Origin of the sequence: Lederbergia citri (assembly GCF_018343625.1) — a bacterium.
Lineage (GTDB): Bacteria > Bacillota > Bacilli > Bacillales > Bacillaceae_C > Lederbergia > Lederbergia citri.
Genome location: NZ_JAGYPG010000003.1, coordinates 612017 through 669687 on the forward strand (window position 1 = coordinate 612017; position 57671 = coordinate 669687).

Below are 57671 nucleotides of genomic sequence, written 5' to 3' on the forward strand. Positions count from 1 at the left end.
TTAGCCGGGTCTAAAGCGTATCGAATTCCTTCAATGATTACGACAACGAAAGGAACAGTCATTGCTGGGATTGATGCTAGAATTGTAGATCAAACAGATAATCCAAATAAAATTGACGTGACAATTCGCCGTAGTGAAGACAATGGAAAGACTTGGGGACCAGTCCAAAAGCTCGTTGCGTATGCTGGAGAAGGTCTAGATGGGGCCGCAGCCATTGATACATCGCTTTTACAAGATAAAGAAACAGGAACTATTTTTATGCTGTTTATGCATACGCCAGGTGGAATTGGTCTATGGGCAAGCGAACCGGGAATAGGCTTTGATTCAGAAGGTCGTAGAAAACTATATGATAAAGAAGGCAATGTTTACTTCCTTGCTGAAAGCGGAAGAGTTTTAGATTCCAAAAATAACGAAACAGATTATAGTGTTGACGAAGAAGGATATGTTTTTCAAAATGGCGAAACTAAAGGTAACATCTTTTTTAAAAAAGGTGTCGATCCAAATGAAAGCTTGCTAGAAGCGAGAACTTCCTTTTTACAAGTTATCCAAAGTGAAGACGATGGTCTTACTTGGTCCAAGCCAAGAGAATTAAATCCGATGGTAAAACAAGAATGGATGCGTTTTATCGGTTCTGGACCTGGATGTGGAATTCAACTTACAACTGGAGAAAAAGCAGGCAGACTCGTATTTCCAATCTATTTTTCAAATGAAGCTGGAAAATTATCTTGTGCTTGTATGTATAGTGACGATCATGGTGTTACTTGGAAGCTCGGCGAATCTCCGAACGACGGAAGAGAATTGGATGGAGAAATTTTATCTGCTAAAACAATCTCTGAAGAGAAGCAGTATTTAACTGAATCCCAAGTAATTGAATTACCTACGGGTGAATTGAGATATTATCTTCGCAATCATTATGGCCTGCAAAGAACTGCAGTTACGACAAGTACTGATGGTGGAGAAACATGGGGAGAAGTAACTTTTGACGATGCACTTATCGATCCAATCTGTCAATCAAGCGTCGTTCTTTATCCTGACTTAGGTGATGGAAAGGTGCGCGTCCTTTTCTCAAATCCTGCAGATGAAAAAACAAGGATTAAAGGTACGGTCCGCTTAAGTGAGGACGGAGGAAAAACATGGCCTTATAGCAAAGTAGTAGAAGATGGTTATTTTGGCTATTCTTGTTTAACCGTTCTTAAAAATGGTGAAGTTGGTATTCTGTATGAGCGTGTCGAGGATTATTCCGATTGGAACAAAATGGATATTCAATTTGGCACATTTACACTTGATTGGCTAAAATCAGAATAATGAACTAAGGGACAGGTAAAGGTGGATGATTTGCCTGTTCCTTTTGACAATTGTGGGAGGATACACATGGACAAACAATCTTTTTTTAAAACTATACATAAAAAATTAATCGTCTCCTGCCAAGCGCTTGAAAACGAACCACTTCATGGTTCCGACATTATGGCGAAAATGGCTCAGGCGGCTAAAGAGGGTGGAGCAGTAGCGATCAGAAGCAACTCAGCGCAGGATGTGGCTGCAATAAAGAAGCAAACGGGTCTCCCAGTCATTGGCTTGGTCAAACGTGACTATCCAGATAGTGAAGTTTTTATTACAGCCACCTTAAAAGAAGTAAAGGAATTACTTGAGGTGGAACCCGCTGTCATTGCACTCGATGCTACCATTCGCAATAGACCGAATGGGGAAACATTAGACGATTTGGTTCGCTATATTCACGAAAATAGTAATACTCTCGTAATGGCAGATATTGCTACAAAAAAAGATGCTGAATATGCAACAAGCTGTGGCGTGGATATGATTTCTACAACTCTATCAGGCTACACGGCAGATAGTCCTAAGCTCGAAGGACCTGATTTTCAATTAGTAGAAGAACTTTGCAAGACCTCAAGAATTCCTGTGATTGCAGAAGGACGCATTAATACGCCACAGGACGCGAAAAAAATGCTTGAACTAGGTGCATGGTCAATTGTAGTAGGCAGTGCGATTACAAGACCACAATTGATAACAAAATCCTTTGCAGAAGGAATTGAAAAATGAATCAGTATTTAGCTTTTGATATTGGCGGTACACAAATTAAATATGGAATTGTCGATGAATCAGGAAATATTATTTCTCATGGACTAATGGACACTGAAGCACATCTAGGCGGACCTTCTATTATTGATAAGGTAATTGCCAAAGGAAAAAGATTAATCGAAGATCACTCCGTTATAGGAATTGCGATTAGTACAGCTGGTCAAGTGGATTTCCATACAGGGACCATTGTCGGGGCTGGTGATACGATTCCGAATTATACAGGTGTGGAAATAAAACTCCGTATAGAAGAGGCACTTGGTTTACCCGTCGAAGTAAGGAATGACGTGGATTGTGCAGCTTTAGGAGAGCAGTGGCTTGGTGGCCATGATGTAAATAATTTTATCGCCCTAACCGTTGGAACCGGGATAGGAGGCGCCATTGTTATAGATGGGAAAATGTACTCTGGGCACACATTCAGCGCAGGTGAATGGGGCTATATGTTGGTCGAAGGAGAAGTATTTGAAAAAGTTGCCTCCGTCTCCGGCTTAATTCATCTTGCTCGGAAGTACAAGGAAGACCGTGATTGGACAGGGAAAGAAATTTTCGCATTGTATGATGAAGGTGATGTAGATATGAAACTAGCGGCCGATACATTTTTTAAGCATCTAGCAATCGGCATCACCAATCTTATTTATATTTTCAATCCCGAAAAAGTAATCGTTGGAGGCGGTATTACCGCACGTGGTGAGAGGTTTTTGCAAGAAATTCAACAGGAAGTCCAAAAATATATACAACCATCTATCTATAAAAATACCGAAATTGTTTTGGCCAAGTTATCCAACCACGCTGGCATGGTTGGAGCGGTCTATCATTTTATAAAAAGCAGACAAGCGTAAAGTTATTGTTCACATAATTATTGATTGGCTAGCAAATTGGTGCCAATGGCCAGTCAAGTCAGTCGATCGGCCAGTAAAACGAGGCATCCGGCAAGTAAAATTGGTCATTTGGCCACTAAAATCTAGTAACCGGCCAGTAAATTCGATTCGATGGCGAGTAAACTTTTGGCTATCAAATCAGAATTTATAATTATACAAAATAAATTTGAATTCATCATAAAGGGGTGCAGTCATGACGCAATTAAGAATGGGGATTATCGGCATTGGGCTAAGAAGTAATATTGTTAAGTATTGGCATCAACCTGAAGGGAATTCGGTTGTTGTAGGTGCGGCGGATATTTCGGTTGCTGCTCTTGACCGCTTTAAACAAGAAATTAATGAAGATGGTTTCGTTACAACAGATTACAAGGAATTGTTGGCTAGAGAAGATATCGATGCTGTAGCTATTCTATCACCAGATTATTTACACGAAGAACATGCAATTGCAGCGTTACGAGCAGGGAAGCATGTTTATTGTGAAAAACCACTTGCGATTACCCCTGAAGGCTGTGATCGTATTCTTGATGAATGGAAGCTTTCTGGAAAGCATTTAATGATTGGGTTCAATATGCGTTATATGAGTATGTACCAAACGATGAAGGAAATCATTGATTCTGGCGTCATTGGCGATATTAAAGCCGTTTGGGTTAGACATTTTGTAGGACTAGGCGGATATTATTATTACCATGATTGGCATGGGGCATCTAAAAATACGACATCTTTGCTTTTACAAAAAGCGTCTCATGATTTCGACGTTATTCATTGGTTAACGGGACAATATGCGAAAAAGGTATCTGCATTTGGAAGCCTAGATTATTATGGTGGGGACAAGCCAAATGATTTATATTGCCCTGATTGTGAATTGAAAGACACGTGCCCGGATGTAAGTTTAACAAAGTTAACACAATGTGCTTTCCGTGAAGAAATCGATGTAGAAGATAATAATATGGTCATAATGGAGCTTGAAAATGGTATTAAAGCATCTTATATGCAATGTCATTTTACTCCTGAATATTCTCGAAATTACACATTTATTGGTACGAAAGGCCGTATTGAGAACGATGATATTAACGATAAAGTATATGTAAAAACGAGGAAATCAGGCACTTGGCATGAAATGAGTGATATTGTATACGAGATGAAGCAAATGCCTGGAACTCACAGTGGAGCTGACCCACGCATTTGTGCAGATTTTGTAAATCTGGTTTTATACAATAAGCAACCATTAACAACTCCTTTTGCAGGCCGCATGAGTGTAGCAGTTGGTTGTGCAGCTACTGAATCGATCCGTTCTGGCGGAAAAGTAATTGAGATTGATCAAGGAAATCATCGTCCAATCGAGGAGGGGCAATATGCCAAAGTTAACGTATAACGAAAACTCCTTTTTGCTTGATGGCAAAGAAACGTTAATTTTAAGCGGTGCTATGCATTACTTTAGAACGGTTCCTGAATATTGGGAGGATCGACTTTTAAAATTAAAAGAATGTGGTCTTAACACAGTAGAAACATATGTTGCTTGGAATATTCATGAGCCTGAAGAAGGTCAATTTGTTTTTGATGGAATCGCTGATATTGAGCGCTTTATCAAGACGGCTGAAAAAGTAGGACTTCACGTCATCGTTAGACCTGGTCCTTATATTTGTGCAGAATGGGAATTTGGTGGATTCCCATATTGGTTAATGACTGTGCCAAATATTAAATTACGCTGTTTTAATAAGCCATACTTAGAAAAAGTAGATGCTTATTTTGACGAGTTATTTAATCGCTTGAATCCACTCTTAAGTTCGAATGGAGGTCCAATCATTGCCCTTCAGATTGAAAATGAATATGGTAGTTTCGGAAACGATCAAAAATACTTGCAATATATGCGTGACAACATTCAAAAAAGAGTTGGCGATGAACTTCTCTTTACTTCAGATGGTCCATTACCTAGCATGCTGCATGGAGGGATGATCGAAAACGTACTAGAAACGGTGAATTTTGGGTCAAGAACTGAAGAAGCATTTGCTGAATTAAAAAAAGTTCAACCGAATGCTCCATTAATGTGCATGGAGTTCTGGCATGGCTGGTTTGATCATTGGGGTGAAGAACATCATACAAGATCGGCTGCTAGTGTTGTAGAAACATTGGAAGAAATGTTAGAACGAAATGGCTCTGTCAATTTTTATATGGCGCACGGTGGAACAAATTTCGGTTTCTATAACGGAGCAAACCATAATGAGGAAATCTATCAACCTACAATTACGAGCTATGATTATGACGGATTGCTTACAGAATCCGGAGATGTAACAGATAAATTCTTTGAGGTTCGAAAAACTTTTGAAAAATACGTGGACCTCCCAGAAATTAATTTACATGCTCCTACGCCTAAAAAACAATATGGGGAAGTTCAACTAACAGAAAGTGTTGCGCTATTTGACTCATTAGAGCAGCTTTCCACACCTCAAAAAAGCGAAGCTCCATTAACGATGGAGGAATATGGTCAAGGATACGGCTTTATCGTATACGAAACGGTAATTAAAGGAGCTTACGGCAAGCAAAGATTGAGTGTTCAAGATGTACACGATCGTGGGCAAGTGTATTTAAATGGTGAGTATATTGGATTAGTTGATAGAATTAATGGAAAATCTAGTTTAGAAGTAGATATTACCGAAGATGAAACGAAACTCCAAATCATTGTTGAGAATATGGGACGTATCAATTACGGGCCATTCCTCGTTGATTTTAAAGGAATTACAGAAGGGGTTAGATTGAACAATCAATTTTTATTTGATTGGACGGTGTACCCATTACCATTAAATGATTTAAGCCATTTGGCGTTTGCTAAGCTAGAAGCGAAGGATGATCATCCACACTTTCATCGTGGAACGTTAACAATCGATGAAGTGGCTGATACGTTTATCGATATGTCAAATTGGTCGAAAGGCGTGGTCTTCGTGAACGGTCATAATCTTGGGCGTTATTGGGAGATTGGACCTCAACAGACACTTTATGTCCCAGCACCATTTTTACAAAAAGGTGACAATGAAATCGTCGTTTTCGAACTTCATAAGCATGAACAAGCTATAAGTTTTGTTGATAAGCCAGTACTAGGATGATGAAAAAAGCGTGGACCTAAATAGTCCACGCTTTTCCTTTTGTCTAGCTACAGCGCCTTGACCAGGCGACTTGCCGCTTTTCTACTCTTCTTCAACTGTATTTACTTCAACGCAGATTACAGTAGTAGTTACAAGGACGATTAACATAGCAGCTACGGCTAAAAACATATACATCAACTCCTACCAAGTAATATGGTGGCCAGATCCAGGAGGGGCATGTTGAATCATGTGGCTAAGCGGCAATGCGTACGCCATCAAAATTAGTGCTACTGCTACCCCAATCCAAATCCACCAGTTTTCCAAAAACTTCGGTGTATGTGATTTATCACTTTCTGCAATTGGGAATTCCTCAAATTCCCCGTTCAATTGTGCTTTAGGTGCAACGAATAATAGATTTGCAACGATGTAGAGTAATAGCATTGCTGATAAGAATAAAATCGTTCCACCGACTGCCATCGTAACATGGTTAGATAAAATTCCATCGAACCATTCCAACGCATTCACATTTCCGTTATAACCAGAGTAAGCTGTTCTTCTTGGAGCACCAAGCAATCCTAAAATATGTTGAGCTGTAGACATTAAAAGCATACCGATAGACCAAGAAATGATTTGGATAAAGGCTAGCTTTTGTAAACGTTTTGTGAACTTCCTTTCTGTGAGATAAGGGATAAGCCAGAATGTGATTCCCATAAATGTCATGGCAACTGGTGTTCCAACTGTAATATGGAAGTGGCCAACAATCCAAAGGGTATTATGCACAAGCTCATTTAATTGGAAGCTTGCATTAATGATTCCACCGGCACCACCAGGGATGAAAAACGCCATTGCGACAAAAATAGAAGTGAAGCGAACGTCTTTCCATGGTAGCTTTTTAAACCATCCGAACAATCCTGTTCCGCCTTTTTCTCTACCTGAAATTTCAAATGTCGCAAACATGGAAAAGGCAGTCATAAGAGATGGAATAATAACCATGAATGTTAGAACGACCTGTAAAAACTTCCAGAAGCTTGAGATCCCTGGCTCTGTTAACTGGTGATGGAATCCGACTGGAATAGAGAATAGCAAGAACAGAACAAATGATAAACGAGCTAAAGAATCGCTGAAAACTTTTACCCCAAGAATTTTTGGAACGACTGTATACCAAGCGATATAAGCAGGCAATAACCAGAAATAAACGAGCGGATGTCCGAAATACCAGAATAAAGAGCGACTTAGCTCTACGTTAATCGTATCAACCCAACCGAATGCCCAAGGAATGTATTGGAACACAACAGTTGCAACTACACCTAAACAGGCAATAATCCACAATACTAATGTAGCAATTGTCATATACGCAAATAGTGGACTCAACTGACCTTTATTACGTTTTTTCCACACGATATAATGACCGATAAGTGCAAAGCTGCTCAACCATGTACCGACTATGACTAATGCGAGTCCGACATAAAACCATCCACTTGCTTTTAGTGGTGCGTAAAATGTATAAAGAACGGACGCTTTACCTGAGATGATCATAACAGTTGCTAGTGCTGTTCCGATTGTCGTTACGATAAATCCTAGCCAAGCGAATAAATTAACTTTCGGTCCAAAACCGCCTAATGTTTTACTCATTCCAGCGATTAAGAATGCGAAAATGAAAAATGTTGTATAAATAAGTGCTAGTAAGACGCCGTGCGCTGTTAATATTTGATAATAATTAAGCCATGTAGGAAGATCGAGTGCATTGTTTCGCACAAACACTTGAAGCAATCCACAAAAAGTTCCGATAATGAATGCAATGTATGCAACTCCGATATTCCATAAAGCGAGCTTACGATCCTGAATTCCTATCATGGTTCATACACCTCAATCTCTGTTGACATAAAATGGTGACCTGTACCGCAATATTCATTACATAGGACTAAATATTTCCCAGGTTTATTGAATGTGTAGTTTTTATGCGTGATTCTTCCGGGCACCACCATCATGTTCACTTTTGTATCTTTTATCGTGAAACTGTGAACAACATCTGTACTTGTTAATGTAAAAATGATTTCTTTTCCAACAGGTACTTTGATATTGGAAGGGTTATAACCGAAAGCCATACCGACGATTGCCACTTCATAAGTGTTTTTATCAATCTGCCTTACACCTGGGTTATCGAATGGAGCTGTTTCATTCACCTTTTCTGGATCAATGGTGTCCATTCCGCCGGCAGGTGTATGCCCTTGCCCAAAAGCAGTAATTCCAACAATACTTAAAAATATTGCTAATGATAAAATACCGAATACTAACCAAATTTTTTCATACTTATGAAAATCCATGATTTCACCTACTTCTCCTTTTTATCTCGCAACATAAAGACCATAAACGGCAAACCACATAACTAAAATAATAATTCCGACTGTAAAAACACTAATTAATGTACCTTTAAGGTTAACGTCTGAATGATGTTTCTTTTTGGCCATTTGGCATCCTCCTATATTACTGCTCTATGACTAAATCGTACTTTTTTGTGATTCGCATCACAGTGATAAAAGTCACACCATATGTTAAAAAATGCACAATGTTAAAATTTAGACAAAAATACAGTAGCTAGCCTTTAGAAAAGTCAAAGAGTTTAACATTTGAAAGTCGAGGAACAGGAGTCTCAGATTTTCTTATTACTCCTTCGACAAAAGTCGAGTTGGACGAAATGAAGGTTATGTTACACTTAGAGCAGTTTAGGGATGGGGTGATGATGTGAAAAAGATTAATTTTCTTTATCTCTTTCTCTTTTTGTGTATTTGTATATCGGTAGGATTAGCGGCCTTCTTTTTATTTGAATCTTTTCAGTATGAAGCTTCCTTCAATGGAAGTGAACCAATCCCAAACTATGATTATCATTTTGTTCTTATTGGTCAGGAGAAAGATAACCCGTACCATCGGAAAATTTATGAAGGCGCTGAGGCTGCTGCAAAGGAGAAAAATATTTTCATAGAATATGTTGGTCCGAGGCAGACGAATGTAGAGGAACATATTAAATTAATTGAAATGGCTACCGCTGCTAGAGTCGATGGAATTTTAACTCAAGGACTGACTAATCGAGAATTTAAACCCGCAATTGATCATGCTATAAATCGTGGTGTACCCGTTATTACGTTCGACACGGATCTAGAGGATAGCAAGCGTTTATCCTACGTTGGGACGGATAATTATGAATCCGGTTACAAAATAGGAGATGCAATGATTGAGGATACAAATGGACAGGCTGTTGTAGGAATCATTACCGGATTACTTTATTCAAATAATTTGGTTTTACGAGTGCAAGGTTTTTTAGATGCAATTGAAAAAGCACCTAATATAAAAGTAGTAGCGATAGAAAGTTCGAACATTAGTAAAAGCCAAGCGGCTGAAAAAGCTCATCAAATGCTGCGAAAATATCCGGAAATAACCGTCTTTTTTGGTACAAGTGCTTTAGATGGTGCAGGGATTGCTCAAGCAATTGATAAAATCAATCCTGTAACGCCAATTCTTGTGTATGCATTTGATGATTTGAAGGAAACCATCGAGTTAATTAAAGAAGATAAAATTCACGCTACACTTAAACAAAATCAATTTGAAATGGGGTATAAAGGCGTTTCAATGTTATATGAGGCGGTTACGGGCGGCCCCATCCCCAAAACGTACCATACATCCACCAAAATCCTTCGAAAAAATGATATAGGGATGAGTAAACATGAGTAAAATGAAAAATAAGCTGATGGCATTTTTCCTTACATTATTTGTCCTGTTAAATGGAGTTTCTATATTTTTATTTCTTAATCATAAACAAACGGTTGCCCAGTATGATCATCTTCTAGACCGTTTTTTATTATTAAATGATATCTCACAAATTTCCCAGAATACTTATGACTCGATGAACTCTTTTCTTCTACATAAAACACAAGATGATTTAACAGACTTTTATACATATAGGCGTGAGCTTAAAGAAAAACAGCGTGATCTCAAAAAGACGATTATGAATAGCCATAACTATATTCCTGTAAAAAACTATGAAGTAATGATCGGAAGTTTAATAGAAGAAACAGACGTGACAATCGGACTTTTTATGAGTGAACAAATAGAAAGTTATCCTACTAGGCAAGCAGAATCATTAAAGTTCTTATCTTTTTTACAAGACCAAACGCTTCATTTATTAAATGAAGAATTGACTCAGTTTCAATCATATTATTTAGAAATGAGCGGAAGGAATCAAAATATGGAATATATGGGGTTTGCTTTATTTTCCAGCACGCTTTTCATGGTACTCCTGTTTTCGTTGCTGTTTAGCAATAATATAACGAAGCCGATTCACCAATTGACGAATGCCGCGCATGAAATTGCACTTGGAAAACTGGACGGCGAGGAGATTATTTATCATAAAAAAGATGAATTAGGATTTTTAACAGCGACGTTTAACAAAATGAGAAGAGACGTCATTGATTTATTCACGCAAATACAGGAAAAATCGGAGCAGGAACAGCTCATTAAAGAAATGGAATTGAAAAGCTTGCAAAGCCAAATCAATCCTCATTTCTTATTTAACACGTTGAATACCATTGGAAAGCTTGCCTATATAGAGGGATCAGACAAAGTGAATCATTTGATTATGTCGCTTTCCAAACTGTTGCGTTATAACTTGAGCAAGCTAGAGAAACCAGTAAAGTTGAGAGATGAATTACAAACGGTTCAAGATTATTTTTTTATACAAAAAACCAGGTTTGGGGAAAGAGTACATTTCGAAATAATGGTGGAGGAGGATTGTTTAGAATTAGAGATTCCTATTTTAACGCTTCAGCCGATTGTTGAAAATGCTTTTATTCATGGGATTGAATCGTTGGAAAGTGGTGGATCTATTAGAATCGTTGGACAAGTCGATCAGGGGGATATTGTCGTTAAGATTATCGATAATGGAATTGGTATGAGCGAGGAAATTCGGCAGTCCTTTTTGAGCAACACGGATAAATGGAAGCAGACGGGGACAGGGCACTCAACTGGATTAGGATTGGAAAATGTTATTCGGAGATTGCAACTTTTTTTTCATCGAAAGGATATTTTTTCAATCGAGTCTGAAATAGGAAAAGGGACAATCGTTGAACTGCGATTGCCGAAAGGATGATCTGAATGTATCGCATTTTACTAGTAGATGATGAGGCCATAGAAAGAATGGCATTAAAAAAGATTATTATAAGCTGGAAAGATGCAATCATTGAAGAAGCTGAAAATGGAAGAATGGCTATCGTAAAAGCAGCCGAATTTCGACCTGATATCATTTTTATGGATATTAAAATGCCCGGAATTGACGGTTTGGAAGCGACAGAAGAAATCAAAAAATTGGACAATGCAGTAAAAGTAATTATGGTGACTGCTTTTGAAGCCTTTGAATATGCACGACATGCCGTTCGCCTCGGCGTGAATGATTATTTATTAAAACCAAGCTCTGATCAAGAAATTATTGAAGTCCTGACGAAGGTTACAAATCAGATTGAAAGGGAAAGGCATCATCGAAATGACCAACTAAGTTTGAAGGATAATTATAATCGGGCATTATCCATTATCCAATCTCGCGAAATTACATCATTGATTGTAGGAAATGATGCTTCTGAATCTGTTGCGTTTGAAGAAAATTGGATAAAAGTTTATGAAAAACCGAGCTATGTAATGGTAGTAGAATTTGGTGATACAGTAAGCGGAGAAGAAAAACAAAATATAGCGGATTTTATTAAGGATCAACTAAGCATTTCCAGGAGTCAGAGTTTTGTCGGTGCCATTCATCTCAATCAGTTGCCTATCCTCATTCAACCAGACGATAGAGAAAATGAATCAATTATGAGCCAATCGTTGAAAATAGGGAAACGCCTTATTGAAAAAATTCAACTAAAGTTCGCACATGCGAGTGTAAAAATTGGTATAGGGACAAGTTATGAAGAAATAGAACTCTTTGTTCAGTCATATCATGAGGCGCTGTTTGCTTTAGCCAAGACAATGAGGCCTTTCGCATGTACATACTATAATCATTTACTATCTGAAAATAATGCGATTGATCCATTATTTGAGTTGGAAAAAACACTTCTCGAGCACATTATGTTTGGTAAGGTGGAAGAATCGAGGATTTCTTTTAAAAAATATTTTGATGCGCTTATCATTACAACTCGCGGAAATCTAGAACTCGTAAAAGAAAAAATGAATGAATTTTTTGTCCTGCTAAATAGACAAATGTACGAAAAGAAAATAGAGATAATGTTCCGCCCAAAATACAGTCAAACAAAATCTATTTATCATCTCCAAGAACTTGTGCTCGACAAAATCGTAAGGACGGCTAAAATGGTTCATAATCTTCATTTTTCTGAAAGTGAAGGTATGATTTCAAAAGCAAAAAGCTATATTGAACTTCATTATGAAAAATCGATTACGCTTGAGGATGTAGCTGAAGTTGTTCAGTTCAGTGCACACTATTTTAGTAAGCTTTTCAAGGAACTTTGTGGAATGTCATTTATAGATTATTTAACAGAGGTTAGGGTGAATCACGCAAAAGAATTAATGAAGCGGCAGGAAAAAAGTTTAAAAGAAATATGTTTTGAGGTTGGTTACAAGGATCCCAATTATTTTAGCCGTGTATTCAAACGTGTTACTGGTTTTTCTCCTTCGGATTATCGAAACAAGCAATTGATGATGAGGTAATTCAGTAAAAAAATGCTACTTAACTTAAAAAAGTGAAGGATATTTTATACATTAGAATTCACAACAGAAGATAGCACAAAGTTTTTAAGGAAAAAGTAAAATCGTATAGCTTTTACATCGCAAATTAATAGTTTCATAATTATACAATTTTGGTAGCGTTTCCAATTATGTGAGGGGGAATTGATTTTGAGAAAAAGATGGTATCTTTCCATATTGTTATGTGCGTTAATGGTCATGCTCGCAGCATGCGGTGGAAACCAAACTGCAGACGAGCCGGCTGAACCAGCAGAAAACAATGATCCTCCAGCAGAAAAACCGGCTGACAAAGAAGATGAAAAAGCATCATTAGAAATTTTTAGTTGGTGGACTGGGGCGGGTGAAGAAGAAGGTTTACTTGCATTAATCGATGTTTTTAATGAAAAGCATCCTGAAATCGAGGTTATTAATGCTGCCGTAGCGGGTGGTGCGGGAACTAATGCAAAAGCAGTGTTAGTTAGTAGAATGCAAGGCGGAGATCCACCATCAACCTTCCAAGTTCATGGTGGCGCGGAATTGAATGAGAGCTGGGTTGCAGCTGGGAAAATGACACCTTTAAATGATTTCTTTGATGCGGAAGGATTAAATGATAAGTTCCCACAAGAGCTTATTGACTTAGTAAGTAAAGACGGAAATATTTACTCTGTCCCGGTAAACATTCACCGTGGAAATGTTCTTTGGTACAACCAAAAAGTGTTTGATGATTTAAATCTTAAAGCTCCAACTACTTTTGATGAGTTTTTCAAAGTAGCTGATACGTTAAAGAAAAATGGAATCACTCCATTGGCATTTGGAGATAAAGAAGCTTGGACAGCTACTCATTTATATGAAACTGTCCTACTAGGTCATTTGGGTGCAGCAGAGTATGGAAAGCTATGGACAGGCGATTTGTCATTTGATGATGCAAAAGTAAAAGAGGCAACTGAAATTTTTGCGAAAATGCTCGATTATGTAAATGAGGATCATAGTGCACGAAATTGGCAGGATGCTTCTCAGCTTGTTGCTGATGGGGAAGCGGCCATGAACGTAATGGGTGACTGGGCGAAAGGATATTTTGACGGACGTGGTTTAAAAGTTGGAACAGACTATGGATGGGCGCCAACACCTAGTAGTGGTGGAATGTTTGTAGTGATAACAGATACGTTCGGATTGCCAAACGAAATAGATAATCCAGAGACAGTTAAAGAGTTTTTATCCGTTCTTGCATCGGTTGAAGGGCAGGATGCTTTTAATCCGAAGAAAGGATCCATCCCTGCACGTGTTGATGCAGATGCTTCTAAGTACGATGAGTACGGAAAAGCGGCGATGGAAGATTTTAAAACCAATGATTTAGGACCAAGTCTGGCACATGGCTCAGCAGCAAATGAAGGATTTGTAACGAAAGTAAATGATGCAATGGTCATGTTCGTAACGCAAAAGAATGTTGATCATTTTATTGAACAATTAGTCGCTGCAGCAAAAGAACTTTAAAGTGTAACAACGAGGAAGGGAAGAATTACTCTTCCCTTCCTTTCTATTACATAGAGGAGATGGTTGCGATGAATGTCAATAAAGAGATCAGTAGGAACATTTCCATCCCAATAAGAAGGACGCCAAAGAAAAAAATAACAACAGATCGTATTCTATCTTTTTTATTTATCTTGCCTTCCATTATTTTAATCGCTATTTTTGTTTACGGTTTTATTGGGTGGAGTGGATATGTTTCACTAAGCAATTGGAATTCAATTGTAAAAGATTTATCATTTGCAGGATTAAAAAACTATGTTTATTTATTTGATAATTTCAGGTTCCAGGCCGATTTACGTAATACGTTTTTCTTTACGATTCTCTTTATTGGGGCAGTTATTGTCCTCGGTCAATTTCTCGCTATTTTAATAGATCAAAATATTAAAGGTGAATCTTTATTTCGCAACATCTTTTTCTTTCCAATGTCCTTATCTTTTATCGTAACCGGAGTTGTGTGGCAATGGTTATTGAATCCGACGACGGGAGTTAATATATTTTTACAAAAGTTCGGTATAAAGCCGATGTGGTATGTGGATACAACAATCATCCCAGCATGGAAATGGGGGCAAATTGATTTTGGAATCCCGGTAGCGATTATTGCCCTTGTCATTGCTGCCACATGGCAATTGACGGGATTTGCTTTGGCGATGTATTTGGCTGGATTGAGGGCGATTCCTGAAGACATACGGGAAGCGGCTCGTGTCGATGGAGCGACGGAATTTCAGTTATATCGGAAGGTCATTTTTCCTTTATTAGCACCGATTACTGTCAGCGTCATCATTATTATGGCACATATCTCTTTGAAAATATTTGATTTAGTTTATGCGATGACAGGGTCTGGTGCGGGCTTCGTAACGGATGTTCCTGGAACATTTATGTTTGAAACGACCTTTAGGGGCAATTATTATGCGAATGGATCTGCGATTTCCATTATTATGCTGCTGTCGGTAGCAATCTTTATCATTCCTTATTTAATTAAGAACCGCAGAGGTGATATGTCATGATAGTGAAGCGCATTAGTCTTAGAATGATTCTCTATCTTTTATTGATTCTATTAAGCTTGTTTTATATAATGCCGCTTTATGTCATGATTATCACTAGCTTAAAGCCATTTGCAGAAGTGTCATTAGCTACAATGTGGAAGCTACCTTCTACAATGGATTTTTCGAGCTACAGCTTTGCCTTTAAAAAATTGGCCCCAAACTTATTAAATAGTTTTTACCTCGTCATTCCTGCTACGATTTTGGCTGCCTTAATTGGATCAATGAATGGCTATGTATTATCAAAATGGAGGTTTAAAGGGTCGGAATGGGTGTTTACCGCTTTATTGTTTGGAATGTTTATTCCTTACCAAAGTATCCTCATCCCACTAATTGAGTTTTTAAGAAGTATTGGACTGTATAATAGTATACCTGGTTTAGTATTTGTGCACGTTGTGTACGGGATTCCTGTTACGACACTCATGTTTCGAAATTTTTATGCCAATATTCCAACGGATCTTATCGAATCTGCCAAAATAGATGGAGGGGGATTTTTACGCATCTACTGGAACATCATGATTCCACTTTCCATTTCGGGATTCGTCGTCGTTGGGATTTGGCAGTTTACAAATATTTGGAATGAATTTTTATTTGCTGTCACAATCACGACAAATAAACAGCAACCTGTAATGGTCGCACTGCAAAATTTGTCTGGAAGTCAAATTGTAGAATGGAATGTACAGATGGCAGGTGCCCTGCTTGCAGCACTACCTACATTACTAGTTTATATTATTCTAGGGAAGTATTTTGTGAGAGGGTTGTTAGCCGGATCGGTGAAAGGGTAGTCTTAGAGGTAAAATAAAATTGCCTTTGAAACGTCATTTTTAGGTGTGTGCAGAAATTGAAATTGAACCGATTGTAAAAGTTAGAGAGTCAGTCTCGAAATAGGTCCAATTGAGACTGAAGAAGAGTCTCGATCGGGTTCCAATTGGGACTGAACTCATTGAAAAATAGAAATTGAGCCTCGATTCGGTTCGGATCGGGACTGAACTCATTGAAAAATAGAAATTGAGTCTCGATTCGGTTCCAATCGGGACTGAAATCATTGAAAAACGGAAATTGAGTCTCGATCCAGATTCAATCGAGACTGAAATCATTGAAAAGCAAAAATTGAGTCTCAATTCGGTTCCAATGGAGACTGAAATCATTGGAAAATAGAAATTGAGTCTCGATTCGGGTTCAATCGAGACTGAAATCATAGAAAAGCAGAAATTGAGTCTCGATCGGGTTCCAATCGGGACTGAAATCATTAAAAAATAGAAATTGAGTCTCGATCCGGGTTCAATTGGGACTGAAACTATTTAAAAATAGAAATTGCGTCTCGATCCGGGTTCAATCGAGACTGAAATCATTGGAAAATAGAAATTGCGTCTCGATCCGGTTTCAATCGAGACTGAAACTATTGAAAAATAGAAATTGCGTCTCGATCCGGGTTCAATCGAGACTAAAATCTTTAAAAAATTGAAATTGACTCTCGATTCGGTTCCACTCGAGACTAAACTCAATAAAAAACAGTAGGTCTCGATTTACACACTCGATCGAGACCTACTTCCATTATTAATCAATCTTACATATTTCAATTGGACATATTTCGCAGTGGTTTTCTTCCCTTAAATAATCCAAATCATGAATAAGAATTTTTCCATCCTGCATTGAAAGTTTTGCATCCTTTTTCAAGCTACTTAACATTCGATTGACAACCTCGCGAGTCATGCCACAAAAGTTGGCAAGCTCTTGATTAGTAAGTGATAAATCTACCAGAATGCCATCTTCTTTTTCAATCCCGTAACTGTTCGCTAAACGGATTAATGTTGAATATAAAGCACCTTTTTTCCCATGTAAAATAAGGTCACGAAATTTCGACTGCATTTTTTTATGATGGAGGCTCATCATTTTCATAAATTCAACATTTAGGCTTGGCTTTAGAAGAAGGTTTTCTTCCAGAATGTCCTTTTTGATTTTAGCGCAGACACTGTCCTCGATTGCCCGAGCATGGACGGCATATAAGGCAGTATCGGAGTATAGTGAAATTTCATATATAAAATCACCCTCGCTAAAAATCTGAAAGGCAATCTCACGTCCGTCAGGCGTTACCTTGCCGATTCGAATTTTTCCCGAGCGGATGTAATATATCCCATCAGCAAGATCGCCTTCTTGAAATAAATACGCATCTTTTTTTAATTCAATTTCTTTATGGACAAGTGTTAGAAGACCTTCCAAGTCGGAGGATTTCATACGATCACCCTTCATTAAAGTAGGAGATTTCTCCTTCTTCATTTATATGGATTTTGCGTTCATCTTTAAAAATAATCTCTAAAGGATGTGTTTCGCTAATCTTTTTAGAAAAATACCAGCGGCGTCCAGGTGGAACAAGGACGATAAATGTATCCCCCTTGCCTAGAAAATTTAATTCATCAGGCACGATATTCGAGCTTCCAAACAGCGGTATGCCAAAATCCTGTAATTCCTCTCCTACAAGTGCGACATTCGGTGTGGTAATACTGACTTCACTTATATTTAGGAAGGAAGCAACTGATAAATCTCCAAATAAATCTTTCTTTCTCCGTCCAATCAATTCAATCACATTTCCGGCGGGGTCTTCAAAATACATAGAATCCGCATCAAAACTTCGAAAATATACTTCATTTCTACCATTTTCTCTGTTTAAGATAATCCTATTCTGTATCCAGTCTTTCATCATTGAAAACTGATTTCCTGGTATATTAATGGCAAAATGATAAAATGCATTTCGATTCGATTGTTTAAAAACAATGCTTGACTCGCCAATCTGTACAGTGAACTTTTCATTTGTAGCTTCTACAATGTTAAGTTCTAGTACATTCCCATAAAATCGTTTTAGTGCCTTTAATTTATCTGTATAGAACGTGACGGATTTGAACATTTCATCACCCACGCAATTTTTCTTTATTTTGCTGCGGCATCTAAACATGCGGCCACCGCTTTTCTTCCATTATATCATTATTGATTCTGATTTATATGACAAATGTCATCTTATTTTCATGACATTACTTACTGATGTTCCTATTTGAAAATTTATAGAATTAGGTTAAAGAATGAAGAGGGAGAGGTTCGAATGGAACAAGTAGTTGAAATTAAAAGCTTAACAAAAACGTTTAAAGATAAAAATGCTGTAACGGATGTTTCTTTTTCAATCAAGCGCGGTGAAGTTGTTGCAATTCTTGGACCAAATGGTGCGGGGAAAACAACGACGATGTCAATGATGCTCGGTTTAATGAGCCCGACGAAGGGCAACGTAAAATTATTTGGCGAGGATGCCAATGCCAAACATGTTCGTGAAAAAACCGGAGTCATGCTACAGGAAGTAAGCATTATGGATGGACTTAAAGTGAAAGAAATCATTTCTCTTATTCGTCAATATTATCCTAATCCTTATTCCTTGGATTATCTCACTCAAATAACAGGACTTAATCAAGATGATTTGAAAAAGAGGACCGAGAAGCTTTCAGGTGGGCAAAAACGAAGAGTCGGTTTTGCACTCGCAGTTGCCGGAAATCCAGATTTATTATTTTTTGATGAACCGACAGTAGGAATGGATATATCGGCTCGAAAGCTGTTTTGGAAAACGGTAAAGGATCTGGCAAATCAAGGGAAAACGATCATTTTTTCAACCCATTATTTACAGGAGGCAGATGACGTCGCCACTCGCATCTTACTTTTTAAAGAAGGAACAATTATTGCTGATGGAACACCAGATGAAATTAAAAAAACTATATCGAAGCAATCTGTTTCTTTTATAACAAATGATGTTATTCCAAGAAAAATGTTCCTCGAACAATCTTTTGTAACAGACATGTATGGAAAAGACGGAAGAATCCATATTGTTACGGAAGACACAGATTTAGTCCTTGCTAAAATTTTCGAACTAAAAATAAAGGTGAACGACATCCGTGTAGAAAAAGGAAGACTCGATGAAGCATTTGAACAACTAACTGGTGAACATAAGGAGGTTATATAAATGAAAGTGATTATCCATCAATGTAAAGCTGAAATTTTACGCATGTTTCGAAATCCATATTATATTTTTTGGTCTCTATTTATGCCAATCGTATTTTATGTTGTTTTTACAAAAATAGTAAATATCCAGGTGCCGGATAAAAAAGTTTGGGATGCTCATTATTTAATGTCAATGACCACGTTTAGTGTTATGGGAAGTGCCATTATGACAATGGGAATCCGGATTGTGCAAGAGCGTAAGGAAGGGTGGACTACTTTTATTAAAACAACGCCACTTTCTGGTTCTGTGTATTTTTTGGCGAAAATGATGGGGCAAACAGTTGTACATCTTTTTTCTGTGATCATCATTTTCATTGCCGGAATATTGATTAATGGCGTATCATTGCCGGTTCATGTCTGGTTTTTGAGCGGAGCTTGGATTCTTCTTGGATCATTGCCATTTCTAGGGCTTGGCGCATTGGTCGGAACGATGAAAAGAGTTGACACAGCAACAGGTGTGAGTAATTTTGTTTATATGCTACTCGCTATCAGCGGCGGGATGTGGATGCCGATGGATATTTTGCCAAAGATGGTTCAAAGAGTGGGAAGTTGGCTTCCATCGTATAATTTTGGCAATGGTGCATGGGAAATTATTCGTGGACATTCCCCTGAATTGAAAAATTTTGTGATTCTAGCAGCCTACCTTTTTGTATTCATGGTATTATCGACTTATATAAGAAGGAAACAGGAAGCGGTGTAATCGTTGAAGAAGTTTCATTTTTTTCCTAAAAGGTACGGTGTTTTTCCATATATATTTTTGATTTATTTGGTTCTCCCAGTTTTTTACGTTAGAGAAGAACAAGGTCTTAAAGCAGTAATTGGCTATGCTCTAATACTGCTTTTCCTTGTTACGTATCGCCAGTTATATTTTTTAATTCCTTTTAAAAAGATCTCTATTTGGCTTGTATTACAAACTGTTATTCTTGTTATTCTTAGTATTTGGTACAGTCCTTACAATATGTTTATGGGTTTTTTTACTGCCAATTTTATTGGCTGGTTTCTGGATAAAAAACTATTTAAAACGGCACTCATTTCATTCGGAATAATACTTGCTTCACCCATATTATTTGTGATATTACAAGGACAATTATCTAACATTTATTTCTTTTTTCCTTTTTTGATAGTAATGCTTGCTACTCCTTTTGGCATTCGTTCGATGAATACAAGGATGGAATTGGAGAAAAAGCTCGATCAGGCAAATCAACAAATAAGGGATTTAATTAAACGAGAGGAAAGAGTTCGAATAGCAAGAGATTTGCACGATACACTTGGACATACGCTATCACTCATCACACTTCAAAGTCAGCTCGTACAGAGACTTACGGAGAAAGACCCTATACGGGCGAAACAAGAGGCAAAGGAAATCGAATCGAGCTCTCGTTCAGCACTCCGCCAGGTTAGAGAACTCGTATCCGAAATGCGTTCTATTACGATTGCTGAAGAAATAGCAGAGATGAAGCAAATTTTAACAGCTGCGGGAATTGAATTTCATGTTACTGGCCAAAAGGATTTTACTTATATTCCCTTGCTTCAGCAAAATATTATTGGGATGTGCCTTCGAGAGGCTGGAACAAATATTGTGAAGCACAGTCAAGCAAAAAATTGCACGGTATTATTCGAAGAGTCTGGAGGATTTCTTACGATTTCCGTGAAGGATGATGGAGTTGGGATATTGGAAGGACAAGAAAGTGGAAATGGATTAAAAGGAATGAATGAGCGCCTGGCGTTAATTGATGGAACTCTTAAGATTCATTCAAAAAAGGGGACGGCGCTCACGATAAATGTGCCGATTATTAAAAAGCAAGCTGAGGTGAATAATGCTCATGATACGCATCGTCATTGCTGAGGATCAACGAATATTAAGGGGAGCACTTGGAGCATTGCTAGATTTTGAAGATGATTTAGAAGTGGTGGGCCAAGCAGAAAATGGAGAGGAAGCATTAAAGCTTGTAAAAGAGCTTAATCCTGATATTTGCATTATGGATATCGAGATGCCTCTAAAAAGTGGGCTGGAAGTGGCAAGTGAATTAAAACAATTAAAATCTCCAGCCAAGGTTATTATATTGACCACCTTTGCACGACCTGGTTATTTCGAAAGAGCCATGAAAGCGGGTGTCCACGGATATTTATTAAAGGACGGATCCATTGATGAGCTAGCCGGTGCAATCCGTAAAGTCATGGAAGGTAAAAGAGAATATGCACTTGAATTAATGATGAATTCCTATAACGAAGATAACCCCTTAACTGAACGTGAACAAGAGATTTTAAAATTAGCGGCTGCAGGAAAAACGGGAAAAGAAATATCTGAGACACTATTCCTATCCCAAGGGACAGTCCGAAACTATATGTCCGAAATTCTTCAAAAGCTGGATTCTAAGAATAAGATAGAAGCAATATCCGTTGCCCAAGAGAAGGGCTGGATATAAGAAGGGATGTTCCAAGCGGGAACATCCCTTTTTCATATTGAGTGCCCCCAAACCTAAAAAAATTTCCAGTAAGGTCACGACAAACGACACAACAAGCCTTTGAACGTGTAAAGCTATCTTCATAGTCTTCAAGGATACTGGAACCTATTAAAGGGCATTGGAACCCCCTTTGCTAGGCTTTCGATGGCAGTCCCATTAAGAAAAAATTTAGAAAATCTAAATGGCTTTAGCCTTAATATAAAATCGATGCTGCTTCACATCAAAACAACCCTTTTCTTGGATTAATTGATGAATCTCATATAACTTCTGTTTATCTTTTTCCACATCAAAGTCAGGTGCTTGCCAAGGGATAGCTTTTAGATAATAGACTAATGCCCCAATATCATAGAATCTTTGAATTGGAAATTGTTCGCCGCTTTCTAAAATCTTAAAACCATTTTTCTCTAAGTCTGATGCTGCTTTTGCTAAATTCCAATCAATGAATTCCTCATTATAAGGTAAACCTAAAGCATCATTAATTTCATGACAGTCTACCCCACCAACTTGCTGGGTAAGAAAAGTCCCGCCTTCCGTTATAATTCTCCGAACTTCTTGATTTGAATACGCTTCATGTTTATTCATGATTAGATCAAAAAAGTTATTTTCGAATGGGAGATGATGATCATCTTCAATTTCAAACACTTTTACTCCAAGTGGTTCAAGGCGATTTTTGGCAATGGGGACATTTGGTGTATATGCCTCCGTTGCATAAATCGTTTGGGGGAAGGGACGAAGCATTGATAAAAACTCTCCACCGCCAGTTCCCATATCAAGCATCGATGAAGAATTTCTAATAAGTGCTAAAGCTTTACTTCCATATGACCAAGTAAGAGGTTCAGCGTCGATTCTCCCTGTGTCATTTACATACGAAAAGTCCCACCCAGAAAAAGAGTGTTTGCTAGTTTCTATTAGTTGTTCAAAATAATCTTCAAATGCCATAAATATACCTCCATATAATGTGGATTATTACTATGGACATAGTATAATAGTCCTTAATGTAGTTTAAATAAAGGGGAATTTTTTCTTGAAAAATTTCAGATTACAGCTCACGTTAATTATTATTGGATTTTCCATTTTTATATCTTTTGTAGTAGCATTTTTTGATCAAGTTAAGTTGAAAAATAGATTAATAGAAGAATATGCATCTAAACTAAGTGCAACTGAAGATAGTATTATGGAATCTTTACATGCAATTGATAAAGCTTATATGCTATTTGACTCTGATATTGCAGCAAAAATGAAAAGTAACTCTGATGAATTACTTTCTTTATATGAAAAAACTCCAAATTTTGATGAATGGGACTTTCAAGCACTTAAAACATACTACGGAATGGATATTTACATTATAAACGAAAAGAACGTTATCACCTATAGTAGTTACCCAGTGGATGTCGGTCTAGATTTTAGTTCATGCTGCAAAAAGTTATCAGGGCTGCTAGATATCAGAAGAAAAGTAGGATTATTCTATGATGACGGAATGGATATTCAACTGGCAGATGGGGGAATAAAAAAATATAGTTATGTCCCAACACCTGATAAAAAGTATATTATCGAATTAGGAGTAGAATTATCCGATGGAGAGATTTTTAAGCACTTTAATTTTCTGGATTTAGCAAATGAATTAGAAGAAAAATATAATTTTATTAACAATATTAATATTTACAGTCGTGGAGGGCATCTATTTATTGCCAGTGGAAATATGCAACAAGAAGACATAAAACTCGGATCAGAGAAATGGACCCATTTCAGGAAAGCGCTTGAAAGCGGTAAACCGGTAGAGGTTAAGGGGAAGTGGCAAGATTTAGATGTTACATATCGATATATCCCTTATGAAGCAACGGAAAAAAGGGGAGTATCTACTAATAGAGTGGTTGAAATTGTGTACAACGATTTACCATTAAATAAAGCTTTAATGGATAATAAAAAACAATTTGCCTTGCAGCTGTTCGTCATTTTTTTAGGAGCTATATTACTTTCCCTTTTTATAGTTCGACGGATTGAGAAACCGATGTTTTTAGCATTTCACGATAGTTTGACAGGGTTAAAAAATCGAGCGGCTTTTGAGGATTTAATTAGTGATCAATTGAAGAAGAAAAATGTAGACACAGCATTAATGATGATTGACCTCGATAATTTCAAACTTGTAAATGATCGGCTAGGCCATTCTGAAGGAGATCGCATCCTTAGAATAACGGCTGAAACGATTGCTACTTTTTTAAACAAAAAGGATAGCGCAGTTAGAATTGGCGGGGATGAGTTTAGTGTCATTTTTGATAATATACAAGGAGAAGATATTAAGATGATTGCTTCAGGGATGCTCCATTTGATGGAGCGGCGTTTTCATGATCTGCCTGAAGACATTGATGTATCGATGAGTATCGGAATTGCATTTGCGGACCCTCAGGATAATGTAGAAACATTATATGCCAAGGCGGACAGCGCATTATATCGTTCAAAAAATAACGGAAAGAACCAGTATCATATTTATGAAAACTAAGGTTTATCAATTTCGTATTATCATATAAAATGATAGTACGATTTTTTTAGGAGTTGGAAAAGAATGTGGGAAGAATTTAAGAAGTTTGCTATAAAAGGAAACGTTTTGGATTTGGCCGTTGCGGTTGTCATTGGAGGAGCGTTTGGAAAAATCGTTTCTTCACTTGTTGATAATATTATTATGCCGCTTGTCGGTGTGTTGTTGGGTGGAAAAAGCTTCGAAAAGCTTTCTTTTCCTATTGTGGATGCAGAGATAAAATATGGTATTTTCATTCAAAGCGTAGTAGATTTTTTCATCATCTCTTTTTCCATATTTATGTTTATTAGATTATTGAATAGCTTAAAAAGAAAGAAAGAGGAAGAAGTTCTAGAGAAAGAGCTAGAGGTTGCACCCGAACTAGAGCTTTTAGCTGAAATTCGTGATTTATTAAAGGAACAAAAACAAGATAAAGCTGAGAATTAAAAGAGCATGACAAATACCACACGAAAATTTGTGTGGTATTTGTCATTTTAACTATGGAAATGTATTAAGCTTCTCTACCAACTTGAATTTCCATCGTTACCTTAATGTCATCTCCAACAAGAACGCCGCCAGTTTCAAGTGCTGCATTCCAAGTTAAACCGTAATCGCTGCGCTTGATTTTACCTTCTACGCTGAAGCCTGCTTTTTCAGCTCCACTCATTGGGTCTTTAGCAAGACCTTCAAACGTAACAGTGAAGGTTTCAGGTTTTTTCACACCATGCAAGGAAACATCTCCTGTTACAGCGTATTGATCTTCACCTTTTTTCTCAATATTAGTTGATGTAAACGTAAGGTTTGGATATTTTTCAACTTCAAAAAAGTCAGCTGAACGAAGATGATTGTCTCGATCCTCGTTTCTTGTATCAATGCTTGCAACATCAATAGTAAAACTGATATTTCCAGTTGTTAAATCAGTTGGATCTACCACGATATCTGCAGAAAAATCGTTAAAAGAACCTTTTACTTTAGAAACCATCATATGTTTTACAGAAAAATCAACGTTACTATGGGCAGTATCAAGATTCCATTTAGAAATTGCCATTTTTATATTCCTCCTCAATATTGTTACAAAAAGTAAGTCGCTGATATAATTATAGTTGATAATATTTAGGATGTAAAGTGTTTGTTTTTTTGACATTATTTCTTGAAAAATGAATAATTGTACATACTAAGTGTAATCGTTTTGTTTTAGTTTATCCTTAAAATTTATACATAAACCTAATAAGAAAGGTGAGTTCTGCACAATGCGAATGGTCGATATAATTGCTAAAAAAAGAGATGGATCACATTTATCAAAGGAAGAAATCCATTTTGTCATTGATGGATATACAAACGGACAAATTCCTGATTATCAAATGTCTGCTTTTTTGATGACTGTATTTTTTCAAGGGATGTCTGCACAAGAAACGGCGAAATTGACGATGGAGATGGTGAAATCAGGGGATCAAATCGATTTATCAGGAATTGAAGGAGTTAAGGTAGATAAACATTCTACGGGCGGTGTTGGCGATACGACAACTTTAATCCTTGCACCGTTAGTTGCTGCACTTGGAATACCTGTGGCAAAAATGTCAGGTCGCGGACTAGGACATACTGGTGGAACGATTGATAAGCTTGAAGCAGTTCGAGGATTCCATGTGGAAATTCCCGAAGAGCAGTTCATTGAATTAGTTAATCGTAATAAAATTGCGGTTGTAGGGCAATCTGGAAATTTGACTCCAGCTGATAAGAAAATATATAGTCTTCGCGATGTGACTGCAACGGTAAATTCGATCCCACTCATAGCAAGCTCCATCATGAGTAAAAAAATCGCAGCAGGAGCCGATGCCATAGTTCTAGATGTAAAAGTTGGTGCAGGCGCTTTTATGAAAGAGCTCGATGATGCTAGGGAGCTTGCGAATGCAATGATGGAAATTGGAAATCAAGTTGGAAGGAAAACTTTAGCTGTCATTTCGAATATGGAACAACCACTTGGATATGCGGTAGGAAACGCATTGGAAATAAAAGAGGCAATCGAAACATTGCAAGGGAAAGGTCCAGCTGATTTGCACGAACTTTGCCTCGTTCTTGGAAGTAAAATGGTTGTTTTAGGAGGCAAAGCGGAAACAGAAGATGAAGCACGATCAATGCTGGAGGAAGTCATCAAAAATGGAAGGGCTCTTCAAGTATTTAAAGAATTTTTATCTGCTCAAGGAGGAGATGCCTCTGTTGTAGATGATGTAAATAAGCTCCCACAAGCTCAATTTCAAATCCCTGTAAAAGCAACAGAGAGCGGCTATGTAACAGGAATTATCGCTGACGAAATTGGCGTAGCGGCAATGCTTTTAGGAGCGGGTCGTGCAACGAAAGAATCAGAGATCGATTTAAGCGTTGGAATTGTATTACATAAAAAAATTGGCGACCAGGTTGAAGTTGGAGAGCCGATTGCAACACTATATAGTAATACAGAAGAAGTTGGTGAGGTCATAAATCGGATTTCTAAGGCATATGATTATTCCATAGATAAACCCTCTCCAATGCCTTTGATTTATACTATATAAGGTAATTTAGATGTGAGTCTTCGATACGAAGGCTCTTTTTTCATGCCTAGCGTAGCGGCCATCGACTAGCAAACTCCTTGTCCTTTCCATTTGTATACTTCAATGGCCAAAACTAAAAACCGCCACGTCCAGTGGCGAAGTCCACGGCCCCACATCCGGTGGGCCTGAACGCCGATGAGCAAAGCGCTTCCGCTTTTATTACTTGCATTAAAACTCATACATGATATGATAAGTGATAATGATTATCATTATTAGTTAAGGAGGCCATCCATGCTAGCAGTTAAGTCGATTGCAGATACTATCCGTGAAAGAACCTCGATAAAAAATGGATATATTGATAAGGAAATTAGTAAAGACCTTGTTTTGTCATTATTAGAAGATGCCGTTTGGGCGCCTACTCATGGCGTTCGTGAACCATGGCGTTTTATTTTTGTTTCGAAAGAGCGTAAAGAGGATTTTATTGAAGCGATTCTTCAATGTCATGAAAAAGGGAAGCATGAAATTATACGTAATAAATTTATAAATGTACCAGCATTTTTAGTTGTCATAATAAATGAGGATCCACGACAAAAGGTTTGGGAGGAAGACTTTGCGGCAACAAGCTGTATGCTGCAAAACTTGCAATTACTTGCTTGGGAACAAGAAATAGGAATGGTTTGGAAAACGCCTATTCATATCCATGACCCAAGATTCCGGACAGCAATTGGAGTCCAGCCAGGAGAAAAAATAGTGGGTGTATTAAATATTGGATATTTTGATAAAGAGACTGCAGCTAAAAAGGTGCGTAAAAGAACCAATCCTGCTGAAAAAATGATTGCCTTTTAACGTATTGTTTATTTTTTCCTTATTAAGGGTATTGCAGGAGCAAAACCCTTAATAAGGAGAGGTTAAGATGGACGAGCATAAGGAAATTGAAAGGACAGAGAGAAAGTCAAATTCCAGTCAAGTAGCTTCGACTTTTATTAAATACGCGGCATATTTAATCATCTTTTTCGGGATACTTTGGTTTATCATTAGTTATTTAATCCCAATGATAAGAGGGTAGAGATTAAGAACAACTTTATCATATTTGATAAGGTTGTTTTTTTTGTCTAGGAAATCATAGATTGGAACATTGTTAATAACTTTTAGAAGGAAGTTCCTGTCCAGCTCCAACGCCTAGCGACTAGCAAACTTTCGGTTTCTTCCTACGATAAGTCAACATCAGCTCGCCTTGTAGGTCCAGCTACAGACGCCAGCCCCTCGAGGTCCATAACCTGAGTCAATAAAGTCAAAGAGCGACTTTTTTGACTCAGAATATTTGCTTATCGGAGGCCCGCAGGATGCGGGACAGGAAAGCGTTGCGACGTACATGGATGTACTAGTGCAGGCGAAGCGACAGGACGTCGCTGCCTGAGCCTGCAACAGGATGTTGCGTCCTTAGCCTTCCTTCATTATACAGGCGCCTTCCGTTTTTTGTGGCTCACTGTGTTTCCTTTATCTCAGTCGATGGCCAAAATAGGAACGTCGACTAAAACTGCCACGTCCTGTGGCGACGTCGACGGACCCACATCATGTGGGCCTGTACATCGATGAGAAAGACGCTTGCGCTTTTCTAATGCTTTTTCACATTACCGCCATTGACCGTGCATATGTATTGATATATAGTTGAGTGGGTCAACTATTGATGAGGTGAACTAATGTGAATAAAGAAAAAATCCAACTTATTTTGGATCGATATATGGATATTTTTATGTACGGCTCGAAAAGTATTTCTTCGTTAATGTCGATGCATTTAATGGAAGAACTATCATTCGAGCAGTTTTCTCTTGTCCGGTTACTGTATTTAAAGGGACCAATCCGTGCTTCGGAAATAGCTGAAAAGCAACTAGTACATAAAAGTGCGATTACGGTAAGAGTAGAGAAACTTGTAAAAAAAGGATTGGTCGAGCGTCAAAGGGACGAAAAAGATCGTAGAAATGTTTACTTGCGGCTTACAAAGAAAGGGACGGAATATTACGAGCATCTTGATAATAAAATTAATGAATTCGTAGAATCTATCGTAAGAAAAATACCTGAAGATGAAATGGAAAGCTTTTTAAATGTGTATGTAAAAATAGCTGATCTTATAGAGAATTACAAGGGGGATGGAGAATGAGGTCAATATTACGTTTTAGATGGGCGATACTAGCTATTTGGATTATTTTTGCCGTTGTACTTTTAATGAATTCCCCTAATATGGCGAATCTCATTAGAGAAAAAGGACAACTAGAAGTTGCGGATGGCTATCCATCCAAAGTTGCTTCAGAAATTGCGGCTAAGCACTCTTCAAAGGAAAAAGGAACGAGCGCCTTTATCGTTGTTTTTCATGATGATAAAAAGTTTTCCGATTCTCAGCTTTCTAATATTGAAGCGACGATGAAAAATTTGGAAGCAAATAAATCAAAGCTAGGTATCAGTAACATTACCACACATTTTGACGATGATGAGCTCAAGGATCAGCTCATTTCAAAAAATAAAAATACAATCATCGCCTTGCTGGATGTGAAAATGGGTGATAAAGAAATAAGAGTTGTTCGCGAGCAACTAGATAAGGCTATTAAAACGAAAAATGTTGACACCTATATGACGGGAAATGCGTTGATAACAGAGGATGTCATTATCAGCTCCGAAAAAGGTCTTGCTAAGACAGAAGTCATCACCGTCATTTTTATCATGGTTATCCTTTTGCTAGTGTTCCGTTCGGCCGTAGCTCCATTTATTCCGCTTTTGACAGTCGGAATGACATATTTAGTGAGCCAAACGATTGTTGCATTTTTAGTAGATAAGCTGAATTTTCCAGTTTCCAACTTTACTCAAACATTCATGGTGGCGGTATTGTTCGGAATTGGAACTGACTATTGTATATTACTACTCAGTCGTTATAAAGAGGAACTCTCAAATGGCCAGGATATTCAATCTGCTATCGTTACGACCTATAAAACGGCAGGGAAAACGGTTATTTTTAGTGCGCTAGCTGTTATGATTGGGTTCGCATCTATCGGTTTCGCTACTTTCAAACTGTATCAATCCGCTGTTGGGGTAGCTGTGGGTGTATTTGTTTTAATGATAGCACTCTTTACGATCGTTCCTTTTTTCATGGCTACGCTGAAAAAAGTCCTTTTCTGGCCAGTAAAAAAGAATATTTCTCATTCTGAAAGCAAGCTATGGGGGTGGATGGGAAATCTCGCCATCACACGGCCGCTTATTGCACTTGGAATTGTTGCGATGTTTACGGTACCTCTTCTAGTCAGCTACGATGGGGATCTATCCTTCAATTCCCTTGATGAAATTGGCGAAAATTACGATTCTGTAAAAGGCTTTAATCTAGTAGCGGATAATTTCGGACCTGGCGAAATCATGCCAATCCAAGTGATTCTTGAAAATGACGATTCAATGAAAACAAAGGATTACGTCACATTAATAGAATCGATTAGCCAAAAATTAGAGAATCTTGACGATGTAAGTAAAGTCCGCAGTGTAACTAGACCTACAGGCGACAAGATTGAAGATCTTTATGTGAAAAATCAGGCGGATAAGCTCGGAAAAGGAATTGGCGAAGGAACAGAAGGAATCGCCACAATCAAAGATGGGCTGAATGAGGCAGCAACATCGATTAAAGATTCTAAGCCGGAAATTGAAAAAGCAACGTCTGGAATTGGAGAATTAAATACTGGTACGAAAAAACTGCAGTCCGGAGTTGGAGAGCTGCAAACGGCGTTAAGCGCAATCGAAAATGGAATCCGCCAAGGAACGACTGGTGCCGGTGATCTGAAAAAAGGTGCAGTAGAGGCTAGTAAAAAAGCACGAGAGGTTCAGGCAGGCACAGCTCAATTGTTAAAAGGGTATGAGCAAGCCCAAGCTGGTCTTGTTAAGCTAATCAGTGAATATGAAAAAGTGCCACCTTTATTGCAAGGAACTCAAAATACGATCATGTCTCTTCAGGAACCACTTACGAAACTAGTACAAAATCATCCTGAAATTCAAGACGACCCTAATTTAGCTAAAATCCAAGCAATTATGGGTGAAGCTGCCAAACAAGCTGCTATTGCAAATGGAACAGTTTCAGCATTAAATGAGGAATTACAAAAAGTGAATGCTGGATTAAAAGAAGCCAACTCCAACTTAGCTAAAATTACTTCCGGATTAGGTGAATTTTCGAAAGGCTTAGATCAGATTGCAGCTGGATTGGAGAAGCTTGAATCAGGCTTGGGGCAAGCTACGAATGGCCAACACCAAGTTGTGAAACAAATTCCATCAATTGCATCAGGTCTTGGTGAAATAGCAAAAGGCCAGGAACAATTAAAAACAGGATTTGGCGATATGGGTGGACAGTTGGATGAATTAAGTGATGGTCTTACTCAAAGCAGCGATGGTCTTGGGAAAATTGAAGACGGATTTGGGGAAGCCGAAAGCTATTTAACAAAACTTGCGAGTGAAACGGATCTACAACAATCTGGCATCTATATCCCAGATGAACTTTTAACAGATAAAGAGTTTCAAAGAGTATTTGATATCTACATGTCAAAAGACGGTAAAATGACAACGATGGATGTCGTCCTTGATTCAAATCCGTATTCGAAACAATCGATGAACAAGATTTCAGAAGTCGAAAAAACGGTGAAAGATGCAACGAAAAATACAAAATTAGAGCAAGCTAATATAGGAATTGGCGGGGTTACGAGCATTAACCATGACCTAGAATCAATGTCCAACTCGGATTATACAAAAACTGTCATGTTTATGATGATTGGGATTGTTCTTATCTTGATCATTTTGCTCCGTTCACTCGTTATGCCGGTTTATATTATTGCATCGCTACTATTAACCTATTATTCTTCCATTGCAATGACAGAGGTAATATTCGTTAATATACTCGGATACCCTGGAATCAACTGGGTCACACCATTCTTTGGCTTCGTCATCTTGATTGCTCTTGGGGTCGATTACTCTATTTTCTTAATGGATCGTTTCTCTGAATATAAGGAACTCGATGTCAAAACAGGCATCATGATTGCGATGAAAAATATGGGTACTGTTATTATGAGTGCAGCGGTTATTTTGGCAGGTACGTTTGCGGCCATGTTGCCTTCAGGTGTTTTATCGATGCTGCAAATCGCGACATTGGTATTAAGTGGATTATTATTTTACGCATTAATAATTTTGCCATTATTTGTTCCCGTGTTAATTAATATGCTCGGAAAAGCGAATTGGTGGCCATTTATGCCGAAAAGAGATAGTTAACGAGTCTTATCCCAAAGGTTTATTCCTTTGGGATATTTTTTAACAAAATTGTGAACGAAAGAAAAGCCTTTTTTGTAATAAAATCAAGTCGTACCAAGGTTTTATAATGAATTCCAGTATTAGGACTTGGCACTAACATTTTCTACAAGTGTGATTTATGTCATAGTTTGGGTCCCATTTTGATTCTAAACTTGAATTATAAAAGTTCAAGGAGGACTCAAGAATATGAAAAAAATGATGTTTGCTTTCTGTTTAGTGATTTTATCAGCTCTTATAATGTCTGGATGTGGAAGCTCAGATAGCTCCGCAAAAGGGAATGGAGAGGTAAAAGAATTCACGATAGATGCAACGAACTTTGAGTTTGATTTAAAAGAAATTAAAGTGAATAAAGGGGACACTGTAAAAATCACCCTTAAAAATTCAGAAGGGAATCATGCGGTGAAATTTGAAGGTTACAACAAAGAAGTTCAAGGTGATAAAACCATTTCCTTTGTCGCGGATAAAGCAGGAGAATTCAACTATGTATGTTCTATTTTCTGTGGTGCCGGTCATGGTGACATGGTTGGAAAATTAATTGTAGAATAAAAAAAGCTGAGGCCGCTCCAGTGAGGAAGGGCCTCAATATCATACTAATTGTTGTTTTAAGCCTGTAAAAGATATCCTTGGAATTAGATGGTTGCGCTTTTCCGATGTTCAGCGAATAATAGAGAAAAGAACAATAAATCGGGGGTTACGATGTGGTTCCAATCGCTGAACAGGAAGTTCCTATAAAATTTGTAAGCATCATAGGGAAAATAGAGAAAATGACGTTTCCAGAGCAGGGATGTACGTCACACGTAGGGATTGTAAAGGGGGAAAATGGGGTTTTCGTTTTGAAACGCTCAAAGGGAGAGCGATATTCTGGATGGCTTGAGAGAGAAGCATTTATATTAAAAAGTTTAAGCGAAACGTCTCTGCCCATTCCTGTTATTCATGCATTTGAAAAGAACTCCGAGCTCAATGAGTCTTGGATTTTGATGAATTTTATACAGGGTGAAACGATGGGAGAAGCGTTACAAAAAGAAAAGGATTCAGAAAAGCGACGAAGCCTCATTTATCAATTTGGAGAAGTATTGAGGGAGATTCACTCCACTACATGCCCGGAAGAAATCTATCAACCTGACACCATATGGCTGGATAAAATCCTTGATAAGGCTGAAATAGAATTACAGCTTTATGATTTAGATGGTACTCCTGAACTTTTAGAGCAATTAAAAAGAGAAAAACCAAAGAATATAATGCAAACTCTTATTCACGGTGATTTTACCGTCGATAACGTCCTTGTTCATGATGGAAAAATAGCAGCTGTTATCGATTGGAGTGGGGGAGCATACGGAGATCCAAGATTTGATGTAGCCCTTGCTATCCAGCCAGAGGATGACTTTTTTGTTAACGAAGAAGATAAAAAGACTTTTTTTGAAGGATACGGGGAGAGGATTATCAACGAAGACGAATACGAATATTTTGCGAATGGAGTATATGAATTTTTATAAGGAAAAAATGGAGCGGGGGTGGACACCTCACTCCATTTTTTATCCATATTGTTTGACCCTGCGCTGTTTATGAAATGGCGACCACCAATTTACATCCCCAAGCAGCTTCATTAGAGAAGGAACAAGTACCATCCTCACGATGGTAGCGTCGATAAAAATGGCAAGTGCTATCGTAACACCCATTTGTTGAACAGGGATAATGCCGGTAAAACCGAATGCACCAGTTATGACAATCATAATGGCAGCTGCTGACGTAATGATTTTACTAGTCGATGTCAAACCTTCCAAAGTGGCCTTGTCGTTATTTCCCGTTTCAAGATAAATTTCGTAAATCCGAGAAATAAGAAAGACTTCGTAATCCATACTTAGTCCAAACACTATACTGAATGCAAACACTGGAATCATTAAAGCGATATCGGATGCATGAAATCCGAGGTGGCCCTCCTGGAAAAGCCATACGATTATACCGAAAGTGCACCCTAAGCTCACGACATTCATCAAAATAGCTTTTAAAGGAATTAATACTGAACGAAATGCGATAAACAAGACAATATAGGTCGATATTAATATAAAGCCCAAACTGTATACGATTTTATTGATAATTTCATCGAAAATTTCCTGATGGAACTTCGACTCCCCGCCAATTTTTAAAGAGAGATCTGTCTTCTTTTTCTCCCAGTCTCTTACCCAGTCTTTTGCTTTTTCAGAGGAGTTCTTGGCATTAAGCTTCACTTGAAGGAACCCCTCATTTCCATTAGTAAATTGCTCAAAAGCAGGCGTAAATTGAGGGATTTCTTTCGCTGCAATCAATTCCTCAGCTGACATTTGTGTGGCTGAAAAAATGGAATCAACCTCACTGACGAGCGGATCAGCTTGAATGTCCTGAATAACATTCTCCAATTTTTCCAAAGAGTCAACCATTTCCTTCTCACTGCTTGCAACAATATAAACAACCGTCTTATCTTTATCACCAAAGGTTTCTTTATACTTTTCAAAAGACGTTCGCGATTCATATGACGTAGGCAGTGCATCCGCTTCTGGAATAGCTATTCGCATATCACCAATTGGAAGCAAGCCTGTTATAAGTAAGACTATTGCAACAAGTGCCATAACGACAGGTCTTTTCATAACATAACGAGCGAATCTATGCCAGCTGCTTTCCTTTTCTTCCTTTGATTTTAAAATCATCCATTTATTAATATGCGGACCTATGACGGAAAGAAGTGCTGGCAAGAATGTATTGGCTGCAAGAACGGAAGTGAAGACAACCGCTATCCCGCCCAATGCGACAGATTGAAAAACCCCTACTTGAATCAATAACATTCCAATTAAGCCGAGCAGCACACAAAATCCTGAAAAAAGAATAGCGCGTCCTGATGTTGCCACTGTTTTTTCTATGGCATTATCCGTTGCTTTCATTTCTAATTCTTCACGGAAACGATTCACAAACAAAAGTGCAAAGTCAATCCCGAGTGCAAGACCAATCATGGGTGCTGTATTCAAAACAAAAATCGAAAGATCCAATTTTTGCCCAGTAAAATAAAGCATTCCCATCGCGACTACGACACTGACAAAGCCAGTAATCAAAGGAATTAGTGCAGCAATCACACCACGAAAAGCTAGCAACAACACAATTAATGCTATAGGGATGCCAATGAGTTCCGCGCGCACTAAATCATCTTGTGCTGCTTGATTCATATCCTCTTCAATGACCGCTCTTCCTGTTAAACCAACAGAAAAAGAACCTTCGTCTTTAAGCTTGTCCCGTACATTTGCAATATTCTTCGGCATTTGATCTTTATTACTAAACGAAAGAATGGCAAAAGCCCTGTTGTCTTTCAGTTGAGGTAAAGATTGCTGAATCTCCACATCTTTTACTTCTCTAATACGAGTCAAAGTGTCTCCTATGTACGTTGAAAAATCTTGATCTGTCGCATCATTATTTTTTTCAAACAGTAAAATTAAGGATGAGGCAGGAATATTGAAATCTTCATTCATGATTTTTTCGACTTCTTTATACGATCCATCATATTCGAAGCCACTGCCGCCTAAAACAGATGGAAGCTTTAAGGCGTATATTCCTGAGAGAAGGAACAGGGTTGTCCATAATATTACGACTAGCTTTCTGTACTTAAATATTAATTTTCCAAGTCTATTCATTTTACGTCCCCTTAAAAACAAATTCGCTGTTCTTATCATATCGGAAGTACAAATTGTAAGCCAATTATTTCCAGTGTCTATTTTGGAGATAATGTTAGTGAAACGAGATTATAGAAAAAAAGGGGTCAATCCCCACCTCCACTTTTAGATGGTAATCAATTGATCCCGTAGCACTTCCTGCCATCTCGTCTTTGCTATTACCCAACAACATGTAAGAGAATTGCGGCATTTAATGACGACGCAAGGCCAGTGCAACAAGTCCTGAAACAACCGTTGCCAAAGCCACCGGTATTATTGCATCTGATCTGTCTCCCGCAAAGGGCAGAACCAGTACGCCCCATCCCTCTTGCAGGCGTGAAATGATAACCGTCCACAGAGCCACCTTGTGATCTCGCCACGCCGGTACAATAGCGATGAGTGTAACGAGGCCGGACACTAGTAAATAAACACCAAGCCACATATTAAGCGTAGGACTAAAATGTCCCATCGTCGGGTCTACCAGCGCCCATATCCCGATCGCAACATTACCTAAACTCACCAATGCAGGCTAATACTAGCCCAATTCTTGACAAGATTCTACGGCTTTTGCTCAGTTTCTTGGGATGGTTTACTACATCACTCATTGATCTTCTACCCCCGTTAAAAAGTATTTTTGTATATTTGAGCGTTATTTTCAATGAATCTCGTAAAAAACTTATAGTCTAATTACATACTTTATAGGGTTATAGTTTCATCTTCGTAAGAGAGGATAATAGCATAGGCTAGAAACTGACATTTACCACTACAAATATTTCTTAAGAAATAAAAGATGTCCTATTTTCAAAAATGCAGCTATTATCAACTAATCTCAGTTTTTTGGGACCCGATATAAATAAAACTCAATTTGATATAGGCTATGAAAAGTCAAGGTGAAAATGAACGATTTTTTTAAAATTTTAATTCTAATAAGAAAATTCTGATATTAATTCAATGATAAAACAATCGATGGCATGAAGAGAAGCAGAAGGGGAGCATAAAAAAAGGGATCAATCCCCGACCACCGTTTTTAGATGGTAATCAATTGATCCCGTAGCACTTTCTTCATCTGTATAAAAAGAATCGTTTCCTAAATAATCGAACAATCCGCTTTTTTGAAAAAGTTCCATTCCCCAATCTGGCAAACCAGAAATTAAAATGGTACCGCCGGACTTTTTAAAACTTTTAATAAATGAAGCGAGTTTTTCTTCTCCAGTTGCATCGATGGTTGTAACTTCAGACATATTTAAAATAATGACTCGGGGTGGACTTTCAAGCGATGAATGAAGAAGATGTTCAAATGCTTGGGCTGTTCCAAAAAACAACGGTCCTTTAATAGTAAAGGTTTTATAGCGCAAATGAGATGTTAAATCTAAAGCATCTTGTTTTTGATTGACTTGCAGCATTTCGCTTTTCTTTTTAATAAAAGAAAGAATGGCTAGTAATATTCCTACTTGAACGGCTACAGTGAGATTAACAAAAACCGTGAGTAAAAATGTTGTTACGAGAACAACCGAATCGCTCGTCTTTAGCTTTAATAGTTGTTTAAAAGATTTTAACTCAGCCATATTCCAAGCGACAAACATTAACAGCGGCGCCATTGCTGCAAGGGGAATGTGAGAGGCATATGGTGCAAAAAGTAATAAGGTAACTAAAACGAATAGGCTATGAATGACTCCGGAAAGTCTACTTACAGCACCTGATTTAATATTGGTTGCCGTCCTTGCAATCGCCCCAGTTGCAGGAATCCCACCAAAAAGTGGTGCTACAATATTGGCGATCCCTTGTCCAAAGAGCTCACGATTAGAATGATGTTTTTGGTTCGTCATTCCATCCGCTACGACTGCTGAAAGTAAGGATTCAATCGCCCCTAAAGCTGCTATCACAAGGGCAGGTACAAACAGTTCTCTTATTTTTCCTAAAGTAATATCAGGAAACTTAAAATCCGGCAATGATTGTGGAATACCACCGAAGGCAGTGCCAACCGTTTCAACGTGAGTCGGATAAAAAATAACCGAAACTACTGTCGGTATGATAAGACCAACGAGTAAAACGGGAATTCGTCGTGATATCCGAGGCACAGTCATGATCGCAATTAATCCAATGATGGCTGTTAGAATACTATAACCATTCAAAGTGCCAAAATGTCTAAAAATCTCCAGCATATTTTCGTGAAAATACTCTTTCTTTTCCAGACCAGTAAGGCCGAAAAAGTTTCCAATCTGTCCACTGAAAATAATGACGGCAATCCCCGTTGTAAAACCTATAGTCACAGACCGTGGAATAAAATGAATTAAATTTCCAAGCCTGAAAAAACTCATAATGACGAGCATGACTCCTGCCATTAAACCCGCAACCAACAAATTCTCATATCCGTATTGAAGCACGACTGCGAGTAAAATAGGAATAAAAGCTCCCGTTGGACCAGCAATTTGAAAGCGAGAACCACCAAGTAAAGATACAAGCAATCCCGCGATAATCGTCGTATAAATTCCATATTCCGGCTTAACACCTGAAGCCATGGCAAAAGCCATCCCAAGAGGAATGGCCACAATACCGACAGTTATCCCAGAAATGAAGTCCTTGCGAAGGCTCGCTGGCTGATAATCGCGAAAACGATAATCACTGAACAAATGTACTTCACCCCTGAATTTGTATTTTTTATAAAAAAAGAGCAACATTATAATATTAGTGACAAACATTATTGTATCACGGAACTGATGAAATTTCAAAGCGAAGTAAATGAAATAATCCGGCATTTCTTGGAAAACGGTATTATACTTAAGTTATAGCTTATTCATTAATGGCTCTTTTCCCAAAGTTTGTTGCTATTGATGTAAATCCAAATAATGAGTAATAGATTTCATCCTTGAAACTGATATAAAAATGGGAAAAGAGCTATCAGCATAATATGAACCGCTAAACTTCCTTATTAGGCGTAAAAGCCGGCTCTAGGACTTTTACAAACAAAAAAACTTGAAGAAAATAGCCTTCATAAAGGATGTGTTAATAATGAATAACAAAATCGGTATAATTGCGGATGATTTTACTGGAGCAAATGATTCAGGAGTTCAGTTAGCAAAAAAGGGTTTACGAACTTCGGTGGGAATCCATATAAATGAAGAGAAGGATATTGTGAATAATGATGTATTAGTAATGGATACAAACAGTCGATCCTTAGATCCTACTGAAGCGTACACTAGAGTTTTAAAGGCTGCCCAATACATGTTTCGTTCAGGGGTTTCTCATATTTATAAAAAAATAGATTCTACACTAAGAGGGAATATAGGAATTGAATTATTAGCTGTTGAAGAAGTATATGAGCCCGATATTGTTGTCATCGTACCTGCTTTCCCTAAACTAGGACGGATTACAAAAGAAGGTCATCATTATATCAATGGTGAAATCATTACTGAGTCAGAATTTGCAAAAGATCCAAAAACGCCAGTGAATGTGAGCTATATACCTGATCTTCTCTATAAACAAGTGAAGAAAAGAGCGGTCGTATATAATTCGGAAATTATGCGAAAAACAGATGAAGATTTTATACAAAGAATTCATTTAGGTGAAAATTGGATTGTGTGTGACGTAGAAGAGGAAACCGATTTTGCAAAAATCATTGATAAATTTTTGAAAACAGGATTAAAGATTGTTTGGGCAGGATCTGCCGGTTTAATAGATTATTTGCCATCTAGTCTAAGGTTGGTAACTTCTCACCTGCTTGAAATGCCTAAATACTCCATTGGTAAAACATTAACGATTTCTGGCAGTTTATCAAATATTACTCAGAAACAACTTCGCGAAGTTGAGAGAATGCCAAATACATATACGATTAAAGTGGATGTACTCCAAATATTAAAGCAATCCCTAGATATGGAAATGATATTAAATAATATCCAAAATCGGTCAGAAGTTGACCATATCTTATTATATCTAGAATCCAACGAAAGATATCCTCAAGAGCAAGGTTTAGAGATTAGTGAGTGCATTGTTGAGGGGCTTGGGGAGGTGGCGCTGGCAATTTGTGAGAATATTGAATCGGTCAATGGGCTTTTTTTAACAGGTGGTGATACGGCAAAGGCAGTTTGTTCGAAGCTTGGAATTGTTGAAATGGCGTTAATCACTGAAGTTGAGGCAGGTTTACCATTCGGGAAATTACTAGGTTACAAGAGAGAGTTATGGGCAGTGACGAAAGCAGGAGGATTTGGTACGAAATACTCTATGAAACATGCTTTACATTTTTTAAAGGACAGTGGTACAGATGATGAAACCTATGATTGGCATTACAATGGGTGACTCTGCAGGTGTTGGGCCTGAAATTATTTTAAAAAGTTTGGGTCATGCGGAAATCCATGATATTTGCTGCCCCATTGTGATCGGGGATGCAAAAATTCTTGAACGTGCGAAAGCATTTATTCACTCTGATTTGGAAATTCGTTCAATTTCTACATTGAATCAGGCGGAATTTTCTCCCAATGGCATTAATTGTTATGACCTAGACCTTTTGCCAAAACATTTACCAATTGGACAAGTTTCCGCCGAATCTGGCCATGCTGCTTATAAATTTGTGGAAAAGGCGGTGAAGCTGGCATTAAATAAGGAAATCGATGCTATTTGTACAGCACCATTAAATAAAGAAGCACTCCATAAAGGGGGGCACACATATCCAGGTCATACTGAGATATTGGCAGACTTAACGAATACCGAAGATTTTTCAATGATGCTATCAGCACCTAATTTGCGTGTCATCCATGTGACGACTCATGTCGGAATTATTGATGCAATAAAGATGATTAATCCGCAAAGAGTATATGAGGTCATTCGTTTAGCAAATGAAACCTTAACACGTGCAGGAATTGAGCAACCAAAGATTGCAGTTTGTGGGATCAATCCTCATGCCGGAGAAAATGGCCTTTTTGGTTATGGCGAAGAAGAAGAAAAAATTATCCCAGCTGTAAAAAAAGCACAAGCAGAAGGGATTGACGTCGAAGGTCCATTACCAGCAGATACTTTGTTTTTCCGTGCTGTGCGCGGGGATTTTGATGTAGTGGTAGCGATGTATCACGATCAAGGACATGGCCCTGTAAAAGTACTTGGACTGGATGCAGGTGTCAATATTACGGTCGGGCTTCCAATCATAAGAACAAGTGTAGATCACGGAACGGCTTTTGATATAGCAGGAACAGGAATTGCGGACGAGAGAAGTTTGGTGGAAGCGATTCGGCAGGCGGTGGGCTTGGTGCCGAAGGGAAAGGAATAAATAGAAAAAGCCACAACCTATATCGAAATATACTAATATGATGGAATATCAATAAATGAAAAGATTAATTAATTTAAAGATTGATTGAGGAAATCCAGCTTGTGTATTTTTCAGGCTGGGTTATTTTATGTGTTCAAAACAATTTTGACGCCTACTAATTTTCACTCAAAAAAGGATTTTAGAGTTTCATATAGAATTGTACTAACATGGTAGAATGTCGAAAAAGAGCCAATACACTCATCAAACATGAATAGGAGGAATCAATAAGTGAAAACATACCCAAATTACATCGCGGGCGTATGGAAAGAATCCGTCACTGGAGAAACAAGAGAAATCATTAACCCTGCCACTCGTGAAATCGTAGGAAAATCATCCGTTTCAACGGTGGAAGATCTTGATGCAGCAGTACGTGCAGCAACAGAGGCTAAATTTGGTTGGGGGCAGCTATCAGGTGCAGCGAGGGGAGATTATCTCTATAAAGTAGCTAATATACTTGAATCAAGACTAGAAGATATTGCTAAGACGATGACGAGAGAAATGGGGAAAACTTTGCCCGAGGCAAAAGGCGAAACAGCAAGGGGCGTAGCTATTTTGCGTTATTATGCTGGAGAAGGAATGCGTAAGGTTGGAGATGTGATTCCTTCCTCGGATAGTGAGGCATTAATGTTTACTAAGCGTGTGCCTTTAGGTGTTGTAGGAATTATTACTCCTTGGAATTTCCCAGTGGCGATTCCGATTTGGAAAATGGCCCCGGCTCTCATTTACGGAAATACCGTTGTCATTAAGCCTGCATCTGAAACAGCTATTACTGCTGCTAAAGTAATTGATTGTTTCCATGAAGCTGGCCTTCCAAAAGGTGTCGTTAACATGGTTACTGGTTCTGGCAGTGTCATAGGAAATGGAATAGTGAATCATCGGGGAGTCGCGGGAATTTCTTTCACGGGTTCGGACGTCGTCGGAAAACAAATTGCAAAAGGTGCAGTAGAAAGAGGTGCGAAATTCCAACTTGAGATGGGCGGGAAAAATCCAGTCATTATTGCGGAAGACGCGGATCTCGATAAAGCAGTCGACGGGACAATTAGTGGCGCATTTCGTTCGACAGGACAAAAATGTACAGCAACTAGTCGAGTGCTTGTACATAGAAATATAAAACAAACCTTTGTAGATAAGCTTATTTCAGCATCACAAGCTATTAAAACTGGAAATGGATTAGAAGAAGGCATATGGATGGGACCGTGTTCCTCCGAGTCACAAATGGAAACCGTCCTTTCTTATATTGAAAAAGGAAAGAAAGAAGGGGCAAAACTCTTATTTGGCGGCAATAGATTGACAAGTTCAGAGTATGATCAAGGATTCTATGTAGAGCCAACGATTTTTGATGAAGTCGACAGCAAGATGCAAATTGCTCAAGAAGAAATTTTCGGACCTGTCATTGCCATTATTCCATTTGATAATTTGGAAGAAGCTTTTGCATTGGCAAATGATACACAGTTTGGGCTAAGTGCTTCAATTTACACAGAAAATGTCGGTGCGATGTTGAAGTTCATCGATCGAGTTGATGCAGGTTTAGTTAGGATTAATGCTGAGACAGCAGGCGTCGAACTTCAAGCTCCTTTTGGAGGGATGAAGAGTTCTAGTTCCCATTCACGTGAACAAGGTGAAGCGGCAATAGAATTCTACACATCTATCAAAACAGTGTTTGTGAAAGGTTAATTTCAAAAAGACAGGAGATTAGATCATGAGAATCATTCGTTATGCTGAATCAGAAAGGCCACAATTGGCAGCAGTGAAAGAAGATTCAAAGATTTATCCATTGCCTTACCAAGACTTTCAAGAACTACTGAAAAAATGTGATGAACAACAAAAGAGCTGTCTGACATTAATTAATGAAGTGTTACGTGAGATTGATCCCATTCAAAAATCAATAGATGAATTGGACCTTAAACTACCTTTAAATGCCGGGGAAGTTTGGGCTAGTGGGGTTACGTATTTAAGAAGTAAAAATGCACGAAACTATGAATCTCAAGGAAGTGAGCCGTCTGTTTCCTATTATGACAAAGTATATGTAGCGGAACGGCCAGAACTTTTTCTCAAATCTACAGATAAAAGAACGATTGGTCACAATGAACCGCTTTACTTACGATCAGATTCAACATGGCAAATTCCAGAACCTGAGTTAGGGCTTGTCTTAGATGGAGCTGGTGATATTGTCGGATACACAATCGGAAATGATATGAGCTGTCGGGATATTGAAGGTGAGAACCCTCTGTATTTGCCCCAAGCAAAAATGTGGAAGCACTCATGTTCAATAGGTCCCGCAATTCTACTAGCCGAGACGGTTGAGGACCCTTATGACTTTGATATTAAGTGCACCATTTTTCGGGAAGGTGAAAAGGTTTTTGAAGATAGAGCCAGTACTTCTCAATTAAAGAGAAGGTATGAAGAATTAGTCGAATTTTTAAAGAGAGATAATGAACTATTCCCAGGTACTGTTTTGCTAACAGGCACTTGTATTGTACCTCCAAATGATTTTACTTTAAACGATGGTGATGTAGTAGAAATTGAGATTACAGGCATTGGAATGTTGCGAAATCCAGTGGCAGCGCAATAGGGAGGTACAGGAATGGATCATTTATTATCGACTGCCTCCGAAACGATTAAAAATATCCAAACAAAAGCAAAAGGACCCGAAGGAAAACTCCCATTGACCGATTATATGCTGCGAAATGCTCCGAGTGGTGACTTGTTCGGGTTGTCCCAAAATGTTGGCATGGGCTGGTCGCCGAATAATCTGAGAGGAAAAGAAGTATTGTTGCTAAGTACTCAGGGTGGCATGAAAGATAGCGAAGGGTTCCCAATTGCTTTAGGATACCATACGGGACATTGGGAAGTCGACCAATTGATGAAGGAAGCGGCGATGGAAATCAATCGTGCTGGTGGGATTCCGTTTGCGGCATATGTAAGTGATCCTTGTGATGGTAGGTCCCAAGGAACGACAGGCATGTTCGACTCTTTTCCATATCGAAATGATGCGGCAATCGTGTATCGTCGTTTGATTCGTTCGCTTCCTACGAGAAAAGCAGTAATTGGAATCGCTACTTGTGATAAAGGTTTGCCAGCCATGATGTTGGCACTCGCTTCCATGCATGATCTTCCAACTATAGTCATTCCAGGTGGGGTCACACTTCCACCTGAATACGGCGAAGATGCGGGGAAAATTCAAACAATCGGGGCAAGGTATTCCGCTAACGAAATTACACTTGAAGAAGCAGCGGAACTGGGGTGCAGGGCATGTGCAACACCTGGTGGAGGTTGCCAATTTTTAGGAACAGCAGCCACAGCTCAAGTAGTTAGTGAAGCCCTCGGATTATCTTTGCCACATTCTGCGCTCGCGCCATCCGGACAACAAATTTGGAGGGAAATGGCGAGGAATTCAGCTCGAGCCGTTATTGAAATGGAACAACGACGTATCACGACGAAGGATATTTTAACAGATAAATCTATTCACAATGCAATGGTTGTTCATGCCGCGTTCGGAGGCTCCACGAATCTCCTTTTACATATCCCAGCAATTGCGTATGCGGCAGGATGTACAATACCAACTGTAGAGGATTGGATAAAAGTAAACCGACAAACACCTAGGCTAGTAAGCGTCCTTCCGAATGGGCCAGAATACCATCCGACTGTTCGTGCTTATCTTGCGGGCGGTGTTCCAGAAGTGATGCTCCATTTAAGAAAATTAGGCTTGTTGAACGAGGATGTCATGACCGTAACAGGAAAAACGCTGCGTGAAAACCTAGAATGGTGGGAGCAATCTGAGCGTAGAAGAAAAATGAAAGAGCGCTTAAAAAAAGCTGATAACATAGAAGCATATGAAGTCATTATGTCAAAGGAACAAGCTAAAAAGAAAGGGATGACTTCAACCATTACGTTTCCAACTGGAAATATTGCTCCGGAAGGTTCAGTCATCAAATCAACTTCAATCGACAGAGAAAAAATTGATGAAAACGGAATTTTTTATCATAAAGGTGAGGCGAAAGTCTTTACGAGTGAAAGAGATGGAATCAGGGCAATAAGACAAGGGAAAATCGCAGCTGGTGACATCATGATTGTCTCGGGTTGCGGACCGCTCGGAACTGGTATGGAGGAAACGTATCAATTAACATCTGCATTAAAACATCTTTCGTTTGGAAAACATGTAACATTGATTACAGATGCACGTTTCTCAGGAGTTTCTACAGGTGCTTGTATCGGACATGTCGGTCCTGAAGGTTTGGCAGATGGTCCAATTGGCAAACTTCGAGATGGCGATATTATAGAAGTAAAGATTGATACCGTAAATTTAGAGGGAAGAGTCAACTTTTTAGGCACGAAAGATCATCCAGTTTCTCCTGAGGAAGGATCTCGAATTTTGAGTGAGCGAAAACCAAATGAAATTAAACCTGCCGATGGGTTGCCAGATGATACCAGGTTATGGGCAGCACTGCAAAAGGTTAGTGGAGGCACGTGGCGTGGAAGTATTTATGATGTCGATAGAATCATAGAGGTGCTGGAAGCCGGAGAAAAGGCTTTGAGAAAGAACAATGAGATAGAGGTTCTGTAATAGAATGGAATTAGACTGAGCGTAAATAATGCTTAGTCTTTTTTTTGCCAGAAGGAAAATCTCTACTAATGAAGAATAGTAAAAGGATGTATTGCCTCAATTTCTTAGAATGGGAGGAGCTAAAGTTGAGCTATAATTTCAAGCAAGAAGAAATTGAAAACATCATAAAGCATTTCGGAAAAGAATTTTATGAAAAAGTTTTGAGAGATATTGAAGTGTATACCGAAAAGTGGTCGCTCACTTCTTTTCAATTTATTCCTTCCTATTCCGCGAACATCGTTTTTACCTGTCATTCAGAGACATTTGGAAATGTTGTATTAAAAATAGGAAATCCAAATGCAAGAGAAGTTTTTACAGAATTTAATACTTTAATTGAATACGATGGAAGAAGATTTTGCACAGTTTTTGACGCAGATATTGAAAATGGTGTGATAGTAGAAGAATGGATAAAGCCGGGAATTCCTTTAAGGAATGAGAATTCCCTTGAAAAAAGGCTTTTTGTATTTTCTTCTCTCTATAACGATCTACATATCACGCCTGCCAAATCTGAGATATATCCTACATATATGGAATGGGTAGATAAAATAACAGCTTACATGAGCCAGCAAAAAGATTGTACAGAATTATATGTATATATGAGGCATGCACAAGAAATTTGCCATTCATTGTCCAGTGTATACTCACAAAAGATGCTGCTTCACGGCGACTTTCATCATGATAATATATTGCTAGGTAAAGATGGGAAGTATAAAATCATTGATCCAAAGGGCGTAGTAGGTGATCCTATCTTTGATGTGCCGCGTTTTATATTAAATGAATTTGGTGATGACATAACTCCGGAACTGCATGAGAAAATAAATGGCATCATCACCTTTTTTGAAAAAAGCTTGGACATACCTAACGATATAATAAGAAAATGCCTTTTCGTGGAAACGGCAATGGGAATTTGCTGGTGTGTAGAAGATGGCTCAACTCCTGATGAATACCCTAGCCTAGTAAAAACTGTTGCTTTTGCGGAAGCAATGTTAAATCATTAATACAAAAACTACCGCTCACAGAATGATGAGCGGTAGTTTTTTAATCAAACAATTTTATTATAATGATCAATCAAACCGGGCAGCCAATCTTTCAAGTTACTGAATTCGAAGCCAAGTCCCGTTGCTTTGGAATTATCCATCGTCCATGTTTTTGGAATTCCGTATGGCGAGCGGTTTTCATCCGTCACATTTGTTGTCACTACAGCATTTTTCCCTGTTTTTGATTCAATAAGTCTTATTAATTCTGCTAATTGAATATCTCCATTTGCACATGCGTTGATTGGTCCTGTAAAAGCTTGTGTTCCAATCCAGGCGAGAAATTCTCCTGCTTCACGAGCGGAAATAAAGTTAAGCGATGCTTCTGAATTGGGCATTCCAATTTCTTCTTCGTTTTTTATTTTTTTTACATGGAAAAGCAGTCGCTCAGTATAATCTTCTTCACCAAGAACAATTGGGATACGAACTGCCACAGAGGATAATCCTGTTTTGGAAAATAGAGCTGTTTCTGCAAGCTTTTTTCCTTCACCATACGATACATCCTGGCTTTTCACTATTTTTAGTGGGTATGTATATGGATTGAATTCGTCTTCGGAAAGATTATTCCTAAATTCATAAACGGACAACGTAGAGGTGAAAACATACTTCCCTACTTTATCATTCAACGCTTCATATGCAATATTGATATCCTCCGAAGAGTATCCAATTTGGTCATAGACGACATCGAAGTGCAATCCTTCGAAGGCTGATTTCATGGAATCTACATCATACCGATCAGCTATAAGCTGCTTTACTTTATCTCCAAAAGGATTTCCGCTTTTTCCTCTAGTTGCGATTGTCACATCGACACCTTTTGTTAGCAAACTATGAACAAGCTCCTTACCGAAAAAACGAGTTCCTCCAAGTATTAAGGCTGATTTCATTGTGCTATCTCCTTTTTAATTAAAATGTAGTTTTTTCTCTTATATAATAAAACTATTATTTGGTATGAAATATTGCAACTCATTACTTCTTATTTATGAACATTAAAATTTGAAGATGCAGGACATTTAAATTAAATGTGGAAGTTTCATAAACGTCCACAGATTTATATTTATTGTAGAAAATGATAGTTCAAATTTATTCATTAACTAGGAGATGATCATCATAAAAATCGTTATTGCACCAGATTCATTTAAAGGTAGCGTTTCGGCAATGGATGCTGCAGCAGCAATTGACAAGGGAATAAAAAATGCTTTCCCCCATGCAGAAACAGTGTTGATGCCAGTAGCTGATGGTGGGGAAGGGACGTTAGAAACTTTAATAGCCGCTACAAACGGTCGGAAGGAACATGTAAAAGTAACCGGGCCGCTTGGAAAAGAGGTGGATGCTCACTTCGGGATACTTGGCGACAAAAATACCTGTGTCATAGAAATGGCTGTTGCTTCTGGCCTTAATTTGATAAAGGAAAGTGAAAGAGATCCGATGTTGACGACTACATATGGGACAGGGGAATTGATTAAAGTTGCGTTAGATCAAGGCTACCGAAATTTTGTTATAGCGATAGGTGGATCGGCAACGAATGATGGCGGGGTTGGCATGTTGCAGGCCCTTGGTATGGAATTTAAAGATAAAGCTGGAAATGAAATTGGATTTGGAGGCGGTGAGTTAAGAAAAATTCATCATATCTCCATTGAACAATTCGATCAAAGAATAAAGGATAGCATGTTTCTAATCGCCTCTGATGTTGAGAATCCTTTAGTTGGTGAGAAAGGCGCTTCCTATGTTTTTGGTCCACAAAAAGGCGCAACTACTGAGATGTTGGAAACTTTAGATCAGAACCTCTTGCATTATGCAAACCTGGTCGAAAACATAACAGGGGTAAGGATTCATGACATGCCAGGTGCTGGAGCAGCAGGAGGCATTGGAGGAGCTTTTTTAGCATTTTTCCCTACCGACATGAAAAGAGGAATAGAAGTGGTGTTGGAAAATGCTAAATTTGCCGAAGCTCTTAATGGTTCTGATTTAGTGATTACAGGTGAAGGAAAGGTAGACTTTCAAACGGCTTATGGAAAATCTCCAATGGGTGTTGCTCAGGCAGCTCAAAAGAAGAATGTACCAACCATCATACTCGCAGGTTCGGTTGGGGATAATATTCAAAACCTTTTTCAATATGGTGTTGTTGGTATTTTTAGTATTATCAATCAACCGATGACACTTGAAAAGGCTATGGTAGAAGCAGAACGTTTACTTGAAACGAGCGCTACGCAAATATGTAGGACATATTTTTGGAATGAAAAGCTAGATGAGTTTTCTATATAGAGAAAAGCTTTAAAATATGATTGTTTAAGGTTAAAAACTATTAAAGATGATGCAAAATGTCCTTGTCTAATTAAGGACCTTTTTGCAGTTTTTTTAATTTAGAACAATTAGTTTTAAAATACACAACTAGTGTTTCTTGAAACACCAAAAATAAATATATCAAAATATATGTCTATTTCCTTAACCATGGTTTCTTTTCTTCCTTTACTATAAAATCAAAATTAACGTATAAGGATACTCACTCATATGCAAATATGATATCTTTATGTTACATGGAAGGAGGATGCGTGTGGATCCTATTTTATATGAAAAAAAACAAAATCTTATCAAGATTTTACGAAATATGGATAATGTGTTAGTTGCTTTTTCGGGAGGCGTAGACAGCACTTTTCTTTTAGCAATCGCTAAGGTAGCCCTTGGGGATAAGGTGTTATCTGTGACAGCTGCATCAGAGACATTTCCAGACCGAGAGTTTCAGTTGGCAAAAAGTCTAGCCTCAGAGCTTCAAGTCAGTCATATTGAAACGCGGGTTAATGAACTGGCGGATGCCGAATTTGTAAAAAACGATTCAAATCGTTGTTTCCATTGTAAAAACGGATTATATAATCATCTTCTTGAATTAGTGTCTGAGTACGGAGATCGTTATACGATTGTCGATGGATCAATCATGGATGATCTTGGTGAGCACAGGCCAGGCATGCAAGCAGCAAGAGCATTGGGTGTGCGCAGTCCTCTTCAAGAAGCGAATTTTTATAAAGAAGAAATAAGAACGCTTTCAAAAGAAATGGGCTTAAGAACTTGGAATAAACCATCTTTTGCGTGTCTTTCTTCAAGAATTCCCTATGGAACGAAAATCACAAAAGAAAAAATTAACCAGCTGGATTTAGCAGAGGATTTCTTACTGGGCCTGGGATTATATCAAGTTCGTGTTCGCCATCACGATAAAATTGCTAGAATTGAAGTTGATCAACATGATATGAAAAAGGTGATCGACCAACATGATAAAATTGTTCGAGCCTTAAAATCATTTGGATTTTCCTACGTGACCCTGGATTTACAAGGATACCGCTCGGGAAGTATGAATGAAGTATTAAAAGAGAAGGCGACTATATGAAACATTCAATGGAACATATTTTAGAGGCGGTTCAAAAAGGGGAGCTTTCCGTACAAGATGCTATGGAAAAATTAAAGCCTCAAGAAGAATTAGGCTATGCAACATTAGACTTGCAGAGAGAGGCACGAACTGGATTCCCTGAAGTAATTTATGGCGAAGGGAAAACGAGTGAACAAATTCTAGGGATTTTTACTAAACTGATGGAACACCACGATAAAGTATTGGCAACAAGAGTAAGTTTGGAAAAAGCTCATTTTTTATTAGAAAAAATGAGCTTGATGTATCCAGATCAAACCCTTTATTATCACGAATCAGCTCGTACCTTTCATTGGATTAATTCTACATACCAAGAAAAATGGAAAAAAGGTTATATCGCTGTTGTGTGCGCGGGTACTTCTGATCTTCCTATCGCGGAGGAAGCAGCTATTACTGCTGAATTAATGGGTAATAAAGTAGAGCGAATTTATGATATTGGAGTTGCAGGCATTCATCGTCTATTAAATAAAGCTAGTTTAATAGAGAATGCAAATGTTGTTATTGTTGCGGCCGGTATGGAAGGGGCATTGGCGAGTGTGGTTGGCGGCCTCGTTTCTAAACCTGTCATTGCCGTTCCAACAAGTGTCGGATACGGAGCGAGTATGAATGGTATTGCAGCACTTTTAGCTATGCTTAGCAGCTGTGCGAGCGGAGTTTCAGTAGTGAACATTGACAACGGTTTCGGGGCCGGTTATTTTGCTGCGACTTTGACGAATACGATAGAACAAGCCGTAGAAAAGGCCTTGGCAGGAAAGGAAGAAAGTAAATGAAGGCTTTATATATAGATTGTTTTTCAGGAATTAGCGGCGATATGATGGTTGGCGCTTTAATTGATGCAGGCGCCTCACCTGAAAAAATTGAATCCGAATTAAAGAAGTTGAATGTATCTGGCTATGAAATTAAGTGTTCAAGGGTCATGAAAGAGGGGATTAGTTCGATAAAATTTGATGTTATCCTGGATGAGGAACATACTCATGGGCACGACCATCACCACAATCATGACCATTCTCATCATAAACACCACCATCACGGGCACAATCATGATCACGGGCATCACCATCATAATCACGATCATTCGCATCAAGAACACCATCATGGCCATGACCATTCACACGACGAGTACCATCATCACCAACATAGTCGATATGCGGATATCGTAAAGCTTATTGACGAATCGGAGCTTAGCCCAAAGGTGAAGGAACGTAGTAAGCAAATATTTGCACCGATTGCGAAGTCAGAGTCGAAAATACATAATATGTCGATTGAAGATGTCCACTTTCATGAAGTAGGAGCAGTTGACTCCATCGTCGATATTGTAGCAACTGCCATTGCATTGGAAGAACTCGAAATTGAAAAAATCATCACGTCATATGTTCCATTAGGTTCCGGAAAAATACGCATTTCACATGGCGTTTATCCCGTTCCAGCACCAGCTACACTAGACATGATGAAAAATGTTCCGATTGCTCCGACCGATTTACCATATGAATTGACAACGCCTACGGGAGCCGGGATTATTGTAAGCCAATCCGATTCTTACGGCACGCTTCCAGCGATGAAAATTTCCTCCATCGGCTACGGTGCGGGTACTCGCAATATTCCTGGCCGTCCGAACGTATTAAGAGTCATTGTTGGAGAACTATTGGAAGAAAATGAGCAGATCGTCGGAAAGAAAGAAACGATCACTGTAATCGAATGCCATATGGATGATATGACAGGTGAAGCATTTGGATATGTAATGGAAAAATTATTGGAAGAAGGGGCACTTGACGTTTATTACACACCTATTTTTATGAAAAAAAATCGTCCAGGTACGTTGGTCACTGTTCTGGCTCCTGAAAATCGCGAGGCTAATTTAACGGAGATTTTATTCAAGGAAACGACCACACTAGGTGTACGAAAAAATAAATGGTCTCGCAGCATTTTAGATCGTAAAATTACTGAAGCTGAAACTGCCTTTGGGCCAATAAAGATTAAACAAGCATTAAAAAAAGGCCAAGTGATTAGAGCAGTTCCAGAATACGAAGATGTCAAAAAAGTAGCTTCAGAACATGGAGTATCTTTTCAAGAAGTGTACAATGCTGCATTAAAAAGTATCTAACGAATTTTTAGGAAATCATTGTAACGAATATATATAAAGGAGTAGTGTTGACCAATTATTTTCAGTTTCCGTTACAGTCTAATGACTAGTTAACAGACTGTAACGGGATATAAATTAGCTCATTTTGTAAGTGCCTTGCTACTCCCTTAGGAAGAGGCTGTCTTTTGCCATTTCCTTTAGAACCTTTTCTACTTCTAATACAGAATGACCAATGCTCAGTCCGACTACCTTAGAAATTTTATTTTCTGTAGGGAAATAAGAAGCATCCAATAGGCTTAGCGGTATGAATTGTTCTCTCAACATGTATTTTTCCACAATAGGAATCAGGTGGTCAAAATCATCGTTCCATTCAAGATTAGTAAGACGTACTTTTTTCTTTCCATATTTTTGATAGATATCCTTGCAGAGGAAGAGCCCACATGTGGAAGCATTAAAGCGGATATTTAGATCGATGAAATAATATTTCTCACCACATATCAGCACATCGAAACCCGCAACGCCAATATAGCCTTTCTCTGCTATTTTTTCCATGACCTTATATCCTGTTTCGATGATGGGAGACATATAGTCTTCCATCTCAATCGTAATCCAGCTTCCGCGAAAGCTGCCGTTCTCGTTCACGAGCTGTTCTGACTTGCCAAGGAAGCTAATTTTTCCATGCTTGTCCACGAAATAATGGACAGAGACGTTTTGTTCATAAGGAATGAATTCCTCGACGATGAGGCTTGATAAATCTCCAAATTCATTCCCAAGTTCATGAAGCTGTTTCTCCTCTTTAACAAGCAAAACGCCGCAACCTCCCGATGTTGGACGGCCATCACCTGTTTTCAATACGAAAGGAAGCTTAGGAATGTTTTCCATTATTTCTTCGAGACTCATCATTTTTCTCTTCGGCACATGCTCTGTTGGAACGAGTTGTGGGATGTTTCGTTTATCAGACAAAAATGCAAGAACCTTTGGATCAATCCAGAATAGATCAGGTGATACGATGTGCTTCGGGTGAGGGTATTGGAAAATTAATTTATGATTGTTTTTATGCAGATGAGAAAGCAATGCTAGATATTCATTTTCTGTTTGGTAGGTGTAAAGTTTGTTGGGAATTTGCAGCCCTGCTTTTTCAAGCAGGCACAATGCTGGTTTCGTAGCAGCAGCTGCATGACAGATTACCGGAGTATCCCCGACAACAGTCAATTCCCTTCCAGTCAAGGCTTCTAAACTCAGTATATCTTCTGAAAAGTGTTGATAGTCTTCCGAAAATAATTTTGAATTGTAAATGAACCCATTGCCATAAATGCTTTGCATGGAAAAGGATGGACGGAGTGGTGTCACCTGTTTTTCGTTTGTTGATGTAAATGGAATAGCCATATCTTCCATAACTTCCCCTCCTTTATTTGTACAAAAACATCATTAGGAGAGCGTGACTAATACGCCCTCGTTAGAAAAATTCTCACAAAAAGCGAGAGATATTTTTGTGCCATTACTATATCCTGTTTCTAAGATTGTCAAACCATGGTAGTGACAATATATAGGAAACCATACTGTAGTACTTTACGAATATTGATGTATCTCGATGTAAGAAGTGGAGGGGTTCAATCCAGCCTCTTAAATTATTTAATAACCCTGAAGGAGTAGTTGAAGAATGTAATTGGCCCCGCCTACGCCAAATACTATGATAGCCACACTTGCTATCCAACCTAATATTAAGTGCACTGTTTAACTCGATTCGCAATACAGATTCCCTTTCTTCTCTAAATTAAACTGTAAATTTTTAGGTGCATATATTTAAAAATGGTTGGATATGCGACTGTATAGCAAAATTAATATTTATATTACCTTATGATAGAAACATGTTCTGAAAGAGGGAATGGAATGATCGTAGAAAATGTTTTTAAAAAAGTAGGAAATGCATTTGGACTTAATTCAAGTTTGCTTACTCATATTGGCGGCAATGTAAATAAAGTGTATCAATACCCAGCAGAAAATGGGCATCCTTCACGGATAGTACGTTTGTCAAATCAGAATTGGCGTAATGAAGAAGAAGCATTAGCAGAGCTTCACTTCATGAAATATTTGTTTGATAACGGCGTTTCCGTTCCAAAAATCTTCCCATCAAAAGCCGGAAAATTAGTTGAAAATGTAACAGGGGGTTATCACGCTTCAATGTTCGCAAAAGCTCCTGGACGGATTCCTACTGAAGACGACTGGGACGAGAACATGTTTATTAATTGGGGGCGCATCGTGGGACAGATGCACCTACTTACCAAATCTTATGTCCCAATACCAAATGTTAAACGCCGTGATTGGACAGAGGAGCCTTGGATGGATATGATGCGACATCTACCAAATGATGAGCCGATTGCACGGCAAAGAGCAACGGAGATGTTGAACTGGTTAGAGACTCTTCCAAAAGATACAAAAAACTATGGTCTAGTCCACTGTGACCTTCATGGTCACAATATTTTTGTAACGAGAGACGGTGCAATTACTGCCTTTGACTTTGATGATTGCTGCTATCATTGGTTCGCTTATGACATCGCCATAATCCTTTACTCGGTTATCTTAAGATACAACCGGCAAGATAAAATGAGTGATTCTATTGATGAGTACGTAGCATGGTTTCTCGACTGGTTTCTAAAAGGCTATCAAGAGGTTCAAAGCTTTGAAGATTGGTGGCTAAAAGCAATGCCGAAATTACTAAGTTATCGTCGGTTGCTTGATTATAACTTTTTACACCAACGCTATAACTGGAATACGGTAGATAGTGAACGTAAGAGTAGATGGTTGCGTCTTAAAGAAGAGATTGAAGCGGATGAACCTTTGACAAATTATTCATTTTGATGATTTTTTCGTGCTCCTCTGCAGTTTGGTATATGAGTCGTTTTTTTTAGAGAGGTTTTTACAAAAGAAAGTTGTAGAGCCAGTTGCCAATTCAACTGGTTTTTTTCTTGTAAGAAGATGAAAAATAATCTTATCGACTGAAACCTTTTCGAATTTTCTCCGTATTAAAATACAAGTAAAAACGGTTTGATGGAGAGGAGAACACTGATGTCTGAAAAAGGTTGTATAAAATGTGGAAGCAAGAATGCAGGAACAAAGGATGTTGCAATGACTGGAACAGGATTATCTAAAATGTTTGATATTCAACATAATCAATTTACGGTTGTATATTGTAAAAATTGTGGTTACTCCGAGTTTTATAATAAGCAATCTTCTACTGCATCAAACATACTGGATTTATTCTTTGGTTAATGAAAAAAAAACGGGACGTAGTAAACACGCCCCGTTTTTTTTTATATTAATAGTGGTCCCGCAGCTTTTACTCTTACAAGGATTGCGTTCCCTGGTAGGTAAGCGAGCGGAAAATCCTCTAATTGGATGATATCAATTTTGTTTGGGTTAGCTCCTGCTTCAATCGCAGTTTGAATGGCTTCAGCTTTTGCTTCTTCTAAAATTTCTTGATGGCTGCGGTTTTCAAGTGTATAAATCCTTTCAACCGTTCCACTAATATCACCAAGTGCAGCACCAATTGCATTTGCAACACTAGCATGGTCGGGACGTATGACTCGACTAGCACCTTTTAATGATTGAGGCATGAGTGCTGCTCCGCCTCCAACTAACACGACAGGAAGATCTTCGGCACTCGTTTTCATACGGTCAATTGCGTTCTCAACCATTGTTACGAAGTCAGGATATATTTTATCGCATGGAATGTCAGCAACTTGTGAAACATCCGTGTTTTCAATCTCCATATAACCTGCACCAATCGCGACATCCGTTGTTGTCAATTCATCTCCGCCAAACACAAGAGCTTTTTCAGTTAATTGATATCCAACACTTTCAGGTCCAATTTTCCACGAGTCTCCCTGAAGATATACACGAGTTCCGCCACCGAAACCGATGGAGTAAATATCCGGCATGCGATAGTTCGTTCTAACGCCGCCCACTTCAACCGCCAATGATGTTTGACGTGGAAAACTGTTGGATAATACACCGATATCCGTTGTCGTTCCACCGATATCCACAACAATTGCATTAGGCTCTTGGGATAAATGTGCGGCACCTCTAATTGAATTAGTTGGTCCACAGGCAATGGTGAAAATCGGATACTTTTGTGCGAAGCTGTTCGTCATTAATGTGCCATCATTTTGTCCGAGATAAATGCTCGCATTAATCCCTTCATCGTTTAATGCACGCTCAAAACCTTTTGTCACATGGCTAATGGTAGACATTAAAGCGGCATTTAGAATCGTTGCATTTTCTCTTTCAATTAAGCCGATCGTACCAATTTCACTTGATAATGAAATGGGTGTACCAGGCAATTCTTTTTCCAAAAATGCGGCAACTTCTTTCTCTTGATCACCTAAAACGGGAGAAAATACACCAGAAATCGCAATGGAATCAACTTTTCCCCGAAATTGTTCCGCAACTTGCTTCAATTCAGCAAAGTCAAGCTGAGAAATCGGTGTGCCGTTAAATTCATAACCTCCATGGACTAGGGCTGTTTCGGCTTCGAGCTTCTCAACTAAATCGTCAGGCCAGCCTAATAATGGAGGGACCGTTGAGCCGGATGGTAAACAAATTCGAACAATCCCTACTTTGTTTAAGGCTTTTCTTTCCACAATTGCATTCGTACAATGGGTTGTCCCGAGCGTGGCTACTTTTATTTCATCAGCATTAATGTTTGATTCTTCTAAAAGTGTTTTGATCGTTTTTTGGATTCCAGTAAAAATATCTTTTGTTGTCGCTGTTTTGGAACTTCCAAGTACTTTGTTTTCGCTATTTAAAATGACGCCATCTGTATTTGTTCCACCTACATCTATTCCGAGTCTAATCATTTGGATGAATGCTCCTTTACTAACGTTTCTAGAGGAATGTAATCATATGGGTATTTGAAATAACGTGGCCCTGCTGTTTCAATTCCAATCGGGGTCCGCCATTTTTCATGTGCAGGGAAAGCAACGATGACCGCTCTTGCGCCATATTTTAAACCTTCCGTCGTTATCGGCATTCCTGTTTCTTCATCCAGCACGGCAATTAAATCCGGTGCCATTGCAATGGGTTTTCCGTCCACTTCTGCAAGAAGATGCTCGTTTTGGAAGAAAAGGGTACAGGACTGATTTGCATTTTCATCAATACCGTCAAAATGAGCTTCTCCACGTGTAAATCCACCTTGGATACCTCGCTCTATATGCATGGCTTTTCCTTTGAAAAGCTTGTATCCACCAAGCATATCCAACATTTGCACGATAGGGTGAACAGCAGCTGTTCTTTGCTCTTTCAAAAGAGCACCGATTTGTCCTGCTAAAGATAAGGTTCCTGGGATGACACTTTTTTTCGCTTGTTTTCCAGTAATCCCGTAATC

49 protein-coding genes (2 of these 49 running past the window's edge) are annotated in these 57671 nt (G+C 38.4%); 36 read left to right on the plus strand and 13 right to left on the minus strand.

Annotated features, from left to right (window positions below):
- The 5 genes from KHA97_RS19060 to KHA97_RS19080 all read left to right on the plus strand — a co-directional run.
- A protein-coding gene (locus KHA97_RS19060; RefSeq protein WP_213126335.1) for a sialidase family protein crosses the window boundary here: on the plus strand, positions 1–1305 show its 3' portion. It extends 39 nt beyond the left edge of the window; the window shows 1305 of its 1344 coding nt (coding positions 40–1344); the start codon falls outside the window, past its left edge; its stop codon occupies positions 1303–1305.
- A 66-nt stretch (positions 1306–1371) separates the two neighbouring features.
- Positions 1372–2058 carry an N-acetylmannosamine-6-phosphate 2-epimerase gene (locus tag KHA97_RS19065; RefSeq protein WP_213126336.1) on the plus strand — a complete coding sequence of 229 codons (687 nt, stop codon included), beginning with the start codon at positions 1372–1374 and terminating at the stop codon, positions 2056–2058.
- Positions 2055–2933, plus strand: coding sequence for an ROK family protein (locus KHA97_RS19070; protein ID WP_213126337.1), 879 nt, complete (start codon positions 2055–2057; stop codon positions 2931–2933). Before KHA97_RS19065 ends, KHA97_RS19070 begins: the two co-directional genes overlap by 4 nt.
- A 232-nt stretch (positions 2934–3165) precedes the next feature.
- Positions 3166–4344: a Gfo/Idh/MocA family protein gene (locus tag KHA97_RS19075; RefSeq protein WP_213126338.1), complete on the plus strand. Its 1179-nt coding sequence runs from the start codon at positions 3166–3168 to the stop codon at positions 4342–4344.
- Positions 4325–6070 carry a glycoside hydrolase family 35 protein gene (locus KHA97_RS19080; RefSeq protein ID WP_213126339.1) on the plus strand — a complete coding sequence of 582 codons (1746 nt, stop codon included), beginning with the start codon at positions 4325–4327 and terminating at the stop codon, positions 6068–6070. The genes KHA97_RS19075 and KHA97_RS19080 overlap by 20 nt, the downstream gene beginning before the upstream one ends.
- 180 nt (positions 6071–6250) lie before the next feature.
- Here the strand turns inward: KHA97_RS19080 and KHA97_RS19085 are convergent, their stop codons facing one another.
- From KHA97_RS19085 to KHA97_RS19095, 3 genes are read right to left on the minus strand one after another with little or no spacing between them, the layout of a single operon-like run.
- Positions 6251–7903: a b(o/a)3-type cytochrome-c oxidase subunit 1 gene (locus KHA97_RS19085; protein ID WP_213126340.1), complete on the minus strand. Its 1653-nt coding sequence runs from the start codon at positions 7901–7903 to the stop codon at positions 6251–6253.
- Positions 7900–8373: a cytochrome c oxidase subunit II gene (locus KHA97_RS19090; protein ID WP_213126341.1), complete on the minus strand. Its 474-nt coding sequence runs from the start codon at positions 8371–8373 to the stop codon at positions 7900–7902. The genes KHA97_RS19085 and KHA97_RS19090 overlap by 4 nt, the downstream gene beginning before the upstream one ends.
- A gap of 21 nt (positions 8374–8394) precedes the next feature.
- Entirely contained in the window at positions 8395–8517 is a 123-nt protein-coding gene (locus KHA97_RS19095) for a cytochrome C oxidase subunit II (protein WP_213126342.1), read from the minus strand.
- A gap of 274 nt (positions 8518–8791) precedes the next feature.
- Here KHA97_RS19095 and KHA97_RS19100 point away from each other — a divergent pair, with 274 nt between their 5' ends.
- The 6 genes from KHA97_RS19100 to KHA97_RS19125 all read left to right on the plus strand — a co-directional run bounded on the left by KHA97_RS19100 (position 8792) and on the right by KHA97_RS19125 (position 16118).
- Positions 8792–9775, plus strand: a complete 984-nt coding sequence (locus KHA97_RS19100; RefSeq protein ID WP_213126343.1) for a sugar-binding protein — start codon at positions 8792–8794, stop codon at positions 9773–9775.
- Positions 9768–11189 (plus strand): sensor histidine kinase, encoded by a 1422-nt coding sequence (locus tag KHA97_RS19105; RefSeq protein WP_213126344.1) that lies wholly within the window; start codon positions 9768–9770, stop codon positions 11187–11189. Before KHA97_RS19100 ends, KHA97_RS19105 begins: the two co-directional genes overlap by 8 nt.
- A 5-nt stretch (positions 11190–11194) precedes the next feature.
- The gene (locus tag KHA97_RS19110) at positions 11195–12751 is read left to right on the plus strand and encodes a response regulator (protein ID WP_213126345.1); all 1557 of its coding nucleotides are present in this window, start codon (positions 11195–11197) and stop codon (positions 12749–12751) included.
- A 183-nt stretch (positions 12752–12934) separates the two neighbouring features.
- Positions 12935–14257 carry an ABC transporter substrate-binding protein gene (locus KHA97_RS19115; RefSeq protein ID WP_325167510.1) on the plus strand — a complete coding sequence of 441 codons (1323 nt, stop codon included), beginning with the start codon at positions 12935–12937 and terminating at the stop codon, positions 14255–14257.
- Positions 14258–14325: 68 nt separating this feature from the next.
- Positions 14326–15297: a carbohydrate ABC transporter permease gene (locus KHA97_RS19120; protein WP_213126346.1), complete on the plus strand. Its 972-nt coding sequence runs from the start codon at positions 14326–14328 to the stop codon at positions 15295–15297.
- Complete coding sequence (locus KHA97_RS19125) at positions 15294–16118, plus strand: carbohydrate ABC transporter permease (protein ID WP_213126347.1); 825 nt, start codon at positions 15294–15296, stop codon at positions 16116–16118. Before KHA97_RS19120 ends, KHA97_RS19125 begins: the two co-directional genes overlap by 4 nt.
- 772 nt (positions 16119–16890) lie before the next feature.
- On the opposite strand, the gene KHA97_RS19130 is transcribed toward KHA97_RS19125, so the two are convergent.
- Entirely contained in the window at positions 16891–17583 is a 693-nt protein-coding gene (locus KHA97_RS19130) for a Crp/Fnr family transcriptional regulator (RefSeq protein WP_233713632.1), read from the minus strand.
- On the minus strand, positions 17573–18235 hold the full coding sequence (locus KHA97_RS19135) for a glyoxalase (RefSeq protein WP_213126348.1): 663 nt from the start codon (positions 18233–18235) through the stop codon (positions 17573–17575). Before KHA97_RS19135 ends, KHA97_RS19130 begins: the two co-directional genes overlap by 11 nt.
- 192 nt (positions 18236–18427) lie before the next feature.
- Here KHA97_RS19135 and KHA97_RS19140 point away from each other — a divergent pair, with 192 nt between their 5' ends.
- The 4 genes from KHA97_RS19140 to KHA97_RS19155 are packed head-to-tail and all read left to right on the plus strand — an operon-like array spanning position 18428 to position 21794.
- Entirely contained in the window at positions 18428–19330 is a 903-nt protein-coding gene (locus tag KHA97_RS19140) for an ABC transporter ATP-binding protein (protein WP_213126349.1), read from the plus strand.
- Positions 19331–20068, plus strand: coding sequence for an ABC transporter permease (locus tag KHA97_RS19145; RefSeq protein WP_213126350.1), 738 nt, complete (start codon positions 19331–19333; stop codon positions 20066–20068).
- 3 nt (positions 20069–20071) lie between these two features.
- Positions 20072–21214 carry a sensor histidine kinase gene (locus KHA97_RS19150; RefSeq protein WP_213126351.1) on the plus strand — a complete coding sequence of 381 codons (1143 nt, stop codon included), beginning with the start codon at positions 20072–20074 and terminating at the stop codon, positions 21212–21214.
- Positions 21192–21794, plus strand: coding sequence for a response regulator transcription factor (locus KHA97_RS19155; RefSeq protein ID WP_213126352.1), 603 nt, complete (start codon positions 21192–21194; stop codon positions 21792–21794). Before KHA97_RS19150 ends, KHA97_RS19155 begins: the two co-directional genes overlap by 23 nt.
- Positions 21795–22010: 216 nt before the next feature.
- Here the strand turns inward: KHA97_RS19155 and KHA97_RS19160 are convergent, their stop codons facing one another.
- On the minus strand, positions 22011–22772 hold the full coding sequence (locus KHA97_RS19160; protein WP_213126353.1) for a class I SAM-dependent methyltransferase: 762 nt from the start codon (positions 22770–22772) through the stop codon (positions 22011–22013).
- 85 nt (positions 22773–22857) lie between these two features.
- Here KHA97_RS19160 and KHA97_RS19165 point away from each other — a divergent pair, with 85 nt between their 5' ends.
- Both KHA97_RS19165 and mscL read left to right on the plus strand, forming a co-directional pair.
- Positions 22858–24330, plus strand: coding sequence for a GGDEF domain-containing protein (locus KHA97_RS19165; RefSeq protein WP_213126354.1), 1473 nt, complete (start codon positions 22858–22860; stop codon positions 24328–24330).
- Between the two features lie 63 nt (positions 24331–24393).
- Positions 24394–24792 carry a large conductance mechanosensitive channel protein MscL gene (gene mscL / locus KHA97_RS19170; protein ID WP_213126355.1) on the plus strand — a complete coding sequence of 133 codons (399 nt, stop codon included), beginning with the start codon at positions 24394–24396 and terminating at the stop codon, positions 24790–24792.
- 64 nt (positions 24793–24856) lie between these two features.
- Here mscL and KHA97_RS19175 read toward each other — a convergent pair whose 3' ends face one another.
- Positions 24857–25393: a YceI family protein gene (locus tag KHA97_RS19175; RefSeq protein WP_213126356.1), complete on the minus strand. Its 537-nt coding sequence runs from the start codon at positions 25391–25393 to the stop codon at positions 24857–24859.
- 202 nt (positions 25394–25595) lie between these two features.
- On the opposite strand from KHA97_RS19175, the gene KHA97_RS19180 reads away from it, so the two are divergent.
- From KHA97_RS19180 to KHA97_RS19210, 7 genes are all read left to right on the plus strand, one after another.
- Positions 25596–26891 carry a pyrimidine-nucleoside phosphorylase gene (locus KHA97_RS19180; protein WP_213126357.1) on the plus strand — a complete coding sequence of 432 codons (1296 nt, stop codon included), beginning with the start codon at positions 25596–25598 and terminating at the stop codon, positions 26889–26891.
- Positions 26892–27161: 270 nt separating this feature from the next.
- Positions 27162–27716: a nitroreductase family protein gene (locus KHA97_RS19185; protein ID WP_213126358.1), complete on the plus strand. Its 555-nt coding sequence runs from the start codon at positions 27162–27164 to the stop codon at positions 27714–27716.
- A 67-nt stretch (positions 27717–27783) separates the two neighbouring features.
- Complete coding sequence (locus KHA97_RS19190; protein WP_213126359.1) at positions 27784–27936, plus strand: hypothetical protein; 153 nt, start codon at positions 27784–27786, stop codon at positions 27934–27936.
- 636 nt (positions 27937–28572) lie between these two features.
- Positions 28573–29028, plus strand: coding sequence for a MarR family winged helix-turn-helix transcriptional regulator (locus KHA97_RS19195; RefSeq protein WP_213126360.1), 456 nt, complete (start codon positions 28573–28575; stop codon positions 29026–29028).
- Complete coding sequence (locus tag KHA97_RS19200) at positions 29025–32153, plus strand: MMPL family transporter (protein ID WP_213126361.1); 3129 nt, start codon at positions 29025–29027, stop codon at positions 32151–32153. Before KHA97_RS19195 ends, KHA97_RS19200 begins: the two co-directional genes overlap by 4 nt.
- 225 nt (positions 32154–32378) lie before the next feature.
- Positions 32379–32738 carry a cupredoxin domain-containing protein gene (locus KHA97_RS19205; protein WP_213126362.1) on the plus strand — a complete coding sequence of 120 codons (360 nt, stop codon included), beginning with the start codon at positions 32379–32381 and terminating at the stop codon, positions 32736–32738.
- Positions 32739–32890: 152 nt separating this feature from the next.
- Positions 32891–33685 carry a phosphotransferase family protein gene (locus KHA97_RS19210; protein ID WP_213126363.1) on the plus strand — a complete coding sequence of 265 codons (795 nt, stop codon included), beginning with the start codon at positions 32891–32893 and terminating at the stop codon, positions 33683–33685.
- A gap of 39 nt (positions 33686–33724) precedes the next feature.
- On the opposite strand, the gene KHA97_RS19215 is transcribed toward KHA97_RS19210, so the two are convergent.
- Entirely contained in the window at positions 33725–35845 is a 2121-nt protein-coding gene (locus KHA97_RS19215; protein ID WP_213126364.1) for an MMPL family transporter, read from the minus strand.
- A gap of 1025 nt (positions 35846–36870) precedes the next feature.
- The gene (locus tag KHA97_RS19220; protein WP_233713633.1) at positions 36871–38493 is read right to left on the minus strand and encodes a SulP family inorganic anion transporter; all 1623 of its coding nucleotides are present in this window, start codon (positions 38491–38493) and stop codon (positions 36871–36873) included.
- A 379-nt stretch (positions 38494–38872) separates the two neighbouring features.
- Between KHA97_RS19220 and KHA97_RS19225 the strand changes: the two genes are divergently transcribed.
- The 6 genes from KHA97_RS19225 to KHA97_RS19250 all read left to right on the plus strand — a co-directional run bounded on the left by KHA97_RS19225 (position 38873) and on the right by KHA97_RS19250 (position 46760).
- On the plus strand, positions 38873–40156 hold the full coding sequence (locus KHA97_RS19225) for a four-carbon acid sugar kinase family protein (protein WP_213126365.1): 1284 nt from the start codon (positions 38873–38875) through the stop codon (positions 40154–40156).
- Positions 40125–41120 carry a 4-hydroxythreonine-4-phosphate dehydrogenase PdxA gene (gene pdxA, locus KHA97_RS19230; RefSeq protein ID WP_233713675.1) on the plus strand — a complete coding sequence of 332 codons (996 nt, stop codon included), beginning with the start codon at positions 40125–40127 and terminating at the stop codon, positions 41118–41120. The genes KHA97_RS19225 and pdxA overlap by 32 nt, the downstream gene beginning before the upstream one ends.
- A 267-nt stretch (positions 41121–41387) precedes the next feature.
- Positions 41388–42833 (plus strand): alpha-ketoglutaric semialdehyde dehydrogenase GucD, encoded by a 1446-nt coding sequence (gene gucD, locus KHA97_RS19235; protein ID WP_325167503.1) that lies wholly within the window; start codon positions 41388–41390, stop codon positions 42831–42833.
- Positions 42834–42858: 25 nt separating this feature from the next.
- A complete protein-coding gene (locus tag KHA97_RS19240) occupies positions 42859–43731 on the plus strand; it encodes a fumarylacetoacetate hydrolase family protein (RefSeq protein ID WP_213126366.1) in 873 nt (290 codons plus the stop codon).
- Between the two features lie 12 nt (positions 43732–43743).
- Entirely contained in the window at positions 43744–45723 is a 1980-nt protein-coding gene (locus tag KHA97_RS19245) for a YjhG/YagF family D-xylonate dehydratase (RefSeq protein ID WP_213126367.1), read from the plus strand.
- Between the two features lie 125 nt (positions 45724–45848).
- On the plus strand, positions 45849–46760 hold the full coding sequence (locus KHA97_RS19250; RefSeq protein ID WP_233713634.1) for an aminoglycoside phosphotransferase family protein: 912 nt from the start codon (positions 45849–45851) through the stop codon (positions 46758–46760).
- A gap of 44 nt (positions 46761–46804) precedes the next feature.
- Here KHA97_RS19250 and KHA97_RS19255 read toward each other — a convergent pair whose 3' ends face one another.
- On the minus strand, positions 46805–47680 hold the full coding sequence (locus KHA97_RS19255) for an NAD-dependent epimerase/dehydratase family protein (RefSeq protein ID WP_213126368.1): 876 nt from the start codon (positions 47678–47680) through the stop codon (positions 46805–46807).
- 223 nt (positions 47681–47903) lie between these two features.
- Here KHA97_RS19255 and KHA97_RS19260 point away from each other — a divergent pair, with 223 nt between their 5' ends.
- The 4 genes from KHA97_RS19260 (at position 47904) to larC (ending at position 52309) form a co-directional block, all read left to right on the plus strand.
- Positions 47904–49058, plus strand: a complete 1155-nt coding sequence (locus tag KHA97_RS19260; RefSeq protein WP_213126492.1) for a glycerate kinase — start codon at positions 47904–47906, stop codon at positions 49056–49058.
- 289 nt (positions 49059–49347) lie between these two features.
- Positions 49348–50172 carry an ATP-dependent sacrificial sulfur transferase LarE gene (gene larE / locus KHA97_RS19265; RefSeq protein WP_325167504.1) on the plus strand — a complete coding sequence of 275 codons (825 nt, stop codon included), beginning with the start codon at positions 49348–49350 and terminating at the stop codon, positions 50170–50172.
- Positions 50169–50978 (plus strand): nickel pincer cofactor biosynthesis protein LarB, encoded by an 810-nt coding sequence (gene larB, locus KHA97_RS19270; protein WP_213126370.1) that lies wholly within the window; start codon positions 50169–50171, stop codon positions 50976–50978. Before larE ends, larB begins: the two co-directional genes overlap by 4 nt.
- Complete coding sequence (larC, locus tag KHA97_RS19275) at positions 50975–52309, plus strand: nickel pincer cofactor biosynthesis protein LarC (RefSeq protein ID WP_213126371.1); 1335 nt, start codon at positions 50975–50977, stop codon at positions 52307–52309. Before larB ends, larC begins: the two co-directional genes overlap by 4 nt.
- A gap of 138 nt (positions 52310–52447) precedes the next feature.
- Here larC and KHA97_RS19280 read toward each other — a convergent pair whose 3' ends face one another.
- On the minus strand, positions 52448–53683 hold the full coding sequence (locus tag KHA97_RS19280) for an ATP-grasp domain-containing protein (RefSeq protein ID WP_213126372.1): 1236 nt from the start codon (positions 53681–53683) through the stop codon (positions 52448–52450).
- Between the two features lie 495 nt (positions 53684–54178).
- On the opposite strand from KHA97_RS19280, the gene KHA97_RS19285 reads away from it, so the two are divergent.
- Both KHA97_RS19285 and KHA97_RS19290 read left to right on the plus strand, forming a co-directional pair.
- On the plus strand, positions 54179–55147 hold the full coding sequence (locus KHA97_RS19285) for a phosphotransferase enzyme family protein (RefSeq protein WP_213126373.1): 969 nt from the start codon (positions 54179–54181) through the stop codon (positions 55145–55147).
- A gap of 207 nt (positions 55148–55354) precedes the next feature.
- A complete protein-coding gene (locus KHA97_RS19290) occupies positions 55355–55558 on the plus strand; it encodes a zinc ribbon domain-containing protein (RefSeq protein WP_213126374.1) in 204 nt (67 codons plus the stop codon).
- A gap of 41 nt (positions 55559–55599) precedes the next feature.
- On the opposite strand, the gene KHA97_RS19295 is transcribed toward KHA97_RS19290, so the two are convergent.
- Both KHA97_RS19295 and KHA97_RS19300 read right to left on the minus strand, forming a co-directional pair.
- Entirely contained in the window at positions 55600–57144 is a 1545-nt protein-coding gene (locus tag KHA97_RS19295; RefSeq protein ID WP_213126375.1) for a hydantoinase/oxoprolinase N-terminal domain-containing protein, read from the minus strand.
- On the minus strand, positions 57141–57671 hold the 3' end of the coding sequence (locus KHA97_RS19300) for a DUF917 domain-containing protein (protein ID WP_213126376.1). Its footprint extends 564 nt past the window's final position; the window shows 531 of its 1095 coding nt (coding positions 565–1095); the start codon falls outside the window, past its right edge; it ends in the stop codon at positions 57141–57143. Before KHA97_RS19300 ends, KHA97_RS19295 begins: the two co-directional genes overlap by 4 nt.

What these genes read in the sequence shown, in the direction of transcription:
- KHA97_RS19065 (WP_213126336.1), top strand. Translation starts at nt 1,372, where the DNA reads ATGGACAAACAATCTTTTTTTAAAACTATACATAAAAAATTAATCGTC.
- KHA97_RS19070 (WP_213126337.1), top strand. Translation starts at nt 2,055, where the DNA reads ATGAATCAGTATTTAGCTTTTGATATTGGCGGTACACAAATTAAATAT.
- KHA97_RS19075 (WP_213126338.1), top strand. Translation starts at nt 3,166, where the DNA reads ATGACGCAATTAAGAATGGGGATTATCGGCATTGGGCTAAGAAGTAAT.
- KHA97_RS19080 (WP_213126339.1), top strand. Translation starts at nt 4,325, where the DNA reads ATGCCAAAGTTAACGTATAACGAAAACTCCTTTTTGCTTGATGGCAAA.
- KHA97_RS19085 (WP_213126340.1), bottom strand. Translation starts at nt 7,903, where the DNA reads ATGATAGGAATTCAGGATCGTAAGCTCGCTTTATGGAATATCGGAGTT.
- KHA97_RS19090 (WP_213126341.1), bottom strand. Translation starts at nt 8,373, where the DNA reads ATGGATTTTCATAAGTATGAAAAAATTTGGTTAGTATTCGGTATTTTA.
- KHA97_RS19095 (WP_213126342.1), bottom strand. Translation starts at nt 8,517, where the DNA reads ATGGCCAAAAAGAAACATCATTCAGACGTTAACCTTAAAGGTACATTA.
- KHA97_RS19105 (WP_213126344.1), top strand. Translation starts at nt 9,768, where the DNA reads ATGAGTAAAATGAAAAATAAGCTGATGGCATTTTTCCTTACATTATTT.
- KHA97_RS19110 (WP_213126345.1), top strand. Translation starts at nt 11,195, where the DNA reads ATGTATCGCATTTTACTAGTAGATGATGAGGCCATAGAAAGAATGGCA.
- KHA97_RS19120 (WP_213126346.1), top strand. Translation starts at nt 14,326, where the DNA reads ATGAATGTCAATAAAGAGATCAGTAGGAACATTTCCATCCCAATAAGA.
- KHA97_RS19125 (WP_213126347.1), top strand. Translation starts at nt 15,294, where the DNA reads ATGATAGTGAAGCGCATTAGTCTTAGAATGATTCTCTATCTTTTATTG.
- KHA97_RS19130 (WP_233713632.1), bottom strand. Translation starts at nt 17,583, where the DNA reads ATGAAGGGTGATCGTATGAAATCCTCCGACTTGGAAGGTCTTCTAACA.
- KHA97_RS19135 (WP_213126348.1), bottom strand. Translation starts at nt 18,235, where the DNA reads ATGTTCAAATCCGTCACGTTCTATACAGATAAATTAAAGGCACTAAAA.
- KHA97_RS19140 (WP_213126349.1), top strand. Translation starts at nt 18,428, where the DNA reads ATGGAACAAGTAGTTGAAATTAAAAGCTTAACAAAAACGTTTAAAGAT.
- KHA97_RS19145 (WP_213126350.1), top strand. Translation starts at nt 19,331, where the DNA reads ATGAAAGTGATTATCCATCAATGTAAAGCTGAAATTTTACGCATGTTT.
- KHA97_RS19155 (WP_213126352.1), top strand. Translation starts at nt 21,192, where the DNA reads ATGATACGCATCGTCATTGCTGAGGATCAACGAATATTAAGGGGAGCA.
- KHA97_RS19160 (WP_213126353.1), bottom strand. Translation starts at nt 22,772, where the DNA reads ATGGCATTTGAAGATTATTTTGAACAACTAATAGAAACTAGCAAACAC.
- mscL (WP_213126355.1), top strand. Translation starts at nt 24,394, where the DNA reads ATGTGGGAAGAATTTAAGAAGTTTGCTATAAAAGGAAACGTTTTGGAT.
- KHA97_RS19175 (WP_213126356.1), bottom strand. Translation starts at nt 25,393, where the DNA reads ATGGCAATTTCTAAATGGAATCTTGATACTGCCCATAGTAACGTTGAT.
- KHA97_RS19180 (WP_213126357.1), top strand. Translation starts at nt 25,596, where the DNA reads ATGCGAATGGTCGATATAATTGCTAAAAAAAGAGATGGATCACATTTA.
- KHA97_RS19185 (WP_213126358.1), top strand. Translation starts at nt 27,162, where the DNA reads ATGCTAGCAGTTAAGTCGATTGCAGATACTATCCGTGAAAGAACCTCG.
- KHA97_RS19190 (WP_213126359.1), top strand. Translation starts at nt 27,784, where the DNA reads ATGGACGAGCATAAGGAAATTGAAAGGACAGAGAGAAAGTCAAATTCC.
- KHA97_RS19200 (WP_213126361.1), top strand. Translation starts at nt 29,025, where the DNA reads ATGAGGTCAATATTACGTTTTAGATGGGCGATACTAGCTATTTGGATT.
- KHA97_RS19205 (WP_213126362.1), top strand. Translation starts at nt 32,379, where the DNA reads ATGAAAAAAATGATGTTTGCTTTCTGTTTAGTGATTTTATCAGCTCTT.
- KHA97_RS19215 (WP_213126364.1), bottom strand. Translation starts at nt 35,845, where the DNA reads ATGAATAGACTTGGAAAATTAATATTTAAGTACAGAAAGCTAGTCGTA.
- KHA97_RS19225 (WP_213126365.1), top strand. Translation starts at nt 38,873, where the DNA reads ATGAATAACAAAATCGGTATAATTGCGGATGATTTTACTGGAGCAAAT.
- pdxA (WP_233713675.1), top strand. Translation starts at nt 40,125, where the DNA reads ATGAAACCTATGATTGGCATTACAATGGGTGACTCTGCAGGTGTTGGG.
- KHA97_RS19240 (WP_213126366.1), top strand. Translation starts at nt 42,859, where the DNA reads ATGAGAATCATTCGTTATGCTGAATCAGAAAGGCCACAATTGGCAGCA.
- KHA97_RS19245 (WP_213126367.1), top strand. Translation starts at nt 43,744, where the DNA reads ATGGATCATTTATTATCGACTGCCTCCGAAACGATTAAAAATATCCAA.
- KHA97_RS19255 (WP_213126368.1), bottom strand. Translation starts at nt 47,680, where the DNA reads ATGAAATCAGCCTTAATACTTGGAGGAACTCGTTTTTTCGGTAAGGAG.
- larB (WP_213126370.1), top strand. Translation starts at nt 50,169, where the DNA reads ATGAAACATTCAATGGAACATATTTTAGAGGCGGTTCAAAAAGGGGAG.
- larC (WP_213126371.1), top strand. Translation starts at nt 50,975, where the DNA reads ATGAAGGCTTTATATATAGATTGTTTTTCAGGAATTAGCGGCGATATG.
- KHA97_RS19280 (WP_213126372.1), bottom strand. Translation starts at nt 53,683, where the DNA reads ATGGAAGATATGGCTATTCCATTTACATCAACAAACGAAAAACAGGTG.
- KHA97_RS19285 (WP_213126373.1), top strand. Translation starts at nt 54,179, where the DNA reads ATGATCGTAGAAAATGTTTTTAAAAAAGTAGGAAATGCATTTGGACTT.
- KHA97_RS19290 (WP_213126374.1), top strand. Translation starts at nt 55,355, where the DNA reads ATGTCTGAAAAAGGTTGTATAAAATGTGGAAGCAAGAATGCAGGAACA.
- KHA97_RS19295 (WP_213126375.1), bottom strand. Translation starts at nt 57,144, where the DNA reads ATGATTAGACTCGGAATAGATGTAGGTGGAACAAATACAGATGGCGTC.